Origin of the sequence: Marinobacterium profundum (assembly GCF_001528745.1) — a bacterium.
Taxonomy (GTDB): Bacteria; Pseudomonadota; Gammaproteobacteria; order Pseudomonadales; family Balneatricaceae; genus Marinobacterium_A; species Marinobacterium_A profundum.
The window spans coordinates 56722-114392 of the sequence record NZ_BCNS01000211.1; the positions used below are offsets into that span (position 1 = coordinate 56722).

Here is a 57671-nt window from a genome sequence, read left to right on the forward strand (position 1 = left end):
GGCCGTCATCCTGCAACAGACTTAGAATGCCCGGATTGATAACCTCAAAGCTCATCGAACTGCCCTCCCAGACTGAGGTATTCCTGCCTCGACACCGGTTCGAAGCGCACCCGATCCCCCACTTCCATCAGCGCCAGCGAACGGCTGTTCCAGTCGATCATCTGCGCCGGGGTACGGCCAATAAGCTGCCAGCCCCCCGGTGTGACGCTGGGATAGATGGCGGTCTGGTTGTCGGCAATGCCGAGGCTGCCCCTGGGGACTTTAAGTCGTGGCGTACTCTTGCGCGGCATGCTCAGGCGCGGGTCTGTATTGCCCAGAAAAGCAAAACCCGGGCTAAAGCCAATGGCATAAACGCGGTAGCTGACACTGCTGTGCAGGGCTATCACCTCATCCGCGGACAACCCCAGATGCTGGCAGATTTCAGCCATATCCAGTGCCACTTCCTCACCGTAATACACCGGCACTACTACCTCTCTGGCGTCCTCTAGACTAGCCTCGGCCTGTTCCAGTCGCTGTATCAGCGCCTGCAGCCTGGAAAACATACCCAGTCGGTCGACCCTGCGCAGATCAAAGCTCAACAGAATCGAGGTATATGACGGCACCAGATCGATGACGAACGGCGCCAGTTCGCCACGAATGCCATCCAGTACCTGGCGTACCCTCTGCGCCACCTCATCACAAATTTCATCACCAAGACTGATCAGCAGAGTATTTTCGTTCACGCTTTCAAGTTTCATTGGCTAAATCCCAAGAAATGCAGTCGCTGAGCCCACTGCTGCGCAAGTCCACGATCACTAATTTCATCACCAAGGCTGATCAGCAGAGTATTTTCGTTAACGCTTTCAAGTTTCATTGGCTAAATCCCAAGAAATGCAGTCGCTGAGCCCACTGCTGCACAAGTCCACAATCACCGATCTCGTCACCAAGGCCGATCAGCAAAGTGTTTTCGTTAACGCTTTCAAGTTTCATTGGCTAAATCCCAAGAAATGCAGTCGCTGAGCCCACTGCTGCACAAGTCCACAATCACCGATCTCGTCACCAAGGCCGATCAGCAAAGTGTTTTCGTTAGCGTTCTGCAGCTGCATCAGCTTTGCACCCAGCCCCGCAGCCGCTGCACCACCTGCAGCGCCAGTGGATTGTCGCCGTGAATGCACAGGGTGTCGGCCTGAATAGGCACTCGCACGCCATTGATGGAGGTGACGCTGCCATCATTGAGCATTTGCGTCACCTGCTGCTCAATCGCCTCGCAGCTGTGATGCACAGCGCCTGGCACCGAGCGGGAAACCAGCCGCCCCTGGTCGTCGTAGGCGCGATCGGAAAAGGCCTCGAACCAGAGTGTCAGCCCAAGCGTTGCGGCCTGGGTGCGAAAGCGCTCGGCATCGGGCGTGGCCATGATCACCAGCGGGCACTGGGGCGCGTAATCCAGTACCGCCTGCATGACCACCGCCATGGTGGCCGGATCTGCAATCATGCGGTTATAGAGGGCGCCGTGGGGTTTTACATAATCGATGCAAGTCCCGTTAACACGGCAGATACCATCCAGGGCAGCAATCTGGTAGACAATCAGCGCGCGCAGTTCATCCGCCGAGCACTGCAGATCGCGCCGGCCAAAACCCAGCAGGTCGGGATAGCCGGGATGGGCACCTATACTGACACCGCTGGCCAGGGCCAGTTTGACGGTTCTGTCCATGGTGAGCGGGTCCGAGGCATGGAAGCCGCAGGCAATATTGGCCATGTCGACAAAGGGCATAACCTGCTCGTCCATGCCCATCACCCAGCTGCCAAAACTTTCACCCATGTCACAATTGAGTTTCATCGACGTTCTCCAGGCAAAACGTTGCCATAGCCTGCAGCGGTGTTGCAGGACAGGGCAAGATCAGAAAATTAATCCGGAACTGATGCAGGGCCGCGCCGCCAGGCGACAGAGCCCTGTACTTTATCTCGCTAGCGCTGCGACATGGTCGTCGGCAGGTAGGTCACAATCTCGGGGAACCAGCTGATGAGCACTATGGCAAACAGGATCAGCAGGAAGAACGGCAGCGCCGCCCGGGCCACGTAGAGAATGTCCTTACCAGTGAGCGACTGAATCACAAACAGATTGAAGCCCACCGGCGGCGTGATCTGGGACATTTCCACCACCAGCACTATGTAGATACCGAACCAAAGCAAATCGATATTGGCCTGCTGCACCATGGGCAGAACTACAGCGACAGTCAGTACCACCACCGAGATGCCATCCAGAAAACAGCCCAGTACCACAAAGAGCACCGTCAGAGACATCAACAGCACCACAGGCGAGAGCGCCATATCGCCAATCCATTGCGCCAGCGCACTGGGGATGCCAAGAAAGCCCATGGCCAGCGTCAGAAAATGCGCACCAACCAGAATCAAGCCGATCATGCAGGAGCTCTTTACCGCCCCCAGCAGACTGCTTAAAAAGCTCTCGCGATCCAGGCTGCCGGTCACCAGAGCCAGAAACAGGGAACCAAAAACGCCCAGGGCAGCGGCTTCAGTCGGCGTGGTCAAACCGCCATAGATGGAGCCCAGTACGAAGCCGATAAGAGCGACAATCGGCAGCAGCTGTTTCAGCGCCTTCAGCTTGACGATAAAGGGTACGCGGTCAGCGGTACTGCTTGGCAGCTCATCCTTGTTCAGCAGCGCCCACACCATGGTGTAGCCCATAAAGAGCACCATCAGCAGCAGGCCCGGCAAGGCGCCGGCGATAAATAGCCGACCAATGGACACCTCGGCGGCCACGCCGTAAACAATCAGAATAATGGAGGGTGGTATCAGCAGCCCCAGGGTGCCGGAGCCGGCCAGGGTTCCCACTGCCATACGCTCGCTATAGCCCTGCGCCTTGAGTTCAGGCAGTGTCATGCGGCCAATGGTGGCGGCCGTGGCGGCGGAAGAACCCGATACGGCGGCAAAGATGCCACAACTGAGCACGTTCACATGCAGCAGCTTGCCCGGCAGGCCACTCAGCCAGGGCGACAGCCCCTTGAACAAATCCTCCGACAGGCGGGTGCGAAACAGCACTTCCCCCATCCAGATAAACAGCGGCAAGGCGGTCAGTGACCAGGAGGTACTGGCGCCCCAGCTGGAAGTGGCGAACAGCAGGCCAATCTGGTCGTTGCCGGACAGCATCAGCCCCAGCACCGCCACGCCTGTCAGCGCCAGCGCTACCCAGATTCCCATGGCGAGCATCACCAGCATACTGACGGCCAGTACAATCGATAGCAGCGTCATATCCATCAGACTTCCTCCAGATTGAGCTCATTTTCATGGGTCTGATAGGCCGGTACACGGCCTTTTACCACACAGACAAGGCTGTCCAGAATGGCCAGATTCAGCGCCAGTATTCCCAGCGCCAGAGGTATCTGCGGAATCCATATAGGCACCGGAATATAGCCGTAGGAAACCTCCTCGAAGACATAGGATTCCCACACCATATAGATGCAGTACCAGGTCATGTAACTAACCAGCCCCAAAGCGAACAGCAGCACCAAAAACTCCTGCAGGAAGCGCATCCGGGGCGAACAGCGCTGAATCAGCAGAGTAACCCTGATATGCCCGCCTTCGTGAAAGGTATAGGCCAGACCGAGGAAGGTAGCGCCGGCCAGAGCATAGCCGGAAAAATCTTCCGCCGAGGGCACGATAAAGCCGAGCAGCCGGCCAACTATCTGGGCCAGTATGATGAGCATGATGGCAACCAGACAAAAGCCTGCCAGATAGCCCGATGCCAGATAGAGTTTTTCTCGAAGTGAGTGCATAACAGGCGCCTCGCTGAACAGGCCCCGAAACCGAGGCCTGTGACACTGGATTTACTTGCGGTAGCTGGAGAGGATGGCGCCTACGTCTTCTGGCGACTCGGCCTTCCACTCATCGATCATGGTGTCGCCGATTATCTGCAACTCAGCCATCAGCTCGGCGGAAGGCTCCGCTACCTGAATGCCGTTCTCGGCCAGAGTCTTGGTATCTTCAGCCGCCGTGATGCGTACACGCTTCCAGCCTTCGCTTTCGGCTTTGGCAGCGGCATCCAGAATCACCTGACGGGTCTTGTCATCCAGACGTTTGAAGGCCCGCTTGTTCACGACCACCACGTTTTTGGGAATCCAGGCGCGCACATCGGTGAAGTGCTCCAGGTAATCCCAGGCCTGACCGTTCACGCCAGTCGAGGGTGACGTGATCATGGCGTCGATAATGCCAGTACTGAAGGCCTGGGGAATGTCCGGCACCTGCACTGTGGTCGGGGTGGTATTCATCAGATCCGCCAGGCGGGAGGTAGACGGGCTATAGGCACGCATCTTCAGGCCACTCAGGTCTTCCAGCCTGTTGACCGGCGCCTTGGTGTAGAGACTCTGGGCCGGCCAGGCAACGGTATACAGCAGCGTCATGCCGTCTTTATCCAGCTGTTTTTCAACTTCGGGCCGGGCCGCTGCCCAGAGTTTCTCGGCATCATCAAAAGTAGTCGCCAGAAACGGAATATTGTCATGTTTAAACACCGAATGAGTGTTACCCATGATGCCAATAAAGACTTCCCCCAGCTGAACCTGACCTGTTTTCACCGCGCGCGGTATTTCCGGATGCTTCACCAGCGAAGCACCCGAATGCACGACAATGTCCAACTCGCCGGCGGTATTGGTCTTGATCTCCTCGGCGAATTCGCGAGCGATCTGGGTCGGTAAATTGGCGTCGCCGTAAGGTGTGGGCATATGCCATTTTTCGGCTTGAACGGCTGAGGCCGCAAGGGTACCCAACAGCAGCATGGCGCTGGCTAATTTTTTCATTTTAATGCTCCAGTTTTCAGTGTTATTGAAAAGTACCGGATCTCATCCTGAGCCGGATGACCATAACCCCTGAGGCCTGGGTGGCAATACAGCTGTCATCAAGAATAGCTGCCAGCACCGAAACGCCCTGGGTGACCAGAAAAGGTGGCGCTGCATCCTGCAGGCCTCAAAGAATCGCAAGTTCTGCATTAAGCAAATCGGTGATCAGCATTTTGCCGGGCACATGGGTAATGCAGATGGGCGGTTTGGCATTGCGCACGGCCACCTGGGGCGTTACACCGCAGGCCCAGAAAACCGGCAGCTCATTAGCATAGAGCTCAACTGCATCACCAAAGTCAGGCGCAGAAAGGTCGTTGATACCGATCAGGGACGGATCGCCAAAATGCACAGGCGCACCGTGCGCCTTGGGCAAACGGGTGGTCACCTGTACCGCGCGAATCGCATCGGCGGCGATGAAGGGCCTCATGGACACCACCATGTCGCCGTGGAAACGACCACCTGGCACAGTAGGGATATTGCTGCGGTACATGGAGACGTTCACATCCATGTCGATATTGCGCACCGACAGGCCCGCCTGCTGCAGCGCATCTTCAAAGGAGAACGAACAGCCCAGCACGAAGGCGACCATGTCGCTCTGCCAGTGGGCAGCGATGTCCGATGTGGTTTCAACCAGTTCGCCGTCGCGAAAAATATTGTATTCAGGTACGTCGTGGCGAATGTCGATATCCAGCCCCAGGCCCGGCAGGGCTGGGTTACCCGCCTCGGATACAGCGATCAGCGGGCAGGAAACCGGGTTATTCTGGCAATAGGTGAGAAAATCGCCGGCCCAGTCGGCGGGCAGTATCACCACATTGCCCTGCACCAGGCCAGACGCCAGTCCGCTGGTCATGGAACTATGCTCACCGCGCCGAATCGCCTGACGCAGCGCACTGGACTCGCTGAGCAGACGCTCTTTGAAACCTGAAGAATCGCGTTGCATTACGAGCATACCGTGGACCTCTGCTGCTATTGTTGTTCTGTCTTTTTATACAGACTACCCTCGACACAAAAAAAGTCTAATTATGGATTTTTGGTGATTTTAATAAAAAAAATTTATTAATTATTTTAATCCGTAGTCTTTGGCGACCGCTACCGCCAGCTCGGCCGCCAGCTCCGCCAACGGATTGAACGGCACATCGGGATAGGACGCTGTAAAACCCAATGCACTGGGCGTCCAGATTGCCCTAACCCGGTTAAGACTTCCCTCTTCGAGTTCCTGGGCAATCATGGCATGGGGCAAGGTGGATATACCGACGGCATCCAGCGTCAGGCGGTGACAGGCAGACAATGAGCTGGATGAAAAAAACCTGACAGGCGGACCATCCAGTTCACGGAATTTTTGACTGATCTCAGCGTAGGGTTTGGTGGTTCTGGCGTAGGTAATAATCGGCCATTTGATCAGTTCTTCCAGATACAGAAGCCGTTTTGGCAAAGCCAGCTCCGGGCTGGCCACCCAGACCAGGGGAAAGGTACAGAGTTCACGATCCGCTATGGAGGGATCCGACACCGGCCCCATAAGAAACGCCAGATCCAGTGAGCGGTCCTGCAATCCGATACGCAGATTGCTGGTGACATCCACGGTCATTTCCACTTCCAGGTTGGGCATGTCGGTATGCAGGCGCCGCAAAAAGTCGGGCAGCCAGGTATGAACAATGGTTTCCGATACGCCCAGACGCAAAATACCGCCCAGCGATAGCGACAGGTTGGCCCGCTTGCGCAGTTGCTCCGACATGAAAATGATCTTTTCGGCGTAGGGCAGCAGCTCCTTGCCCTTGGCCGTGAGAGCCACGGGGCCGGGCCCCACCTCGCGCACAAACAGCTTAGCGCCGAGTTCTTCCTCCAGCGCGGCTATGCGCGACGAGATCGCAGGCTGTGTAGTGCACTGGCGTTCCGCCGCTTTCCTGAAACTGCCAAGGGTCGCGACCCAGACAAAGGTTTCCAGACGTTTGAAGTTCATCAGCGCCCCCTGCAAAATAAGTTCAGCGCCGCAAAGGGGCACTCTTTGGGGCAGACCAGCAAGCCTGGTCGACGGCAGGGATAACTAAGCTGCTCAGACAACAGACTCGGCCGTAACGTCAATCAAGGTGCCGCCGAGCAACTGAGCCAGTTCTTCAACCGGAATCGGGCGACTGAACAGGTAACCCTGCAGCTCTTCGCACTCGTGCTTGCGCAGAAACTCGGCCTGCTCCGCCGTTTCCACTCCCTCGGCAATAACGCCCAAACCCAGCCGCCGGGCCATCGAAAGAATGGTCAGCACTATGCCAGTAGCAGCATCACTGTGGCCAATTTCACGGATGAAAGACTGGTCGATCTTGAGCCTGTCCACCGGGAAGGAACGCAGGCTGCTGAGAGAGGAATAGCCGGTACCAAAATCATCAATCGCCAGCTCTATACCCAGTGCACGCAGTTCATGCATGGCCTTTACCGCATTGTCGAGATTGTTCATTACCGTGCTTTCGGTGACCTCCAACTCCATCCGATCGGGCGGTACGCCGAAGCGGCGCATGGCATCCTGTACGCTGAACACCAGATCAGAAGAAGTGAACTGCAAGGGTGACAGGTTCACCGCCATCCGCAACGGCCTTAGGCCCGCATCCTTTAGCCTTGTCAGATCGCGGCACGCGGTTTCCAGCACCCAGTTACCTATCACATTGATCAACCCTGTGTGTTCGGCTACCGGAATAAACTCCGCCGGACTTATCCAGCCGAGCTCCGGGTTTTTCCAGCGAATCAGCGCTTCAACGCCGATAATCTGGTGCGTGATCGCATCCACCTGGGGTTGGTAATAAAGCAGGAACTCGTCACGTTGCAGTGCATGCACCAACGCCTGCTCAAGCTGCGCCCGCACTTCCAGTTTTTTGCCAATATCAGCGGAGTAGAAGCACAAGCCTTCCAGCCCCTCTAGACGGGACTGGAACATGGCGGTGTAGGCATTGCGCAGTAGCGCCGAACCATCCCGGCCATCAGTGGGCCAGACACTGCCTCCCATATGGGGCACAAGCATGATTTCGCTGTTTTCATGCATCAAAGGCTGCTTGAGTGCCTCGAGCAGCGTCGCTGCAGTATCGTTTATATGTTCGAAATTCAGTTGATTGTTCAGCAGAACGGCAAAATCGTCACCGTTCAGATGGGCGAGAAAGGCTCCCTCCGGAGCCACAGTACGCAGGCGTTCGGCCAGCATCCGCAATAGCTGATCTCCCACCGTTCGGTTCAGCAGCACCGAGGCCGATTCATGCCAGCTCACTTTCAGCACCAGCAAAACAGCCAGGGTTCCGTCTGGGCCTTTATCGCCCAACTTGCACAACTGCCCTTCCAGTACGCCCTGATTGGGAAAGCCGGTAATAATATGATGCCGCGTCTGATGCTCCAGACGCCGCATCAAAAGCCGGGTACGACTTTCTTCAATGCCATAGAGCCAGACACTCCAGAGCGCCCACCCCAGGGGCAGCAGCACCAATGCCGCCGCCGGAGCAAACCAGATTCGTTCTAGTGCCAGCAACGCCGCACTGCTCCCCAGTGTCAGCGCAACTGCCGCCAGCATGGCAAAAAAGCCCAGTCGTAGCGGTAACAACAGCACCATGAGAGTTCCACTTGCAACTAGCGCCACACTCAGCAAAAACTGCAGTTCTGCCGAGGCATGACGCAAAGGTACATTTTGCAGCAAGCCATTCAGCACATGAGCTATTACCTCGACACCTGGGGTACGCTCATGCAGACGTGAAACCGGCGTGGAAATAACATCACCCAACCCTGTTGCCACAACACCGACCAGCACAAACTTGTCCCGGATCGCATTGGCGGCAACACGCCCAGCCAAGACGTCGGCATAAGACAGCCGCTTGGGAGGATCATTGATTGCGGCATAGGGAATCAGCCCGCGCCCCGCCCTTATCCAGCCCAATCCCTGAGTCTTTGCAGCCACACTGATCCCGAATTGGCCGCGTTCAGCTCCGGCTACGTTCATCATGGCCAGACCCAGGCCTGGCCAGCGCGGATCATCCAGCCCCGCGTAGAGAAAAAACTGCCGGCTCTGACCGTCAACATCCAGCTCAGCATCAACATGTCCCAAAGCCGCCGCCGAAATCGCCAGATCGGGCATCGGCAGTAACTCGGATATAGGCCCGCCTGGGCTTGGTTGTGCCGGAGCCACGGCCAGCACCGTACGGCCGTTGCGTTCGAGCGCAGTAGCCAAGAGGCCATCCGATCTGTCGTCTTGGGATTCAGTGAAGAGAATATCGAAGCCGATGGCCTGCGGGCCATGCTCAGTCAGTCGGTCGACCAACTGGGCATGGCGCGCCCGCGACCAGGGCCAGCGCCCAAGTTCGGCGATACTGGCATCATCTACCGTTACTATTACCAGCTGGTCACTCATTGCGGGTGACTGTACCGGTAGAATCAAATCATACAAAAACAGGTTAAGGCGTTCGAAGCGTTGCGGCGGGGCGAACAAAAAACCCGCCAGTACCAACATCACAAGTAGCAGGCCACCGACGACACCAGATCGATAATGGCCTCTCAGACGCATGAAATCACAGTGCCAAAACTCCCAGGACGCCCACCATTATGACCCACCAGATACCATGATCAGGAATAGGCGCTATTTTCTGCGTGGCGCCCCAAGGGCCCTGATAGCCATCACTTTCAATGGAGCGCACCCGCAGATAGCGACTCTTACCCTGCATCGGCTCAATGGCAATCTGCGGTTCGCTTAGCTGCTCATCACGCAGCAACTGGGTAAAGGCCTTGTCCGATGCCAGCTGTGCCTGAAAGGTCTGGTCTTCGGCCCCCTGCCAGGACGCAAGCAGCATGCCGTCATCATCCGCCGCCACCGCCGCATCAATTGCCGCAGGCATGGGCTTCACTTCATAGGAACGCACGGCACCCAGCGGTCCCTCTTCGCCATCAGCTGCACGGCTGCGCAGACGCCAGTAATAGGTACCCAACTCCGCCATCGCTGTGCCGTCATAACGATCGGAATCAAGTTCGGATTCATCCAGAATAAGCTCGGAGAAATTCTCGTCTCTGGCCACCTGTACACGGTAACTGGTGGCATCTTCACTTTGGGTCCAAAGCATATCCGGGCCTGCACCGCGCAGTACCTGCGCATCACGAGGCTTAAGTTGCAAAGGTGGCTGCGGGCGGGCATTGATCAGGATCTGCTGGTCAGCGTTCAGGCCTTCAAGCCCCAGGTCATCAATCGCACGCACACGAATGTGATAGCTGCCATCGGGTACGTCCGGCAGGGCGGAATAGCGATACTGACCGCGTTGCTGCCAGAGGATGGTATCAAAATCAGCATTATCCGAGACTTCAACTCTATAGCCGCTGGCTTTGTCCATCTCGGCCCAGGCCAGACGCCAGTTCAGCTGTTCGATTACAGCGGGGACGGGTTCGAGTACGGGAGCTGGCAGCAGGAGGCGCGGCTTCAGCGGCGCCTTGCCGGTTTCGACCTGAGTACCATAACCACTTTTTACCAGTGCCTGCTTGCGACCACCACTGACAGCAACCTTGCCATGCAAGACTTCAATGTTCGAACCACCATTGGCCGCCACCGATGCGCGGTATTCGGTTCCCCGCACGGCACTGATGGCCGAAGGCGTTTGTATTTCGAAGCGGGAACCAGGCCCTACCGCCGGCGTGACTCGGGTAATCATACGACCCTCTATCAGGTTCATACGTGTATCTACCATGCCCGTTTCACCATGGGCACTGAGATTATCGAACTGCACCTGACTGCTGGCCTGCAGGCTCAGAATGGAATCATCGGCAAAACGAATGGCCACGCTGCTTTCGGCAGCAGTGATGACCTTGTCACCGAGCTGCAACATGGCACCTTGCTGTAGCGGCTCTGGCACCGTGGCACCTGCCCGAATCATCTGAGCAGAACCCGTAACGCTGGATACCTGCGCAGGCACCGCATTACTGCGAATCCACTTCAGCGGAATACGTACACGAGTGCCGGGACGAAGATTTTCAGGGTCCTGGATACCATTAAGTTTGCGCACCTGCTCAAAGCGCGTAACGCGATCAAGGTGCTTTTCACTGAGATTCCAGAGGCTGTCACCTTCAACTACGGTATAAACCCAGTCTTGGGCCCATAGCTGTACAGGAAGCAACTGTAATACCAGAACAAGAAAAAACGAACGTAGGGATGCAGACGACAGTAGGTTGTTCAAGGGTGACTCCATAGAAGATCTTGCGTTTACTCCATGAGCCTGAGCAACACCGTATATTGCCCCCAGCTAACGCAAAATGTAGGCCAAGCATGATCATAAATCAAAAGCTTAGACAAAACAGGCAATAACCAGCCCGCTGAACACTGTCGCTATTTTAATACTATTTAGCAGCCATTTACCTTAGAAAAACACTAAAAATACAGCAACAGAAAAACAAAAACCCCGCAATCGCGGGGTATCGTCGTTACACAATAGGCAGCAGTTCCGCAACACCGAAAACCAGCCCGCCGCTATATTCAGACGTCAGCTGCCTGCCTCCTTGATAGGACTGCGCACAACGACCTGTATCACCAACGTCTGCTGCCTGCTGCTTACATATTCGGGTAGGTCGGGCCGCCACCGCCCTCCGGGACCACCCAGGTAATGTTCTGGGACGGGTCTTTAATATCGCAGGTTTTGCAATGGACGCAGTTCTGGGCGTTGATCTGAAAGCGCGGGCCGCTCGCCTCTTCCACCACTTCATAGACCCCCGCCGGGCAGAAGCGCTGCGCAGGCTCCGCCCAGGTGGGCAGGTTGGTGCCAATGGGGATACTGGCATCTTTCAGTTGCAGATGACTGGGCTGATCTTCCTCGTGGTTGGTGTTCGACAGAAACACCGAAGTCAGCTTGTCGAAACTTAGCTTGCCATCGGGCTTGGGGTAGTCGATTTTCGGGCTCTGAGCGGCAGGCGTCAGCTGGGCATAGTCAGCCCGGGTATCGTGCAGGGTGACGGGCAGCTTGCCGCCACAGAGGTTCTGGTCGATAAAGTTGAAAGCCCCCCCCATCAGGGTGCCAAACTTGTGCAGTGCCGGGCCAAAATTGCGGCTGCGATAGAGTTCGTCGTACAGCCAGGAGGCCTTGAAAGCATCGGTATAGGCGCTGATATCCTGGCCGACGCTGTCGTTTTCACCCAGGGCTTTGAACACGCTTTCGGCTGCGACCAGACCGGATTTCATTGCCGTGTGGGTGCCCTTGATCTTGGAGAAGTTCAGGGTGCCGGCATCACAGCCCAGCAGCAGGGCGCCGGGCATGGTCATTTTGGGCAGGGAGTTAAAGCCACCCTTGGTGATGGCGCGGGCACCGTAGGACACGCGCTTGCCGCCTTCCAGGTACTGGGCAAACAGCGGATGGTGCTTCATGCGCTGGAATTCATCGAACGGGCTCAGCCAGGGGTTGCTGTAGTTCAGGTCGACGATCAGCCCCACCACCACCTGGTGGTTATCGGCGTGGTAGAGGAAAAAACCACCACTGGTGCCTTCCTGCCCCTTGCCCGTCAGCGGCCAGCCGGAGCCGTGCAACACCAGGCCCGGCTGATGTTTGGCGGGATCTATGTCCCACAGTTCCTTGATTCCCAGACCGTAGTGCTGCGGATCGGCGTCTTTGTCCAGCGCAAACTTTTCGATCAGCTGCTTGCCCAGGTGGCCGCGGCAGCCTTCGGTGAACAGGGTGACCTTGGCGTGCAGCTCCATGCCGGGTGTATAGCTGTCCTTGGGCTGGCCATCGTGGCCGATGCCCATGTCGCCGGTGGCGATACCCTTAACGCTGCCGTCTGCGTGATAGAGCACTTCGCTGGCAGCAAAACCCGGGAAGACCTCTACGCCCAGGGCTTCGGCCTGCTCCGCCAGCCAGCGGCACAGATTGCCAAGGCTGGCGACATAGTTGCCATGGTTGTGCATGGTCTTGGGCACCAGCGCATTGGGGATCCGCCGCGCAGACGTCGCATCGCCCAGCAGGTAAATCTGATCTTCGGTAACAGCGGTGGTCAGGGGCGCACCGCGCTCTTTCCAGTCGGGAAAGAGTTCTACCAGGGCACGGGGTTCGATCACCGCGCCTGAGAGTATATGGGCGCCGACTTCGGAGCCTTTTTCCACCACACAGACCGTTAGCTCGCGTTCGGCATCCTGCGCCTGCTGCATCAGGCGAATGGCGGCGGACAGACCCGCAGGCCCGGCGCCTACAATCACCACATCGAATTCCATCGACTCGCGTTCAGCAGCGTTCACGGCTTCGCTCATGGGGACTTACCTCTTGTTAGCGTGTGTAGTGGAATCAAGAAAATGGGTGGGTAATAGATGTTTGTGAGTAAACAAATAGATAAATGGCTGCGCCTTACAAAAAACAGGGGCCGGCACGTGAGGGCCCGCCCCTGAAGGCACAACGTTGAACAGATACTTGAATATTAAAGCTTCGCTTCCAGCTCCGGCACGGCGTCGAAGAGGTCCGCAACCAAGCCATAATCCGCAACCTGGAAAATAGGCGCCTCTTCATCCTTGTTGATCGCCACTATCACCTTGGAATCCTTCATGCCCGCCAGATGCTGGATGGCACCGGAAATGCCCACGGCGATATAGAGTTCAGGCGCCACGATCTTGCCGGTCTGGCCGACCTGCATGTCGTTGGGTACGAAGCCCGCATCCACCGCCGCACGGGACGCGCCCACGGCCGCACCGAGCTTGTCGGCGACCTTTTCCAGCAGGGCGAAGTTCTCGCCGTTGCCCATGCCGCGACCACCGGAGATGATCACCCGCGCCGCCGTCAGCTCGGGGCGATCCGATTTGGCCACCTCTTCACCGACAAAGCGCGACAGTGCCGCGTCATGCACCGCCGTCACGGCTTCAATGCTGGCAGAACCACCCTCGGCGGCGACCGGATCAAAGGCCGTGCCGCGCACGGTGATGACCTTGATGGCATCCAGTGACTTTACCGTGGCTATAGCATTGCCGGCATAGATCGGGCGCTTGAAGGTATCGGCCGACTCGACCGAGACGATATCGGACAACTGACCCACATCCAGCAGGGCCGCCACACGGGGCAGCAGGTTCTTGCCGGTGGTGGTGGCTGGCGCCAGCACATAGTCAAAGCCAGCGGTTTTGGCCAGCTCTGCCACCAGCGGCGCGACATTCTCGGCCAACTGATGCCCGTAGGCAGCGTTATCAGCCAGCAAGACCTTGCTGACACCGGCAACCTGCGCAGCCTGATCGGCCACGGCCTGACAACCTTCGCCCACCACCAGCAGAGCCACATCGCCACCGATGGCGACAGCCGCGGCAACGGTATTGAGCGTGGCCGGTTTCAGGATGCTGTTATCGTGTTCCGCAATAATCAGGGTCGCCATCAGATCACCTTCGCTTCGTTTTTCAGTTTTTCCACCAGCTCGGCCACCGAGCTCACCTTGATGCCACCCTTGCGTTCGGCCGGCGGCTCAACACCCAGCAGCTCGGTATGAGCGCGCAGCTCCACACCCAGATCCGCCGGGGTTTTCACCTCCATGGGCTTCTTCTTGGCTTTCATAATGTTGGGCAAAGACGCATAACGCGGCTCGTTCAGGCGCAGATCGGTGGTGACAATGGCGGGCAGCTTCAGACCCAGGGTCTGCAGGCCGCCGTCGACTTCACGGGTCACCAGGGCTTCATCACCCTCGATCTTCACTTCAGAGGCGAAGGTGCCCTGGGACAGGCCGGTGAGTGCCGCCAGCATCGGACCGGTCTGGTTGTTGTCAGAATCGATCGCCTGCTTGCCGAGAATAACCAGACCCGGCTGCTCGTCGGCCACGATTTTGGCCAGCAGCTTGGCGACAGACAAAGATTCAGGGCTGTTTTCGGTTTCGATATGGATACCACGATCGGCACCGAGCGCAAGCGCTGTACGAATCTGTTCCTGCACAGCTTTCGGGCCAATGGAGACGACAATCACCTCGGTCGCCACACCGGCTTCTTTCAGCCGCACCGCCTCTTCCACTGCGATCTCGCAGAAGGGGTTCAGTGCCATCTTGACGTTGGCCAGATCCACGTCGCTGCGATCCGCCTTGACGCGCACCTTGACGTTGTAGTCGAGGACACGCTTGACCGTTACCAGTACTTTCATGCTGTTCTGCCTTTTCGCATTACTGTCCAGGCCCACACCCGCAGGAGCGGACCGCATCGATAACATGAACTTGCGCCCACCTGGCCATAAGGATAGAACCAAACAGGACACATGCTCGCCCAAAGGGCACGCCAGCCACAAAAAAATACGCTTCAAGCGCCGCTGGCCGGTAATTCAGTGTCATGCAGTGTCGCCTGAAGCCGCGTATCGGACAATAACAAATGGAGCCTATTAATTGACATATGAGGCCACGCATACAGAAAGCGGCGGCCAATCAAGCGATAAAAGGGAGAATTACAGGTAAAAAACTGACAAAAGGCAGGCAAAAAAAAACCGGAGCACAGGGCTCCGGTCTCGGGTTCAGCTAGCGCTGCTAGCGCAGCATCGGCCGGTTACAGGTTATCGAGACCCTGCTCCACCATGGCCACGGCGCGGAAAATTGCCCGCCCCTTGTTCATGGTTTCATCCCACTCACTCTGGGGTACCGAATCGGCCACGATGCCGGCGCCAGCCTGAATGTGCAGCACTTTATCCTTGATCACCGCGGTGCGAATCGCAATCGCCGTATCCATATTGCCATTCCAGGACAGGTAACCCACAGCACCGCCGTAAACGCCACGTTTCACCGGCTCAAGCTCGTCGATGATCTCCATGGCCCGTACCTTGGGTGCGCCGCTCAGGGTGCCCGCCGGGTGCGCAGCACGCAGCACATCCATGGCAGTCACGTCATCGCGCAAACGACCATTCACATTGGAGACAATATGCATGACGTGGGAATAGCGTTCTACCACCATTTTCTCGGTCAGCTGCACCTCGCCGACTCGAGCTACGCGTCCCACATCGTTGCGCCCCAGATCGATCAGCATCAGATGCTCGGCCAGTTCTTTGGGGTCCGACAGCAGATCCTGCTCCAGCGCCTGATCCTCGGCCTCGGTCGCACCGCGGGGCCGCGTTCCGGCGATGGGCCTGACAGTCGCGATACCATCTTCAACCCGGGCGAGAATTTCCGGCGATGACCCCACCACATGGAAATCATCCAGGTTCAGCATATACATGTAGGGTGACGGATTCAGGCAGCGCAGTGCGCGATACAGATCCAGCGGCCGGCTCTCGAAGGGAATCGACATGCGCTGGGAGATCACCGTCTGCATCATGTCACCCGACAGGATGTATTCCTTGATACGTGCCACTGCCGCCTTGAAGGCATCTTCACCAAAGCTGGATTTGAACGCCGCCTCATCAACATGACGCGCAGGCGCAGCCTCGGGTTGCCGCGGCGTGGCGGTGCGCAACCTGGCCACCAGCTCATCAAGCCTGGCTTCGGCCTGCGCCAGCGCATTCGGCAGCGCAGGATCGGTATGGCAGATCAGAATCAGCTTGCCGCTGAGGTTATCGAACACCACCAGCTCATCGGACACCATCAGCAAAATATCAGGCGTGCCTATCACATCCGGCGGTGCCGTCGCCGCCAGGCGCTTTTCGATATAACGCACGGTGTCGTAGCCAAAATAGCCTACCAGGCCACCATTGAAGCGCGGCAGGTGCGGCAGATCCGGTACCCGGTAGCGGGCCTGGAACTGTTCGACAAAATCCAGCGGGTCTTCCACTTCCATCTGTTCGACGATGGCACCGTCTGTGCTGATGGTGACTTCATGGCCGCAAACCTTCAGCAGAGTGCGACACGGCAGGCCAATAATGGAGTAACGCCCCCACTTCTCGCCGCCCTCAACAGATTCAAACAGGTAGCTGTAGGGCGCGTCGGCCAGTTTCATGTAGGTAGAAAGCGGGGTGTCCAGGTCGGCCAGTACGGTGCGCATCACCGGAATGCGGTTGTAATTCTGCGCGGCCAGATCGGAAAACTGCTCAGGCGTCATTATTGCTGCCTCAAAAAGTGGGTATGAAGGTGTGTCAGGCGGGAATTACAGACGCCATCGCCAGCGAGACTCCAGCTGTAACACGCAGAGTCGAAAGCCCATTTGATGAAGCACAAGGAATAGATTCACGGCTGAAAGTTGTCAGTCAAATCAGAATGTTGGAGCTATACGATATAGCAAGCCCGCGGGCCTGCGCAACCGCCATCACAGCGACTCACAGCAGCACATCAAGGCGCGCGACTATCAGGTCAGGCGCGCTGGCTTCGATAGGTTCACCGTGATTGTAGCCATAGGGCACGCCAACCACCCTGCAACTCGCCGCTCGCCCCGCCAGAACATCGTTGCTCGAGTCGCCCACCATCAAGGTGGTGGCAGGCGTAGCGCCGCACTGTTCGATGGCACTGAGCAGCATGGCGGGATCAGGCTTGCAGGTGGGCAGGCTGTCGCCACCAATCACCACATCAAAGTAGCCATCGATCCCGAGCCCCTGCAGCATGTCGCCGGTAAAACGCATCGGCTTGTTGGTCACAATGCCCATACGAATACCCCGCGCCTGGAGCCCGTTTAGGCATTCGAGCACACCGGGATAGAGCACACTCAGTGCCGACGTCGACTCGCCGTAGAACTGCAGAAAAAGCTCGTAGGCCTGCTCGAAACGTCCTTCTGGCAAGGTTGAATCGGATATATCCAGCTGCCCGAACAAGGCGCGGCGCACCAGCGTCGGTGCGCCATTGCCGACCCAGTCCCGCACCCGCGCAACACCGGCAGGCTCAAGTTCGAGCTCTGCCAGCATGCGATCAATGGCAAGGGCCAGATCGGGCACGCTGTCCACCAGGGTGCCATCCAGGTCGAACAGCACCAGCGCAGGATCCTGGCCTGCGAACAGGCTGCGCATCAGGAAACCTTCGCCAGCTCGGCACGCATGGCATCGATGGTGGCGCGGTAATCATCGGTATTGAAAATAGCGGAGCCGGCGACAAAGGTATCGGCACCGGCGGCCGCGATCTCGGCGATATTGCCAATGCCCACGCCACCATCCACTTCGAGACGGATATCCAGACCACTGGCGTCAATGCGCTGGCGCACCAGGCGCAGCTTGCCCAGCGTCGAGGGAATGAATTTCTGACCACCAAAACCCGGGTTAACAGACATCAGCAGAATCATGTCCAGCCGATCCATCACGTGATCAAGATAATGCAGCGGTGTCGCGGGATTGAACACCAGGCCCGCCTGACAGCCGCCATCTCGAATCATCTGCAGGGAGCGGTCAATATGCTCCGAAGCTTCGGGGTGAAAGGTGATAAAGCTGGCACCGGCATCGATAAACTCACCGATCATGCGATCGACCGGTTTCACCATCAGATGCACATCGATAGGTGCCGTGATGCCGTGTTTGCGCAGCGCCTTGCACACCATGGGACCAATGGTCAGATTCGGCACATAGTGATTGTCCATGACATCAAAATGCACAATATCGGCACCCGCCGCGAGTACATTTTCAACCTCTTCGCCCAAACGGGCAAAGTCGGCGGACAGAATGGACGGGGCTAGTTTGTAATCGGCCATGGTCAGACTCTTTGTGAAGGAAATTTCGAATCGGCGCTATTGTAACCAAGCGAGGCCTTGCCTGCGACCGGGCAGTTCTGAATAATCCGGGCATGAAGCCAATACTCTGCGCCCTCACCCTGAGTTTCCTGCTGCCCACCACCCTGGTTCAGGCCGCTGCATCCGCTGCCGACACCAGCCTTGAAAGCAGTTCTCCCGTCGCGCTGCGTGAACGGGTCGAGCCGGCCCCACAGCAACAGGGCATGATCGACCTGGCCCGCGCCCTGGCCCAGGCGCCCGAAACCGAGGTCAACTGGCTTGAAACCAACAACGACCGCAGCCTGACGCTTTATCAGCCTGCCAGCGAGGCCGAGCCCACCGGCGCCGTGATTCTGCTGCCCGATGAGCACAGCCACCCGGACTGGCCGCAGGACCTGCATCCGCTACGTACAGGCCTGGCGCACCACGGCTGGGATACGCTGTCGGTTGCGTTGCCGCACAACACCGCCACGGACGTACCAGCACGCAGCTTTACATCCGACATCAATGCAGACCCCGACAACACCGACCAGGCTAATCCGCAGAACGCGACCGACGCCACAACCCAGGACACCGAAATCACGCCCATGGCGCTGTACGCCGAGCGCGTTATCAAAATTTGTGAAGCCGCCATCCGGCACCTTGAATCCCGCCAGCGCGACTACCTGATCTTTCTGGGCACCGGCACAGGAGCGACCTGGGCGGCACTCTGCACCAGGGAGTTTCAGCAAAACCACCTGCTCGGCCTGACGCTGCTGAATGCGCGTCAGCCTGCAACAGCCGGCGCACCACAGCTGAAACAGCTGCTAACGGAGCTGAGCGTGCCGGTACTGGATATTTATCAGATGGGTTATATGGCGAACGAGGCTGCCCGCCTGCGCGCTAACAGCGCCCGCCGGGCGCTACTGGAAAGTTACCACCAGGGCACACTGCCAGAAATACTGCCCGCCGATGACGGCGCCCTGCTGGTGCGCGAAGTGCGCGGGCGCATCAAACGCTACCTGATGCCAGTGCCTATGATTAAGCAGGACGCGGAGCCCGCCGAGCAGCGCCCGGGGAGTTAAATCCCCGGCCACACCCCAACAGACTGAAGCCTGGTAGAGTTAAATACCGGCGATTTACTCAGACCACGCTTTAATGTCAGGCGGCTTTGCGGGCGTTTTTAACACGATCGTAGGCGGCCTGAATTTCCTGGGTTTTCTCCTTCGCCAGCTGCATCATTTCCTCCGGCAACCCCTTGGCTACCAGCTTGTCGGGATGATGCTGACTCATCAGGCGACGGTAGGCTTTTTTCACCTCCGAATCCGACGCTGCCTCGCCCACACCCAGCACACCGTAGGCATCTTTCAGCAACTGCGGCTCGGCAAAGCCCTGCTGATGGCCGCCGAAACTGTGCTCACCGTAGGCCTGCTGTGCCTGCATGCGGGCGATCAGCGCCGCCACCTCACGCTCGGTCATCATCAGCTGTTGGCACACCTGGCGCACCAGGGCGAGCTCGGCCGGACTAATGCTGCCATCGGACATGGCCGCCTGCAGCTGAATCTCGACAAACATCAGTTTTAGCGGCACGTTATAGCGGATCAGCGCCGACAGCGGGCGCAGCACATCGCCGATCTCGAAGTTCTCATGCTTGCCGTCATTGAACAGGCTCATCGCCTCTTCACGCCTTGTCTGATCCAGATTCATGCGCGCCATCACATCCCGCGCATAGCGAATCTCGTTTTCCGTCACTCGGCCATCGGCCTTGGCGATCTTGCCCATCACGGAAAAGGTGGCACGGAAAAAAGCCTCGCGCGGATTAAAGCGTCGCAGGCTGCCTTTGAGCCAGCGATCCAGCATAAAACCGATACCACCGCCAAAAATCAGCCCGAACAGCCCACCGCTGAACAGACCTATCAGACCACCAATGACCAGCCCGGTACGGTGCTGTCGCACACTGTCGGCCAGTCCTGCCCCGAATTGCTCCGGATTAATTGCCATCTGGGTGCTTCTCCCTCAAATCCCTGTCTAACTGTTGCAGTCGTTCGACGGTGCCTACATCCACCCAGCAGCCGTCATGATACTCACCACTTACCCGCCCCCGCGCGATCGCATCGCGCAGCAGCGGCGCCAGCGCAAAAGCGCCGGCCGTGCAGCCGGCATAGAGTTCCGCCGACTGCACACTGACCCCGCTAAAGGTATAGCGTTCCATCCCCTGGGCCTCGATACGCCCCTGCGTCAGGGCAAAATCACCCGCGCGGTTGTGTACAGGGTTCTCCACCAGCACCAGATGGGCGTCGCCATTGAGCCTGCGGGGCAGGCGCGCGAACGGATAGTCCGTGAAAACATCACCGTTTACCACCACAAAGGGGGCGCCCAGCGGGGAAAGCCAGTCAAGCACGCGGAAAATGCCGCCGCCGGTCTCCAGGGGCTCGCCCTCGGCGGAATAGCTGATGCGGGCACCGTAGCCTGAACCGTTACCCAGATAAGCTTCAATCTGGGGCCCGAGCCAGGCGTGGTTGATGATGATCTCGTCGAAACCCGCCGCCACCAGCCGTTCGATATGATATTCGATCAGCGCCTTGCCACCAACGCGCAGCAGCGGCTTGGGCGTGGTCAGGGTGAGCGGACGCATCCGCGTACCCAGGCCCGCCGCCAGAATCATGGCTCTCATCGTTGCAGCCACCGCCTGATTGCGTCGGCATCAAACTGGCCCGACGCCACCATGGCCGGAATTACCCGGCGCCGCAGCCACTGGGCCTGTTCATCAAATTCAGGGTAAGACTCAAGTACCTGCTGGATATACCCCAGGGTGCGGGGCACATCGATCAGGTAATTTGGTTTGCCATCACGCAGTTTTAAACGGGAAAAAATACCCACTGCCTTGAGGTGACGTTGCATGCCCATCAGGTCAAACCAGCTGCGAAACAACTCATCGTCGTAGACTTCCATCAAACCCTCGCGCACCAGCACCTGGCCAAAGCGTGCCATCCACTCGTACACCTTGTGAGAGGGCCAGTCGATATAGCAGTCCCGCAACAGCGATACCAGGTCATAGGTTATAGGCCCTATAACCGCGCCCTGGAAGTCGATCACACCGGGGGTAGATTCGCGACTCACCATCAAATTGCGCGAATGAAAATCCCGATGCACACAGACCTGGGGCTGCGCCAGGGCAGAATCTGTCAGCGCCGAGAACAGCTGATCAAGCAGCGCCTCCTCGGTGGCATCGAGTTTGAGCCCCAGCAGCTGCTCAACGAACCACTCGCGAAACAGGCCCACCTCGAACATCAGCATTTTGGCATCGTAACGCGGCAACTCGACACCGCGTCCAAGCGTGACACACTGCTGTATATGGGTCAGCGACACCAGCGCCTTGGCATAAAGTGCGTCTGCGCTCTGTGCGTCCAGCACATCCAGATAGAGGGTATCGCCCAAATCCGACTGCAGCATAAAGCCCTGGGTCAGATCGCAGGCATGAATACGGGGTACATGAATATTCAGCGGCGCCCAGGCCCTGGCGATCGCAACAAACTGATGCGAATCCTCGGTTGCGGGCGGCGCATCCACAGCCACCCAGGTCAGGTTGTGGCTGTGAACCCTGAAATAGCGCCGAAAACTGGCATCTCCGCTAACCGGAGTCAGTCGCCAGTCGGGGGCAAGATCCAGTCCCAACTGCTCAAATGCCCGCGTAACCCACGCTGTCAATTCAACCTGACGCTGGTCCATACTTGGAATCCTCTAGCACTGTCTCTTGCGAATGATTTATCATTCCACGTTTGGATTTAGGCTGGCGCTCATTTGAGGGTGCCTCAGAGCCTCCTATGGTACCGGTGTTTGGCAAGAAACAGGAACCCGTGCTCGCAGGCTTGCAACTGGATGTGACTGAATGCCTTTCTTACGACGCTCTGCTTATAAACTATCGCTGGCGATTACATCCGCCTTGTTTGCACAGATGTCTGCCGCCCAGACGACAGAGGCGGCGGGCTGGGATTGCGCCCAGACGGCCCAGGGTCAATGGGAATGCGGTGCAGGCTCGGCCAGCGCCAATGCGCCGACCACGGCCAAAGGCTCAGCAACGACGACGTTCACCCCGGCCCCCTCGGCGGTAACGGCGCCCCCTGCTGTGTCCGAACCACTGGCACCCATAACGGCGGCACCTGCTGCGGAGGGGGCACCTGCGTCTGTAGCCCCGCCGACTGCTGCGCCACAGGAAGCGGCAACACAAACAACAGTATCACCGCAAGCGGTCTCTCAGGCCCCTCTAACCCAGGCAACTGCCGCCCAGGACACTGTCTCCCAGCAAAAAGAGCAGACGGCCGCCGAGGCTGAGCTTTCGCGCACGCAGCAACAAATCGACAACCCTTACGCCCATCTCGACTGGTACCCCTACGCTCCTGGTGAGCACACTGGCCTGTGCCGGGGCCGTTATATCGAGCCCGAAATGGACGTGGCCGACGGTGACACGCCTTTCAACCTGCAGCGTGTGCTGATTGCCGCATCCAGCTCCCAGAGTGAACTGGGCGGCCTGACTCAGCTCGAAGGCGGTGTTCAGGTCACCCAGGGCGGACGGCAGCTCAGCAGCGCCTATGCCGAATACGACCAGTTTACCCAGCTAGTGCGTCTTGAGGGCGATGTCAGCTACCGCGAGCGCGGTCTGCTACTGGTCAGTGATGCCGCCCAGACCAACCTCAACAATCTGGAAACCATTTTTTCCCAGTCTGAATATGTGCTGCATCCCCAGCATATTCGCGGCGAAGCCGAGCGTATTCTGCGCCTCGAAGATGGCCGTATCCGCATTGAAGATGGTTCCTACACCCAGTGCGAGCCGGGCAACAGCAGCTGGCGGCTGGCCGCCGACAGCATAGTGCTGAACCCCAACACCGGCTTTGGTGAAGCCCGTGGCGCCGTACTGGAGGTGCTGGATGTGCCTGTGCTGTACATGCCGTATTTCTACTTCCCAATTGATGACCGCCGCGTTTCCGGTTTCCTCTATCCGGCTATCAGCTACTCCAGCAGCGAAGGCATCGACATTGCGGCACCCTACTATTTCAACCTGGCGCCCAACTACGATGACACCTTCACGCCTCGCCTGTTGGGCGAACGCGGCCTGATTCTGGAAAACGAATTCCGCTACATGAATCGCTGGTCCCAGACGTCCCTGAGCAACGGCGTACTGATCGATGACGACAAGACCGGCAAAGACCGCTGGCTGCTGGGTGTCGATCACGAGGGCACACCATGGACCGGCTGGCAAAGTTATATCGACTACACCGCGGTCAGCGATGTCGACTATTTCGATGACCTGGACCCGACCAACCTGGATGTCGGCTACTCCAGCCACCTCAACAAGCTTGGCGAGCTGCGCTACGACACCCAGGACTGGAGCTTTACTGCCCGGGCTCACTCCTATCAGTCTCTCACCACCAGTGAGAAGTCGCCCTACCGCCGCTTGCCGCAATTTCTGTTTGAAGGCCGGGTACCGGACCTGCCGGCCGGGCTTGAAGCTGACTATAACGCCGAATACGTGCGTTTTGACCGTGACAGCAGTGACTCGCTGCTCAGCCTGGCAGAAAAGGTACAGGGCGATCGCGTTCACCTGAGCCCTGGCCTGAGCCTGCCGCTGGAAGGCAGCTGGGGCTATATCAAGCCCGCGGTGCAACTCTGGAGCACTCAGTACCAGCTCGACGATCAGCTGGCAGGGCTGGATCAGAACCCCAGCGTCAATACCCTCATCACCAGCCTTGACTCGGGCCTGACCTTCGAGCGCCAGGCGAACTTTGACGACAAAAGCTACACCCAAACGCTTGAACCGCGCCTGTTCTACCTCTACGTACCTGAGGAAGATCAGGATGATATTCCGGCGTTTGATACCAGCGAGCTGGACTTTCGTTACGACAGCCTGTTCCGCAGCAACCGCTTCAGCGGTCGTGACCGCATAGGCGACGCCAACCAGCTCAGCCTGGGTCTGGCCAGCAAGTTTTACGACGACAGCGGCCGCGAACGCTTCGGCGTCGCCCTCGGCCAGGCGTACTACTTCGATGATCGCAAGGTGCAGCTCGACAGCACGACGGCGGCGGAAACCGAGAGCACATCAAACTTCGCCGCCAAGATCGACTGGAGTCCGACCAAGGATCTGCGCGTCAGTCACGACAGTGAAATCGACAAGGATGACTTCGGCGCCGTAGCCCAAAACTACCGCCTGACATTCTCACCCGATGACGATCGCCTGATCTACGCCAGCTATCGCGATCATGAAACCGAACGCCAGCAAGCCGATTTCGGCCTGCGCTGGCCCATCAACGCTCAATGGAACCTGCTGGCACGCTGGCGCGAAGACCTGATGGAAAACGAAACCCTTGACGCTCTGCTGGGGGTGGAATACAAGGACTGCTGCTGGAAGGTGCGCCTGGGCGTACGGCAGTGGGCTGATGACGACGACGGTACTCGCACCACCAATGAGGCCGTTATGCTGCAGTTTGTACTTCGTGGTCTGGGATCGGTCGGCGACGACAATACCACCCTGTTTATCAGAGAAATTACCGGATTTAACGAGGATAAGGATGAAGAGTTTTAAGCAATCCCTGCGCCGTTGCGTTCTGCCGCTGCTGTCTGCAACACTGCTCAGCGCCAGCGCCCAGGCCGAAATCGTCCTGCTCGACCGCATCGTTGCCATCGTCAATGACGACGTCATCATGCAGAGTGAACTGGACAACCGTTCTGCGGTTATCCGCGCCCAGCTGAGCGCCAATCAGACTCGCCTGCCGTCCGAGGAAATCCTCAATCGCCAGGTGCTCGACCGCCTGATCATCGACAGCATCCAGCTGCAGATCGCTCAGCAGCAGGGCCTGAAGATCTCCGACAGTCAGCTCAATGAAACCCTTGAGCAGGTCGCCAGCCGCAACGGCATGACGCTGGCACAGTTCCGTGAAGCCCTTATCGCCGAAGGTCAGGACTACAACTCGGCACGCGAACAGATTCGCGACGAGCTGCTCCTGACCCAGGTTCAGCAGAGCAGCGTCAACCGCCGCATCCGCGTATCCGAGCAGGAAGTACAGAATTTCCTCGCCTCTGAACAGGGCCAAAGCGCCATCAGCCCAGACTATCTGCTGAGCAACATTCTGGTCGCCATTCCCGAGCAGGCAACACCCAGGATGCTTGGCAGTGCCGAACGCAAGGCACTGGATATCTTCGAGCAACTGCGCAAGGGTGCCGACTTTGCCGAAGCCGCCGTCGCCAATTCCAACGCTCAGAACGCCCTGAACGGCGGTGATCTGGGCTGGCGCAAGGCTTCGGAACTGCCGGAAGTAATCGCCACCATCGCCGGCACTCTGGCGCCGGGCGAATTCAGCAAACCGGTCAAAACCTCATCGGGCTACATCATTGTGCAACTGCGCGACAAGCGTGGCGGCCAGTCTGCCCTGGTTGAACAGACGCTGGTGAGCCATATCCTGCTCAAGCCCACCGAAATTCGCAACGAGGTCCAGACCCGCAGCGGCATAGAAGATCTGGCGGTACGCCTGCGTAACGGCGAGCCCTTCGATCAACTGGCCCGACAGTACAGCGACGACACCGTCAGTGGCTCGCTCGGCGGCGACCTCAGCTGGACCCAGGACGGTCAGATGGTGCCCGAGTTCGAACAGGTCATGAAGAACACCCCTAATGGCCAGATCAGCACGCCCTTCGAGTCCCGCTTCGGCTGGCATATTCTCTGGGTACGGGATAGGCGCACCCAGGATATGGGTGACGAAATGCGCGAAAACCGTGCCCGTTTCAGCATTCGCCAACGCAAGTTCAACGAAGAGCTGACCACCTGGCTGCGGGAAATTCGCGCCCAGGCCTACGTTGAGCTGAAGATCTGAGGCCGCCGCACGTGATGTCCCAAACTGTAAGGCGCCTGGCGATCACGCCGGGCGAGCCCGCCGGCATTGGCCCTGATCTCTGTATCCAGATTGCACAGCAGGGTCACCCCCATGAGCTGATCGCCGTGTGCGACCCGGACTTGCTGCGCCTGCGCGCAGAGCAGCTACAGCTGCCACTGAGCATCGAGCTGTTTGATCCAGCCGCAGCCCCCGGGCCGAGCATTGCCCGTACTCTGAAGGTCTTGCCGGTACCACTGGCCGCGACCGCCAGGGCCGGCCAGCTCGACACCCGCAATGCCGCCTATGTGCTGCAGACGCTGGAGATCGCCACCCGTGGCTGCCAGCAGGGGCTGTTCGATGCGCTGGTTACAGCTCCTGTCCACAAGGGCGTGATCAACGATGCCGGCGTGCCCTTCAGCGGCCACACCGAACTGCTGGAGCAGCTCACCGGCAGCAACAAGGTTGTGATGCTGCTGGCCACCGAGGGCCTGCGTGTCGCCCTGGCCACCACCCACCTGCCGCTGCGCGAAGTTGCCGATGCCATAACTGCGCCACTGCTGGAGCAGGTATTGCAGGTGCTGCAGCACGACCTGATCCACTCGTTTGGCATCACGGATCCCCATATATTCGTGACGGGCCTCAACCCCCACGCCGGCGAAGGTGGACACCTGGGGCGCGAAGAGATCGACATCATCGAACCTGCGCTGGAGCGCCTGCGCGCTCAGGGCATGCGCCTGAGTGGCCCGCTGCCGGCAGACACACTGTTTAACGAAAAATATCTGAGCCAGGCGGATGCCGTGCTGGCGATGTATCACGACCAGGGATTGCCCGTACTCAAGTACAAGGGTTTTGGCAACGCCGTCAATATCACCCTGGGGATGCCCATCATCCGCACCTCGGTTGATCACGGCACCGCCCTGGACCTGGCTGGCAGCGGCACCGCCGACTGTGGCAGCCTCAAGGCCGCCATCGACTGTGCCGCGTTAATGGCCAGCTACCGCCACCTTACCCCTGAGGATTCATGAGTAAAAAACCCGCTGGCCACAAGGCCCGTAAACGATTCGGCCAGAACTTCCTGCATGATCAGGGCATCATTCGCCAGATCATTCGTTCAATTTCGCCGCGCGAAGGCCAGCACATGGTCGAGATAGGCCCGGGCCTGGGCGCGCTGACCGAAGAGCTGCTGGCTGAAGCCAATGCGCTGGATGCCATAGAGCTGGATCGCGACCTGATCCCGATCCTGCGCACCAAGTTTTTCAACTACGAAGACCGTTTTCGCATCTTCGAAACCGACGCCCTCAAGTTCGACTTCGCCGAGCTGCGCACTGACGACCGGCCGCTGCGGGTGGTAGGCAACCTGCCCTACAACATCTCAACGCCGCTGATCTTTCACCTGCTCAGCCATGCCGGCCTGATCCAGGACATGCACTTCATGCTGCAAAAGGAAGTGGTCGATCGTCTGGCATCGGAGCCCGGCACCAGCGATTACGGCCGCCTCGGTATCATGACGCAGTACTTCTGCAAGGTTGAGCCGCTATTCCTGGTACCTCCTGGCGCTTTCAATCCTGCGCCCAAGGTGGACTCCGCCATTGTTCGCCTGACGCCGCACAAGGTACTGCCGTACCCAGCCATCAGCGAGCGCATGCTGCAGGATCTGCTGCGCACCGCCTTCAGTCAGCGTCGCAAGACACTGCGCAACAACCTGCGCACGCTTATGGATGCCGATGCCCTGACAGCACTCGAAATAGACCCGGGTCTGCGCCCAGAGCGGCTTACACTGGAAGAATTTGTTAGAATCAGCGATTACCTCAGCGGTATCGAAGCAGAACACCATGGAGCCGAGTAAATTGGGTGATAACGTTCAGATCGACGTAAAGACAAACTATCTCAGCGAACAGTCGGACCCCGACAGCAAGCGCTTTGTCTTTTCCTACCACATCACCATTACCAACAATGGCGCGCACAGCGTTCAACTGCTCAGCCGTCGCTGGCTGATTACCGATGGCAACGAGCATGTGCAGGAGGTGGCCGGCGAAGGCGTGGTTGGCGAGCAGCCCATGATAGAGCCCGGCGCCAGCTACAGCTACACCAGCGGCACCGTGCTGGCCACACACGTTGGCAGCATGCAGGGGCACTACCATATGCGCAGCAACGACGGTCACGAATTCGACGCCGCCATAGTACCCTTCACCCTCGCCCAGCCTAACGCACTGCACTGAGCCGCCCTGCCATGGCCACCTATGCAATCGGCGATATCCAGGGCTGCTTTGACCAACTGCAAAGCCTGCTCGAATGCATTGGCTTTGGCGACAGCGACCAGCTCTGGCTGGCCGGTGACCTGGTCAACCGCGGCCCCAAGTCCCTCGAAACGCTGCGCTTCGTCCGCAGCCTGGGGGACCGTGCCCGGGTAGTGCTAGGCAACCATGATCTGCACCTGCTGGCCATCCACTATGGCGTGACCCAGCCCAGGCGCAGTGACACCCTGGGCCCTATCCTGGGCGCGCCCGATCGCGATGAGCTGATGCACTGGCTGCAGCAACAGCCGCTGCTGGTGCACGACGAGGCCCTCGACTATGTCATGGTTCACGCTGGCATCCCGCCCGACTGGTCGATCAAGAAGGCCTGCCGGCGCGCCGCAGAAGTAGAAGCGGTACTGCGTGGGCCCGAGGCCGAAAGCTTTTTCCAGCACATGTACGGCAATACGCCGGATCGCTGGAGCAAGGGACTGCAGGGCTGGGATCGACTGCGCGTGATCACCAATTACCTCACCCGCATGCGCTTTTGCGACAGTGAAGGCAGACTGGATTTTGCCGCCAAGGGCGGGCTTGAAACCCAGCCCAAAGGCTTCAAACCCTGGTACAGCCATACCCGCAAGGCAGCTGCGCAGCGCATTATTTTCGGCCACTGGGCCGCGCTGGAAGGCGGCCTGCAGCATCCGCAGCTGTTTTCACTGGATACCGGCTGCGTCTGGGGCAACCGCCTCACTGCCATGCGACTGGAAGATCAGCGCTATTACTCCTGCGATTGCAGCGTTAACCGCAGACCCACATCCGGCACCGCCAAGAAAAAGGTACTTTCCAATGGATGAATTCAAATGCATCTCGGGCCACGAAGCCCTGGCTCTGATCGAACAAGGCGCCGCAATCGCCGATATTCGCGACCTCGACAGCTTCGCCCAGAACCACATCACCAATGCAGTACAGCTGAATAACGAAAATTTCCAGGACTTCATCCGCGACAGCGATATGGATAAGCCCTTGATCGTCTGTTGCTACCACGGATTCAGCAGCCAGAATGCCGCCGCCCAGCTGGCCCATGTGGGCTTTGATGCCGTTTACAGCCTCAATGGAGGCTTTGAAGCCTGGCAGGCAGAACATCCGGACAAGTGCAGCCGCTGATGCAGATCTATCTGGTGGGAGGCGCCGTGCGCGACCGGTTGCTCGGCTATCCCATCTACGACCGGGACTGGGTTGTCGTCGGTGCCAGCGCCGAACAGATGATCGCCCAGGGCTACAAGCCAGTCGGCGCGGACTTTCCGGTGTTTATCCACCCCGACAGCGGTGAGGAATACGCCCTGGCCCGCACCGAGCGCAAGTCCGGCCACGGCTATGGCGGTTTTGTCTATTACGCCAGCCCCGATGTCACCCTGGAACAGGATCTGCTGCGCCGCGACCTCACCATCAACGCCATGGCCGAGGCGCCCGACGGCAGCCTGAGCGACCCCTATGGCGGACAGGAAGACCTGCAAAAGCGCATCCTGCGCCACGTATCCCCGGCCTTTGCCGAAGACCCATTACGAGTACTTCGAGTCGCGCGCTTTGCCGCCCGTTATGCCGCGCTGGGTTTTAGCGTCGCCGATGAAACTCTGACCCTGATGCAACAGTTATCCACAGGCGGTGAACTGGGGTATCTGAGCGCGGAAAGGGTCTGGCAGGAGTTCGGCCGGGCGCTGGGCGAGCCCTCGCCAGCTGTTTTTATCGATGTGCTGCAGCGCTGCGGCGCACTCGACAATCTCTTTGTCGAATTCGCCGCCCTGCAGCGTGATCCGGCCTGGCCGGCGCTGGCGGCATTATTGCCACAGCTGCCCTCGAGCTGCGAGCGCTTTGCGGTACTCTGCTGCGCTGCGCTGCACATCGCCGGTATCGCAACAGACGCCTTGCCCGGACATATAGAAACGCTCTGCCTGCGCCTCAAGGCCCCCAAGATTTTCCGTGATCAGGCACTGCTGGTCTGCACTCAGCAGGAGAACTTGCTGAGACTGCCAACGGCCGATGCGGACACCCGCCTCGGCGTGGCCACCGGGCTCGACCTGTTGCGACGCCCCGAGCGCATCGCCAGCCTCGCCCGCTGCTTCGACACCCTCGCCGCCTGGTTTAATGTTGATGCACCCGCAGCACAGCACTCCCTGCAGGCACTGCACGGGGCACTGACCGCAACGGCTCCAGCCGAGTTGATGCAACAGGGATTCAAGGGCAAGGCATTGGGGGAAGAGTTGAAGCGCCGTCAGCGTGACGCCTGCGCCCGAATCGAGCTGTAGCTGTCGTTAAAAGCTACAGCCCGGTTCTGAGCTGTAAGCTGTAAGCTGTAAGCTGTAAGCACCGTAGGGTGGAATGAGCCTGCGAATTCCACCATTTGAAAGCACCGCCGCCTGGTGCAGGCGCCGAGGTATCGGGTAAGCGCCAGCGAATTGGCTTCATCGGGGCGTATTCTTCAAGGTAAAGAGCCTTGCATACTTTCTTTGCACGCAAAGAAAGTATGTCGCCGACAGGCGAAATACAGGTTAAGTATTGTCCGACAGCTGCTAGCCCTGCGCCCGGGAGAAGCGACGTCCCTGCCAGCTGAAGTCCACCGTCCAAAGTCGCTGTTTCTGTTTATCATACTGCTGCCAGAGTGCGGTATAGGACAGCCCGTTGAGCGGGTGCCGCCCCTGGGGCACGATCTCCGCCAGCGGCTGCAGTACAAAAGCATTAAACAGAATTTCTGCCCGGGGCAGCTCAACCCCATCGATTCGCCCACAGGCGTCATCGTAGGTCAGGATATCAATATCCAGCGTACGGCCACTGAACTTGGGCCCCTGGCGGCAGCGCCCGTTGCGATCCTCAATGGCCTTGAGTTCCCGCGACAGCTCGCCGATAGCCAGGCTCGTCTCGAAGCCCGCCACCAGATTATAAAAATGGTCACCGGCAAAGCCGACCGCCTCGCTCTCGAACACCGAAGACAGCGTCAATTCGCCGAAGGACTCTGCCAGCCCGTCCAGCCCGGCGGCGATATTGCGCTCGCGCTCGATATTGCTGCCGATACTGACATAGACCTGCGCCATCAGAACGCCTCTCCCCGCTCGATCAGCACGCCGACATCCCGCGCCCCGCGAATGGCACCGGGCTTGCCCAGGCGCAGACGCAACCAGCGTACACCAAATTCCTGCATGACCAGCTGCGCCACCTCTTCAGCCATGGTTTCCACCAGCAGAAACTCACTGCCCTCGATAAAGGCAATCAGGCGCTTGGAGACCGACTTGTAGTTCAGAGTGTTGCCGATATCCTCGGTGGCCGCAGCCTCACGAATATCAGTACCCATTTCCAGATCCAGACTCACTGCCTGGCGAACTTCACGTTCCCAGTCGTAAATGCCGATCACGGTCTGCACCTGCAGCTCGCGTATGTAAACTATATCCACGTATGACCCAATAAATTACTGATTTAAATATGGTTTCAGCGCCATATGGCGCACCCTGCCCACGTTGCTGCAACCCTGACCTGGCTGCACCAGCTAAAACACCTATCGCCCGAGCCCTGGCTCAAGGCCGCTAGTTTAGCATTGGCCGGACTCGATGGCCTGCGAACGAGCGACACCCCCACAACCTGCATGGACACCCGATAGCGCCGCCGAAGGCCGCTTCAAGCACCAAGATCAAACAACAAACCCTTGATTCAACACAGTATCCGGCCTGTTTGTATCTCAGCCGGATTGGGATTAGGGTATAGAATCTCACCGTTGCATAACCCGCGGACAGACCTATGCCGGGACCTGACACCCTGTTGCCCATACTGCTTGCAGCCATTGCCTATCTGCTTGGCTCAGTGCCGACTGCAGTCCTGGTATGCCGCAGCATGGGGCTCGCAGATCCGCGACAGCTGGGCTCTGGCAACCCTGGCACCACCAATGTGCTGCGCCAGGGCAATCGCACTGCCGCCGTACTAACGCTGCTGGGCGATGTCGCCAAGGGCGCTCTTGCTGTACGCCTCGCCCTTTATGCAGACCTTGGCTCGATGCAAACCGGCCTCTGCGCGCTGGCGGTATTGCTCGGGCATATATACCCGCTGTTTGGTCGCATGCGCGGCGGCAAGGGTGTCGCTACGACCCTCGGTCTCTGCCTGGCGCTGAGCCCGCCGCTGGGTGCCATGGCTCTGGGCGTCTGGCTGCTGCTGGCAGCCATCGGCAAAATGGCATCACTGGCATCGGTAGGCACCGCACTGATCACACCGCTGGCGACCTTTATGCTGCTACCTGAACAGTTCGCCGCCATCAGCCTGATTTGCCTGCTGCTGATCGTACGCCACTGCGACAACATATCCCGCCTGCTTCGGGGAGTAGAGCCCAGGCTTTAGCAGTTACCGGAGTCGCGAGTGACCGGTGATTGGTGATTGGTGATTGGTGATTGGTGATTGGTGAATCGTAATTGGTAAACCGGCAGCTTTCAGCCGTAAGCCGTAAGCCGTAAGCTGACAGCTTTAAGCTTACGGCTGAAAGCTCTAATTACGAATAACGAATTACAAAGCCAGATTTAACCGGATAGGGGTCGGGAATATGACCCCTTTCACCTTTCACCTTTCACCTTGCACCTTGCCCCTTTAACCTTGCTTCGTGCCCCTCGCCCCTCGCCTCTGCACTTCAGATCGACGGCAGCGTATCCATCGGCCAGCGCGGGAAGACGCTGATTTTCAGATCATTCGACTGGCCCGCCAGCAGCCGCTGACAACCAGCAAACGCAATCATGGCGCCGTTATCGGTGCAAAAACGCGGACGGGCATAAAACAGGGTCGCCCGCTGTCGCCGTACAACCTCATCAAGTTTTTCACGCAAGCGCGCATTGGCGCTAACGCCGCCGGCGATCACCAACCGGTGCAGACCGGTCTGTTGCAGCGCACGCTTGCACTTGATGGCCAGGGTATCCACCACCGCCTCCTCAAAGGCAACGGCGATATCGGCCTTGCTCTGGGGATCGAGCTCGCCGTTGGCATCACGCAACTTGTTGGCGGTGTTCAGCGTAAAGGTCTTGAGTCCTGAAAAACTGAAATCGAGCCCAGGTCTGTCGGTCATGGGCCGCGGGAAGCGAAAGCGGGTTGCATCGCCATGGCGGGCGAGCTTGGCGATCTCTGGCCCACCGGGATAATCCAGCCCCAGCATTTTGCCTGCCTTGTCGAAGGCTTCACCGGCGGCATCGTCGAGAGACTCGCCCAGCAGCTCGTAGCGACCTATACCGTCGACCCGCACCAGCTGGGTGTGCCCGCCGGACACCAGCAGCGCCACAAACGGAAACGCCGGTGGCGTATCTTCCAGCATAGGCGCCAGCAGGTGGCCTTCCATGTGATGTACGCCCAGCGCCGGAATACCCAGCCCCAGCGCCATGGCACGGGCGGTTGAGGCGCCCACAATGAGCGCGCCTATCAGGCCTGGGCCTGCGGTATAGGCAATGGCATCGAGCTGTGACTTGTCCATCCGCGCCTGCGCCAGGGTCTCGCGCACCAGCGGCAGCAATTTGCGCACATGGTCGCGGGATGCCAGCTCCGGTACCACGCCACCGTACTCTGCGTGCATGGCGATCTGACTGTAGAGCGCATCGCCCAGCAGACCCTGTTCACTGTCATAGATCGCAACGCCGGTTTCGTCGCAGGATGTTTCGATTCCCAGTACTCGCATCAGTATCGCCGCCAATCGCTGTAGATGATTCGCCCAACCGGCCTGCCTCCAGGCCACAATGGGCGCATTATCACCCAAAAATGCCTCAATATCACCGCCTGGACTTTACAGCCAGCCTCCTGCGATATAAAATTTTGCGCCTTCATCAAAGTCATGAGAGCTGTGACCACTTTGTGGTACCCGTTTCAGGCCATGATGAAGAAGTGAAAAAGTTCTACGTAACCCTACCAACAGCAAGGTCCAAGATAGATGCCTAGCGTAAAAGTTAAAGAAAACGAGCCGTTTGACGTAGCCCTGCGTCGCTTCAAGCGCTCCTGCGAAAAAGCCGGTGTTCTGGCCGAAGTTCGTCGTCGTGAGTTCTACGAAAAGCCTACCTCTGTTCGCAAGCGTAAAGCTGCTGCAGCCGTTAAACGTCACATGAAAAAGGTTTCCCGCGAGCAAGCTCGCCGCGTACGCCTTTACTGATCGACTGGAGTTGAACGTACATTCAGTCTGTTCCATCAACTAGCAACCGCTCTATAGAGGATGTTTGATGTCTGAACTCAAGCTCAAAATCAGTGCCGAGATGAAAGCTGCCATGCGTGCCAAAGATAAGGCTCGTCTGGGAACCATCCGCCTGATGATGTCTGAGATCAAGCGCATCGAAGTTGATGAACGCGTAGAACTGGATGATACCCGCGTGCTGGCCGTGCTCGACAAGATGCAGAAGCAGCGCCGCGATTCAATCTCGCAGTTTGACACAGCGGGTCGCCAGGATTTGGCAGACCTAGAGCGCCAGGAGCTGGAGGTGATTAAAACTTTCCTGCCGCAACCGCTGACAGAACAGGAGCTGGCCGACCTGATTGCCCAGGCCATTAGTACAACCGCTGCCCAGTCTATGCAGGACATGGGCAAGGTGATGGCGATTATCAAGCCACAAATTCAGGGGCGTGCCGATGGTGGCGCAGTCTCCAAGCTCGTAAAAGCCCAGCTAGCCGGTTAAACTCCCGCTGAATCTTTCTCAGCAGGTCCGCAATGGCAGGTCGTATTCCGCAATATTTTATCGACGACCTTCTGGCCCGCGTCAATATCATTGACGTCGTCGACGGCCGCGTTGAACGCCTCAAACGCGCCGGCAAGAACTACTCCGGGCTTTGCCCGTTCCACAAGGAAAAGTCACCCTCCTTCAGTGTCAGCCCCGAGAAACAGTTCTATTACTGTTTTGGATGTGGCGCCGGCGGTAATGCCATCGGCTTCCTGATGGAGTACGACCGCCTCGACTTTCCTGTCGCCGTGGAAGAACTCGCCCGTCTGGCCGGCATGGAAGTGCCGCGCGAAAACAACAGCCCACAGCAGGCCCAGCGCGAAAAGCAGCTCAAGGACCTCTATGGCATTCTCGATGAAGCTGCGCGCTTCTATCAGCAGCAACTGACCCAGCACCCCCAGCGCGACAGCGCCGTCAGCTATCTCAAGGGACGCGGCCTCAGCGGCCAGGCAGCCAAAGCCTTCGGTATTGGCTATGCCCCGCCCGGTTGGGACAACCTGATGCTGGCACTTGGCGCCGACAAGCATCGCATCGAGGCGCTGGAACAGGCCGGCATGCTGATCCACAACGAAGAGCGCAACAGCCACTACGACCGTTTTCGCGATCGCATCATATTTCCGATCAGGGACATGCGTGGCCGCGTCATCGCCTTCGGCGGCAGGGTGCTGGGGGATGACAAACCCAAGTACCTCAACTCCCCCGAAACCGAGACCTTCCACAAGGGCCGCGAGCTCTACGGTCTCTATGAAGCGCGCCAGACCAATGCTCAGCTGCAGCGCCTGCTGATTGTCGAAGGCTACATGGATGTCGTCGGCCTGGCTCAGAACGGCATTCACTACGCCGTGGCGACCCTGGGTACCGCCACCAGCGCCCAGCATCTGGAGCGGCTATTCAAGGTGGTCCCCGAAGTGGTGTTCTGTTTCGATGGCGATGAAGCCGGGCGCAAAGCCGCCAGCCGGGCACTGGAAACCACTCTGCCGGTGATCCGCGACGGCCAGGAAGCGCGCTTTCTGTTTCTGCCCGAAGGCGAAGACCCGGACAGCCTGGTGCGTACAGAAGGACGCGATAACTTCCAGACCCGCATTGACCAGGCTCTGCCACTGTCGGAATATTTTTTCCGCTCCCAGACTGAACAGGCTGATCTTGAAAGCATGGACGGCCGCGCCCGTTTCAGCACCCGCGCCCTGCCGCTGATCCGCGCCATGCAGCCGAGCCTGCTGCAGCAAATGATGCTTGAGCGCATCTGCGAGATCACCGGCCTGTCGCTGGAGCAGATCAACAGCGTGATCAACCTGCATCAGGTCACTACTGAAACAGCAGCCCCTGAACGCCCGCAGCAGTCAGCACAACCAGCACCGTCGGGTTCCCGTTCAGCCGGGCCGCAGCACCAGGACATGCCCAGCCGCCGGCCGCGACCACGCAACCCGACGGGCAACCTGGATCTGTGTGATAAGGCGATCTCCTGCCTGCTACACTTCCCCCGACTGGCCGCCAGTATTCCGGCAGCCAGCGAACTGCAGGGCATGGCGGAGCGCAATGCAGACATGCTGATCGCCCTGGTGGACTACCTGCAGACAACACCGAACTCGTCCCTCGGCACTCTGGTGGTTGACTGGCAGGAAGACCCGCAGCGCTCAGCCTGGCTCATGCTGCTGAACGAAATTGCCCACAACACCCCGCTGGCGGACGGCGCCGAACGCGAACTGCAAGACGCCATTAGCCGCCTGTTACGCGAACGACGCCCGGAAATGGAGCTGGATGCGTTGCTGAAAAAGAACCGCCAGTCCCCCCTGACCCAGGCCGAAAAGCAGCGCCTGACCGCTCTATTAGCGAGCCGGCAAAATTAATCTTGGCCTGAGTGCAACTCCCGCCCGCCAAAACTGGTCTATTTTTAATGCACACCGCGCCGAAAACCGGCGCCAACTGGATTTTAATCGTCGTCGAATGTATAATATCGCGCTCTCTTTTACGCCACCTATCTTTCATCTTCTCGTAGGGCCTCTATGACAGATACCTCTCAGCAGCAATCTCGTCTCAAGGAACTGATCGCCCGAGGCAAGGAACAGGGTTACCTGACCTATTCCGAGGTAAACGATCATCTGCCAGAAGATATCGCTGATCCGGATCAAGTCGAAGACATCATCCGCATGATCAACGAACTGGGCATATCAGTTACCGAGGTAGCACCGGACGCTGAAACCCTCCTGATGACCGAAGGCGACTCGGCCGAAGAAGCGGACGAGGATGCGGTTGCCGCCCTCGCCGCTGTCGACTCCGAGGCCGGACGCACCACCGACCCGGTGCGCATGTACATGCGCGAAATGGGTACCGTTGAACTGCTGACCCGCGAAGGCGAAATTCTGATCGCCAAACGCATTGAGGAAGGCATCCGCGAAGTCATGTCCGCACTGGCATGCTTCCCGGGCTCCGTTGAAACTCTGCTCGGTGCCTATGAAGTAACCCTGCTGGAAGAAGGTCGCCTGAGCGATATCTTCAGCGGCTACATAGACCCCGACGAAAGCAACTTCGTACTCGAAGTACCGGAGACCGAAGAGGTCGACGAAGAAGACGATGACGACGATGATGACGACGATGACGATGACGACACCGAGGAAGAAAAGGACCGCGGTCCCGATCCCGAAGAGGCCCGTCAGCGCTTCGCCAACTTGCTGGACAAGCTTGAAGCCGTAAACCTCGTCATGGTCGACGCCAAACGCAACTCCCCGGAAGGCCTTAAAGCTTTGGCAATTCTGGGCGAAGCCTTTTCGCCGATCAAGCTGTCGCCGCGTTACTACGAGCTGCTGGCCACCCGCGTACGTGCCTGTGTTGCCCGCATCCGCGAGCAGGAAAGGTCCATCATGCGCATCTGCACCCAGCGTGCCCAGATGCCGCGCCGCGAGTTTATCAAGGCATTCCCGGGTAACGAATCCAATACCCAGTGGTTTGAAGAAATCATCGCCAAGGGCCCGGTCTACGCCGGCGCCATGCAGCGTAACCTTGTTGACCTGAAACGGGCGCAGAAGAAGCTGATCCAGATCCAGGATGAGGCCAAGATCGACCTCACCGAGATCAAGGAAATCAATCGTCGCATGTCGATTGGTGAAGCCCGCGCCCGCCGCGCCAAGAAGGAAATGGTCGAGGCCAACCTGCGTCTGGTTATTTCCATCGCCAAGAAGTACACCAACCGCGGCCTGCAGTTCCTCGACCTGATCCAGGAAGGCAACATCGGCCTGATGAAGGCGGTAGACAAATTCGAATACCGTCGCGGTTACAAGTTTTCGACCTACGCCACCTGGTGGATTCGTCAGGCGATTACACGCTCCATCGCCGACCAGGCACGCACCATCCGTATTCCGGTGCACATGATTGAGACCATCAACAAGCTCAATCGCATTTCCCGCCAGATGCTGCAGGAAATGGGCCGCGAAGCCACGCCGGAAGAACTGGCCGAGCGCATGGACATGCCGGAAGACAAAATCCGCAAGGTGCTGAAGATCGCCAAGGAGCCGATCTCCATGGAAACACCCATCGGCGACGATGAAGATTCCAGCCTCGGTGATTTTATCGAAGACATCACCCTGTCTTCACCGGTGGACTCCGCGACCGGCGAAGGCCTGCGTGAAGCGACCCGCGAAGTTCTGGCCGGCCTCACCGCCCGCGAAGCCAAAGTGCTGCGCATGCGTTTTGGTATCGACATGAACACGGATCACACGCTGGAAGAAGTCGGCAAGCAGTTCGACGTTACCCGCGAGCGAATTCGACAGATCGAAGCCAAGGCGTTGCGCAAACTGCGCCACCCCAGCCGCTCCGATCACCTGCGCAGTTTCCTCGACGAGTAAGCCGCAAGGCGTAACGCACGCACAAAAAACCGCAGCCCAGGCTGCGGTTTTTTTGTTATTGTGCCTTATACAGAGCCTGTAACCGCCCTGTAACCCTTGCTAGCAGCCTGTCGGGCTTGACCGATCGTATCGAGGGGAAGTCCATTTTGAGACAGTTTTTGAGCTCTTTTGAGACGAATAGTGGTTCTATTTAACACTTGGAACGCAGTGTAAAGAACCGCTTTAGCGGGGTCGCAGACCGAGGAGCCTGCGACGAGTAAAAAAGAGCGCGAAAAATGATCAAAATCGGCTTTTCCGCAGGAGATCAGCGTTAAGTCCGACAGGCTGCTAGAGCGCTTTCACGAAACACTTATCTGTCGATCGAGATTGTTTTGAGTGCTTCCTTACTTCGAGGTGGCCGGATATGGGCCGAGGTAAGATGAACGCGCTCTCACCGAAACATCAGAGCGGCTGTTGCCCTCCCCCCTTATGAGCAGAAAATTGCTCCTGCATTTTCTGGCTACCGGCCATCCATGGGCATATGCCGGCGGGCACTGAGGTCATTCGGCGATCAGGCCCGAAGGGGCGCAACAGTGACTGATACGCCTGCGATGAGGTACATGGATGTACCATCCGCGCAGCCCGCTGAATGATCTCAGAGCGCAGCTAATAAGCTTCATCGGGGCGCATGCTTCAAGGTAAAGAGCTTTGGTTGCTTTCTTTGCCTGTAACGCACCAGCAAGGCGCAACATGCGCCATCAAAGCGCCCTGAAACCCCAGCCTGCACAGGCTCCAACACAGCCACCTTAACCTCGTCTCAATCATCGCAATGAATCGATGTAAGATGAAAGAGCTCTAGAGCAAGAAGAAAACCACATGAATTTCAAACAGCTATTGGCTCCGGCTACAGCAGCCGTTATAATTCGCGCTCTTTGACGGACTCATTGCTCAGCTGGTTGAAGCTATAGACGCATAATCAGGGTCGACGAGATCGTACAGAAGGAAATTTGGTCCGTGGGGGCCTTTAGCTCAGTTGGTTAGAGCAATCGACTCATAATCGATCGGTCGCCAGTTCAAGTCTGGCAAGGCCCACCATCCCACGTATCATCCAGGTTTCAGAGCCCCCCCCTTAGACTCCCCCTTAGCAGCATATTTTCGTAGTCCTGGCTCGGTTAGCATGGAGCACGCCAAAAGCCGCCTCCAGCCTCCCGGATGAATGATCTTATCTGTACCGCTTAATGAAGTAATCAGATAAATCGCACAGGTTTTTCCCAGATCGCTAAAACAATACAGCCGTCTTCACTGAAAACTGTGTGGGCTGTACCTGGGGGGTTAATGCTCAGATTCCCCACCCCATGAAGCCCATTGTCATCTTGCTGGCTTCCCTCCAACACGAGTATGTGCTCATACCCCCTGTGTTCGTGCAGCGGCGCAGCGGCACCGGGGGCATATTTCAAAAGCGCTGCGCTGTAGCCTGTGTTATCAGTCTGTACTAACCAATGAACCTGAATGCCTTCATGAAAAGGCGCCCATGCATGCGGAGAGGACTTTATTATATCGAGGTCAAACGATAGTGGTGAGTTCATACTTCTCCCTGTAACGAAGAAACGATGTCGGTGACATGAGCGGTCCAACCCACAATAGCGCCTTGAGCCCGGATCATATCCAGGGTGCTGGCTTTAAACTCTTCGAAGTAGCTCTGTGTCGCTTCTTCTGCAAGTAAACATTCATAACCACGGTCGTTGGCTTCACGCATGGTTGACTGCACACAGACTTCGGTTGTCACACCAGCGAATATTAGCTGGGTTATATTCTTATTATCCAGAATGTCTTTGAGGCTCGTGTTGTAAAACGCGCCTTTGCCGGGCTTTACGAGGACAACTTCATCGGGAAGGGGGGCAAGCTCTGTAATGATCTCCGAGCCAGGTTCTCCATCGATCAGGATCCGCCCCATCGGACCGGGGTCACCGATACGCAGTGAGGCATCGCCACGCAAGCGCTTGGCAGGTGGACAATCGCTTAAATCGGCTGCATGAGCTTCCTTTGTATGAATAACAAGCAGGCCGGTATTTCGCGCCGCCTCCAGCAAGTCACGGCAGGGCTGGATCGCTTTGGCCAGTTTGGAAACATCATTGCCCAATGACTCGCCAAACCCACCCGGCTCGATAAAGTCGCGCTGCATATCGATAATGATCAGGGCTGTCCTCGACAGGTCTATCTGAAAGTCGAATGGCTGAGCTTTGATAAGGTGTGCCATCGGTTAATTTCCTGCCATGTGACGGCCGATCACCCGAAGGTCAGCGTCATCAATCGAAGTTTCATGGACAATTTCGCCATGAAACATCACGCCTATTCGATCTGATAGCTCGAATATCTCATCAAGGTCTTCACTCACCAATAGAACGGCAACACCTCTGTTGCGGGCTTTAATGATTTGCGAGCGGATGTCCGATACCGCGGCAAAATCCAACCCAAAAACAGGGTTGGCAACCACCAGCACATCGACATCCCCCGAGAGTTCGCGCGCCAGCACAGCGCGCTGTACATTTCCGCCAGACAAGGTACCAATCGGTGCATCGGGGCCTGACGTTTTTACATTATATTGCTGGATAAGTTCTTTCGATTTTTCGACAATTTTGCTGGGTTGTAACCACCAGCCACCCCTGGATTGGGGCGCGGTATCGAAGGTACGAAACGCCATATTTTCAGCCACGCTCATGCCTTTGACACAGGCGTTCTTCAGCGGCTCTTCCGGAAGACAAAAGACTTTACTTTCGCGCATCTCCTTGCGTGTAGCCCTGTACGTCTTGCCATGAACCCTGATCTCGCCCTCTGCGGGTTTACGCTGGCCGGCGAGAACCTCAACGAGCTCTTTTTGACCATTGCCAGACACACCAGCGATACCCAGGATCTCGCCACTCTTAACCCTTAGCGAGATACCCCTGACGGCCTGATGGCCGGTATCATCCAGCGCCGAAAGCCTAATAGTCTCCAGCCGGACTTCTTGTGAATGCTGTTGCTCTCTGGTCGCAGACTCCTGCAATATCTCGCTGCCCACCATCATCGCAGCCATATCATCTGGCGTCAGGTCTTTAACCAGGCCGCCGCCTATATATTTCCCCTGCCTTAGTACGGATACTTCATCTGCGTAACTCATCACTTCCCGGAACTTATGTGTGATCATTAACACTGTCAGACCCGCTCTCTGGGTCATATCACGTATGAGACCAAGAACCTCATCCGCCTCACCCGGCGTCAGTACCGAGGTAGGCTCATCAAGAATGAGGAATTTTGAGCCCAGGTAGAGCTGTTTCAAAATTTCCAGCTTTTGTTTTTCGCCAGCAGATAAATCATGCGCTTTGGTATCGAGGTTGATATCAAAAGGCATATTGGTCATAAATTCAACGAGCTGCCTTCGAGCCTTACTCCAATCAATAATTTTCGGAAGATCGGCACTCGCGAGCGTCATATTCTCCAGTACGGTCATATGGGGAACGACGGTAAAGTGCTGATAAACCATACCCAGACCAAGGGACTGCGCCTGTTGCGGGTTAGTGATCGCATATTCATGATTACCCACTAAAACATTTCCCTCTGTGGGTTCGTAATAACCCATAACGCACTTAACCAGAGTCGACTTTCCAGCACCGTTTTCACCTAGCAGTGCATGAAATGTGGCTGGACGAATTTTTAAAGAGACATTGTCCAGAGCCTTGAATTCACCAAACTGCTTCGTTAGTGAAATAATCTCAACACCCACAGCGGCGGCGGGATGCTGGAGCACGGTTTTTGCAGATAGACTCATATCTCCTCCTCCAAAGATCAAACGAGACCTTTGATGAAATCTTTTGAGTTCGAGACTGAACCAAAAACGCCGCCTTGCATCTTTACCATCTTAATCGCATGATCGTGATTGCCCTGATCAGTTGCTCCACAACAGTCTTCCAGCAGGACACACTCGAATCCCCGATCGTTCGCTTCGCGCATCGTGGTATGCACGCACACATCCGTCGTAATGCCGCTGAGTGCAATATTCTTAATTCCACGTGTATTGAGGATAAGCTCCAGATCCGTCGCGTAAAAAGATCCTTTACCCGGCTTATCGATAATTGGCTCGCCTTCAATCGGGTAGAGTTCGTCGATAATGTCCCAGCCGGGCTCACCACGAACAAGAATTTTTCCACAGGGGCCAGGGTCTCCGATACCCGCACCTATCTGGCGGGATCGCCAGCGCTTGTTGGCGGGTAAGTCCGACAGGTCAGGACGGTGACCTTCTCGTGTATGGATAATGTGATAACCTTTTTCACGCATCACTGTCAGTACATTCTTGATTGGTTCAATGGGCCCGCGTGTCATTGATATGTCATACCCCATCTGATCGACATAACCACCGATACCACAAAAATCAGTCTGCATATCAATAATGATCAGCGCGGTATTATCCGGCCTCAGATCGCCATTATAAGGCCAGCGATAAGGCTCCGCTTGAATGTAGTTTTCTGCCATCAGATATTTCCTTTATAGGTACGCGTAGGCACATCAAAGCCACAAACGGTGCCATCGGTTATTTTGACGGCATCTTCCCATGGGAGTTTGTATTGTCCTTGAATCATGTCGCTCATGTACGTGTAAGGACAGTCTTGCGCGCCCCCTTTCACAGCAACATAGGCTCGGTGTCCAAACTGGTAAATATTGTTTTCCACACCCCATTCGATGCGGGCTTCACGCACCAGATCCGGGCGTACCTCGGCGGAAATAATTTCATCAGGACGGCCACCGCCCTGGGCGATAAGGGTGCCATCAAAATTTACAATCATGCCCTCACCCATGGAATCAAAGCTCCCGTCTGATCCACACATGCAGACACTCGCCGTAACCATGAGATTGCAAAAAGCGTTGGATTGATTGGTGAACTTCCATGACTCACGAATCGGTGCGGTATAGCCCGCCGTACGAATCATTACTTCCGCCCCCTTGTAAGCGCACTCTCGCGCCATCTCGGGAAACATGCCGTCATGACAGATAATAAGCGCCAGCTTGACGCCCCTGGGGCCATCGCAAACTGGAATACCGACATCACCGGGTTCCCAGGGCTCAACCGGTACCCATGGATGCAGTTTTCGATAATAGAGCTTTACCGCGCCGTGATTATCGATGATGAAACCCGCGTTATAAGGATTACCCTCCGGGTTAAACTCCATAATAGAAAAACAGCCCCAGATATCGTTATCGATACAGGCCTGCTTGAATGCTTTCACCTCAGGCCCATCCATAGAGCACATTATCTCTGGATTGGTATCCATGCTAAGGCCATGCAGGGCATATTCTGGAAAAACAACAAGATCCATAGTCGCCAGGTTGCGTCTTGCTTTAGCAACCATCGATACAATTTTGTCTGCTTGATGCTGAAGGTCAGCTTTATTCTCTACGACCGGCAATTGCAACTGAACCATACCGATAACAACACCTTCAGGCGATTTATTTAATCCACCGAGTCCACTCATGTAGGTATTCCTTTGTTAACGGGTCACACTCAATTCCCCCGGCGCGCCAGCAAAACGATGCGTAGAGGAAGAGGAAAAGATCATAATAATCAGGGTCAGAATGTAGGGTGCCGCGTTAAATAGATAGTAGCCGCTAGTGATACCTACAGCTTGCAGGGCCGGCCCCAGAGCCCCGGCTCCACCAAAGAGAAGTGAGGCGTAAAAACAGTAAAGTGGATTCCAGCGCGCAAAAATTACCAATGCGACGGCTGTAATTCCCTGCCCGCTGCTCAAGCCTTCACTCCAGCTACCGGGATAATATAAAGAAAGGAAGGAGCCACCAACACCCGCGAGAAATCCCCCCGCCATGGTTGAAAAAGTTCGAACGCCCTTTACGGAAAACCCGATAGCCCGGGCAGCATCCTCGCTGTCACCCACTGTACGCAGCATCAAGCCCCAGCGGGTATGATTCAAAAAGAAGATGAGGCTCGGCACCAGTATCAGACCAATGATAAACAAGGCGTTAATTTCTAAAGCGGAGCGCACGGGTGCAAGATCACTCCACGAGCCTAGGGAGATAGCGGGTAGATTGGGCGCCTGGGGCTGAATGTAGTTTTTACCCAGGAAAAATGCCAAGCCCGTTCCCAGCATCATAAGCGCGATACCCAGGGCAATGTCATTCACTTTCGGCATATTACAGATCAGCGCATGCAATAGGCCAAACAGGCTACCGGCCAACCCGGCCACCAGAACACCCAGCCAGGCCGACCCCGTAAGATAGGAGACCGCGTAGCCACTCATGGCACCAAAAACCAGGGTTCCTTCAAGCCCCAGATTGATACGACCCGACCGCTCTGTAAGGCATTCACCCAGACTTACGAACAGGAAGGGGGTACTAACACGAATGGCGCCAGCGAAAACAGCCAAAGGGACTGACCACAAGCCAAGATCAACAGCTTCCATTACGCAGTCTCCTTCGGCTGAAAGATATTAAAACGCCCGAACAGCGTTTCACAGGCGAGAATAACGATAAAAATGATGCCTTGCAGTACATAGACCGTCGCATCCGGAAGATCCAAACGACGTTGCAGCAGGCCTCCACTCGCATCGATACCCGCCATTAAAATAGCGACCGGGATTATGGCCAAAGGGTTTTGACGCGCAAGAAAGGCAATCAGGATTCCAGTGTATCCATAGCCTGCGGCGAACGGCGCATTGGCAGCTCCGTGAACGGCGGCCACCTCAACCGCACCCGCAAGACCCGCCGCCGCCCCGGCAATTACACAGGTAATAACAAGCAGTCGCCCCACGGGCAGACCGGACATCGCGGCGGCACGCACGTTACCGCCCACCATCCGGGCCGAGAAACCAAATGTAGTGCGGTACATCAGTACATACGCACATGCACAAAAAATGATGCCCATGACCAGCCCCCAATGCACATCCATACCGGGGATTGAACCGATCATGTTTTCATCACCAATGGGGCGGGTTGAGGGCTTGTTCAGGCTGGATGGATCGCGCAATGGTCCTGAGACCATGTGATTAAGAATAGCGATCGCGATATAGCTTAAAAGCAGGCTGGAAATGGTTTCGTTAACACCCCGGACATGGCGAAGAAAACCGGAAGCACCAATCCATAACCCTCCCATCAGCATACCGCTTAAAATCATCACGGTTTGAATCATCAGAGGACTGCTTCCAGAAGGCAGAGTCAGGGCGATACCGGCTGCGCTGAGCCCACCGATGACCAAAGCGCCCTCCCCACCAATAATGACCATACCCAGGTGTGCGGGTAGTGCCGTACACAGAGCAGCCAGAATCAGTGGAGCGGCACGCTGCAGGGTGTTTTCTATCGAAAATGATGTGCCGAACGCACCCTTGTACATCAAAGCAAACACGTCCGCCGGGCTGCTGCCGGCAATCCAGACGAAGACCGCAAACAGGATCATCGATATCAGGATCGCCAATAACGGAATAAAAAGCGCTTCAATGGCACCCAAGGTGCGTGCGGAAATGGTCATTATGAACGCACGTCGCCAATAACGCCTGACACGAGATAGTCCATAGACTCCAGAGCGATGTCTGTTTGCGAATTAGACTGACCCGCCGCGATGACCACGTTACCCTTATTGTCCTTGATCTCACCCTTGTAGATAACGAATTCACCGGCCATAAATTGGGCTTTCACCGCATCGGCGTGTTCACGTGCTTCAGCGCTGACCGCAGGACCATAGGCTGAGGTTTTAACAACACCTTCTTTCAGCCCTCCACGTACCAGGTTAGGAATTTCCTCGCCCTTCAAATAGCTCGTGACGTAATCCGTGTAGACTTTTGCCCAGTTCCATTCGGCGCCGGTGAGATACCCCTTAGGCGCCAGAGACGCTTGAGAGGCGTGATAGCCACAGGAGTAAATGCCGCGTTTTTCAGCCGTCTCAACGATCACCTTGGGCCCATCTACGTGACAGGTGACCACATCAACACCCTGATCGATCAGGGAGTTAGTCGCTTCAGCTTCTTTTACGGGTTCAGACCAACCGCCAGTGAAGATCACCTGGGTTGTAATACTCGGATCAACAGATTGGGCACCCAGCGTAAATGAATTGATGTTACGCAGCACCTGAGGGATTGGAATTGCCGCGACAAAACCCAGCTTTTTAGTCTTGGACGCATAACCGGCCACAACACCTGACAGGTACTGAGCTTCGTCGATATAACCGAAATAGCTACCGGTATTTGCCGGGTGCTTACCCTCAGTCCACAAGCCACCGCAATGCAGGAATGTCAGGTCTTTATACTTGGCAGCCACTTTCAACATGTGCGGGTCGAAATAACCAAATGATGTTGGGAAGAGCAGCTTCGTATCATCCAGATTAATCATCGATTCCAGGGTTTTCTGAACGTCATTTGTTTCAGCGACATTCTCTTCCTCAATGACCTTCACTCCTGGAATGGACTTCAGCGCCGCCGCACCTTCGGCGTGGGCCTGGTTGTAGCCGTAATCATCTTTGGCTCCCACATAAACAAAGCCGATCGTGACCGTGCCGCCTGCCATAGCTGTTTTAACGAGCATGGATGAAGACACCATGCCCAAGGCACCGACACCGACCATGCCGCGAAGAACAGAACGTCTAGAAATGTTGTTTTTAACCGACATCGTGAATACTCCAAGTTCTATGGGTAACCCTGCGAGGTTTGAAACATTCCACCACTTGCAGGTGCTTCCGCATACTGCTAATTTCACACCATACCGATGCAAAAAATGCATCACACCACTTGGAGAGCTGAGTCGTACAGCATGAAACATCTGCAACCCTTGCACTACATCAATGCTGTCGCCAAGGCCGGGTCGATTCGCAAAGCAGCTGAAACACTCACACTGACGTCAACGGCGCTCAATCGCCGCATTCTGGCGATGGAGGAAGAGCTGGGCTATCAAATATTCGAGCGCATGCCCCAGGGTGTGCGGCTGTCTGCCGCAGGAGAGATTTTTATTCACCATATCCGTACACAGCTGACCGATATGGAAAGGGTTAAAAGCCAGATTGCTGATTTGTCCGGCGAAAGACGCGGACACGTCTCAATTGCGTGCAGTCAGGCGATGCTGTCCTACTTTCTGCCCGAGCAAGTCTCTCAGTATCGAGGGCGGCATCCCGCGGTCACCTTTGAGGTTTTGCTGCGCGATCGTGCAGCGGCTGAGGAGGCGTTAACAAATATGACAGCCGATCTGGCCATCGTGTTTGAGCCCGTTCGATTGACGGAGTTTCAGGTACTGCTCACCGTGCGGCAACCCGTACATGCTGTCATGCGCTCCGGCCATCCGCTGGCCCAAAGCGATAAGGTCAGATTGCGCGACTGTTTGCGTTTTCCTATCAGCTTGCCCTCGACTCCCTATGGAGTGCGGAATTTGTTGGAGATGGCGACACGACGCACCTCTTCAACGTTGAACCCCATGGTGGAGTCTGACAGCTTTGAATTTTTGCACCGCCATGCCATCGCGGAAGACATGATTACCTTTCAGATTCCGATCGGGCTGCCAATGGAAACGCTGTCTTCGGGCATGGTGAGCCGTCCAGTGGATGAAAGGGATGTACCGGCGGGGTCACTCTATATAGGACAATTAAAAAGCCGCATTTTACCAGTGGCGGCATCACGCTTTTCTGATCAGATTATCGAGACCTTTTTGAACAGGTATGTGTGCACATAGCGATTTCTGCACCCAGCAGCCCCACTCCAGCGAGGTACAAGTGCCGCCGATCATTATGCCGGGACGCCCCGGCGATATGCGCTGTACCAGCGCAGTCTATTATCCCGCGCCTGACTCTGATTGCAGGTATATTTTCTGATTGACTTCAGCAGGTTTGACTTCCCCTGCCGGCAAAACTAGATTGCCCTGTCCTTATCCTCCTATTCGTTTGGAAGCCTTTAGTGATCCTCACCCTGCTACCCCTGTTTTCGCTGTTGCTGAGCTGCTTTATCATGATGCTCGGCTTCGGACTTATCGGCCTGTTACTGCCCGTACGCATGGGCATTGAGGGCATGGGTACGGACACCATAGGTCTGGTGCTGTCGATGTATGCCGTCGGCATGCTGTTCGGTGGCCTCTATAGTCGTGTGCTGATTATTCGCGCCGGCCATATACGCATGTTTGCCGCAGTAGCAGCACTGGCCGCCATCAGTATTCTGGCCTGCGGCCTGTCCACCAACGCCTGGCTCTGGGGCGCCATGCGCATGCTGATGGGCTTTTGCATCGCCTGCACCTTTGCTGCCATCGACAGCTGGCTGAGTGAAAGCGCCACGGCCAAAACCCGTGGCCGCATCCTGGCAGCCAACCAGATCGTCATCATGGGCGCCTTTTTTATCGGTCAGTTCCTGCTGAACCTGGCGGACCCGAGTTCCCAAACCCTGTTCATGGTGGCTGGCATGCTGCTGGCCCTGGCGCTGGTGCCCATCGTCATGAGCCGAAAATCCGGCCCTGCGGTAGCGGATATCCGTTCCATGTCGATGCTGGACCTGTTCCGGTTATCGCCACTGGGCGTGGTTGCCTGCTTCTTCTGTGGTTTGCTTTACAGTGGTCTGCTAAACATGCTGCCACTGTTTGCCAGCAGTAATGGGCTCAGCGGTTTTGACCTGTCGCTCTTCATGGCTTCCGCCATCTTCGGCGCCTTTATACTGCAGATTCCAGTGGGCTTCCTGTCAGATCATTTCGACCGTCGAAGCGTGCTCTTCGTACTGCTTCTGATTACCATTGGTGCCTGCCTGTCGGTGCCGCTGCTGTCCGGGCTCGACAGTCGCTACCCGCTGATGCTGGCGATCGCCATCACCACTGGCATCATCGCCTGCATCTACCCCATGAGCATCTCCGAGACCTTCGACAAGGTGCTGCAGAATGATATGGTCGCCGCCATGGGTGGCCTTATCGCAATCTATGCACTGGGCAGCATCATAGGCCCCTATGCCGCATCCCTGGCCATGAAGCAGTTCGGTAACAATGCCCTGTTCCAGTTCCTGGCGGTACTTGAAACTCTGCTGGTGATCTTCGTTATTTATCGGATGAAAGTCCGTCACGCCCTGCCAGTGGAAGCGCAGGAGAAATTTGTTATGCATGGCCTGACCGGCTCCAGCTCTATCGAGATAGACCCGCGCTTTGAATACCACGCCCCTGAGCAGCCGCTGAGCGAAGCCGCTGCCGTCGCTGTGAAGGTGGCGCAGAATAATCCGGCCGCCGCCGTGCGCATGGCCGTCGCCCTGGCAGAAAGCGCCCCGCAGGAAGCGGCCCAGCTGGCAGTTGCCCTGAATCAGGTTGAGAAAGTAGATATAGCAAGGCTTTATGCAGCCATTACCACAGCAGCCCCGGAACTGAGCCTGGATATCGCCGAAGCCCTGGCCACCGCCTCACCGGAAAGCACCGATGAGCTGGTGACCTGGCTGGCCCGCGAGCGCCCCGAGCAGTTGTCGGGCATTCTGGTAGCCATTGCGGAAGCCGTGCCGGAACACAGTATGGACATCATCGGCAGCGCCGCCGAGTCCTTCGCTGAAACCCACGCCGAAGACGCCTCTGAAATCATGCTGGATCTGGCTGAAACCTATGCCAGCCATCTGTCCGAGGGCCTTGAGGAAATGCGTCCTGTCGACCGCGCCGCGACCTACCCTGAACATCAGGCCGCTGATCTCTATACACGGCTGTACGATGTCATGCCGGAACATGCTGCGGATCTGGCCTATACAGTGGCTGAAGCCATGCCAGAAGCCGCCACCGAAGTGGCCGAAGCCTATGTGCACAGCCTGATCGACGAGCCCGAGGAAGAGACTGCAGCCGAAGGCCAGGAAAATCAGGTAACAACTAGCGATACTGCCGAAGAGATAGCGCAGCAGGAAGCCGAAACACTCGAAAACAACGAGCGCGTGGCCGATGCCTTCAGCGACTACATTAGCCACAGTAGCGAGAGCATGCCGGACCAAACCATCGATGTCGCCGCCATGATGGTGGAGTCACGCCCTGATCTGGCGTCTGATGTCATCGAACAGCTGCAGGCGATGGAAGGCTTCGAGGAGCGCCTGTCATCGAATATTGAAGATAAGCCCCAGGACAGCATCTTCCCGGACTACGAACCGGACCCGGAAAAGCCCGCCAAGCCCTGAGTTCCAAGCTGAAAGCTCTAAGCTCTAAGCTCTAAGCTCTAAGCAGAAAGCTATCAGCTGGCAGCCTCTGCTACGAGCCGCTAGGCTTTGGTCAGATGCCACGGATTGGCATCGGCTCGACTAAGTTTCACGGAGGAAGCCATCATGTACCCCACAGCCACCCTGCTTATGGGCAGCGCCCTAGCCCTCGTACCCACCATAATCATCGCAGCACCTGCGCCCCTGATGCTGGCGAGCGAGGCGATAACTGCATCGGACCTGTCCAGCCTCGACTTCAGCCAATACAGCGTTAGCGAAAAGCTCGATGGCATTCGTGCCTACTGGAATGGACAGCAACTGCAAAGCCGCAACGGTTACCCGATCAGCACCCCGCCCTGGTTCACCCAGGGCTGGCCCGCCACGCCCATGGATGGCGAGCTGTGGATCGGTCGGGGCCGCTTTGCGGAAGTCTCCGGCATTAGCCGCCGCTATGAAGCCGATGATCCGCTCTGGCACCAGGTGCAGTATCGAGTATTTGACTTGCCGGCTCACCCAGCCACTTTCGATGGCCGCCAGAAGACCCTGCAACAGCTCCTGGCGCAGCTAGACCAATCCTGGGTAAGCATCATTGAACAGCACTTACTAGGCAGCCAGAGGCAATTTGAGGAGTATCTGGCGCAGGTTAGTGCCGAAGGCGGGGAAGGTTTGATGCTGCAAAGGCGCAACGCGCTCTATCAGATAGGCCGCAGCAGTGATGTACTCAAGTACAAACAATATCAGGATGCGGAAGCGGTGGTGACGGGGTACATGCCGGGCAGCGGCAAGTACGAGGGGATGGTCGGCGCCTTGCGGGTGGAAAATGATGCCGGACAACAGTTCAGCCTGGGCTCGGGGTTAAGTGACGCCCAACGGCGTGAACCGCCGCCGCTGGGCAGCCGCGTCACCTATCGCTATAACGGTCTCACAGCCAGCAAGCTGCCCCGCTTCGCCCGCTTTGTGCGCATAAGGCTTGATTAAGTACGCGGATTCGCGGCGAGGCGCCGCTCCTACGGAAACATATAGGGCCTGAAAGCCCGTAGGAGTCGCGTACCCAACCTCGGGCATGATACCCCGCGACTAAGCTTTTTGGCTCCGTTAATGCAGTTGCGCTGAACTGTGCAGCGCATCGCGGATTTCATGCTGGGGCTGGTAGCCGCTGACATGGCGCAGCAGCAGTGCCCGAAGGCCAGGGCAATCGTAGGCATCGCAGCAGGCTTCGATCTGCTGCAGCACAGGCGTTAGTTGTGCCAGGGACAGCTTCTCTTCGCTGGCCTTCATGATCATCGGGTGCGGCGTACCGGTAACATCATCGCCAATTAACAGCTCTTCGTAGAGCTTCTCGCCGTCGCGCAGGCCCGTGTATTCAATGGCGATATCACCGTCTGGGCTATCCTCGTCATGCACGGAGTAACCCGCCAGGCGAATCATCTGCTCCGCCATTTCGCGTATCTTCACCGGTTGACCCATCTCCAGCACGAAGACATCGCCGGATTGCGCCATGGCACCAGCCTGGATCACCAGCGCCGCAGCCTCGGGGATGGTCATAAAATAACGCGTCATTTCAGGATGCGTCACGGTGAGCGGGCCGCCAGCAGCTATCTGCTGGCGGAACAGCGGTATCACTGAACCCGAGGAGCCCAGTACATTGCCAAAACGCACTATGGCGAAGCGGGTCTGATGGCCCGGTTCCGCCGCCAATGCCTGCAGCACCAGCTCCGCGCAGCGCTTGGTGGCGCCCATCACATTGGTCGGGCGTACGGCCTTGTCCGATGAGATCAGCACAAAGTTTCGCACCCCCGTCACCTGCGCTGCCAGCGCCACAGCCAAAGTGCCCAGCAGGTTGTTGCGAACCCCCACCACCATATTGCGCTCAACAATGGGCACATGTTTGTAGGCTGCCGCATGGTAGAGGGTGGCGACCTGGTAGTGACTCAGCGTGCGCTCCAGCAACGGCTGCTCCGTGACTGACCCCAGTACGCCGACCAGCTCCACGCCGCTGGCAACACAGAACGGCGTCAGCTCCTGCTCAATTTGATAGAGCCCGTATTCGGAGCTGTCCAGCAGCACCAGGCATTTAGGCTGCTGAGTGATGATCTGACGGCACAGCTCAGAGCCGATCGAGCCTCCGGCACCGGTCACCATCACCACCTGGTCCTGGATATTCGCAGCCATAAGATGGGGATAGGGGGCGACTTCTTCGCGCCCCAGCACGTCGGCAATTTCGATTTCACGGATATCGCTCAGGGCCACCTTGCCACTGGCAATGTCCGACAGCCCCGGCAGCGTCAGCACCTTGACCGGCAGAGTTTCCAGCAGCGCCAGCAGCTCGCGGCGCCGCGCTCGCCCCGCCGAGGGCATGGCGAGCAGCACTTCCTCCGCCTCAAAGCGGTCAATAAGCTGCTCCAGCTGCTCCGGCGGATAGATCACCAGCCCGTGCACCTCCAGCCCCGCCAACGCTCGATTGTCGTCCACAAATGCCACGGCACTGAGTTCACTGGAGCTTTCGAGCGCCGTTGCCAGCTGACGCCCGGCGGACCCGGCACCATAGATAATCACCCGATCAGTGGTAGCAATGCGATGCAGGCCGCCGGGGAACTGCTGCAACAGCAGCCAGCGCGCCAGCAGGCGGCTGCCACCGATGACCACCAGGGCGATAAACCAGTAAATCGGCAACACCGAGCGTGGCACCCGCATATCGAAGCCAATCAAATAGGTCACGGCCGCCCAGATCAGCACGAACAGTGATACCGCCTTGACCACGGTCCAGAGCGCTCGCGGGCCTATATAGCGTGTTACAGCACGATAGAGCCCAAGGCGCACAAATACCGGCAGGGCGATGAGTGGCGCAATCAGATAGGCGGGCCAGTGCGCAAAGCCCATGGCATCCCATTCCCCGTAGCGCAACGCAAAGCTGAGCCAGCAAGTAGTCACCAGCGCCAGCACATCGAAAACAAGAAACACCAGTCGCTTCTGATTACGCGACAGGGACAGCACTTGATTCAGCATGGATATATCCGTTACGGGGTGGCCGACGCCGGAATGCGTCTGCGTATCAGGGCAGACTCCTGGCCAGCTTTTTAAGCCAGTCGAGCGCGCCCTCGGTCGCGTCCCAGGTGGCCCGCATGTCATCGCGGTAAAACCAGGCCTGATCCTCGCCTCCCAGGGTTATGCCGAATTCGTCCAGCTCGGGCTGGCGAATGCGTTTGAGACACAGGTAGCGTGCAACGTAGGGCAAATCAGTGTGGGCATCTCGCACCGCCGCCTCTGCGCCTGCCAGGTCGCCCAGACGAAACAGCGCCAGCACCTTGCCATAGCGCGTTTGCGGCGCTATATCGCCGTCATAGAGCTGCGCCAGAGTGAGTGCGTCCTTATCGCGCCCGCCCTTAAGGTAGGCATCCATCAACTCCCAGCGCAAACCATGGTTATCTTCGGCATTAAGCCGCAGTATCCACTCGCTCAGCTCAACGGCCTGGGCTTTGCGACCGGTATCATTCAGCAAAGTCACCAGCCGCATCAGCGCACGCAGTGCCGGCCTGTTCTCCGCTATAACCCAGGGCAGTTGGGTATCCTCAGCCACAGAGGCAGCAATAATCGCCCGGCTGCGGCGCAGTACCCGCTCCAGCAACTGTTGTGCTGCGGAATCACCCCAGAACTGCTCGTCCAGCAAGAGCGCGGCCAAGTCGTCCAGTATGTCGATATCATTCCAGGCCGTCGGATAGCGACTGAGCACCCCCATCCAGCGATCAAACAATTCTGGCTCCCAGGGATCCAGTTCTTCAAACCCATGGCCGACCGAATCAAAAGGCGGATACAGTGGGCACACCTTGGCCCAGCGCGAGCGCACGGACTTGGATGCAGCAGGCGCAATCAGCATGGCAGCGGGAGCTGGCTGACCATCAGGCCCCTCAATCGGCGGCAGCTCTTCAAGCTGATAGGGCGGCACCTCTGTGCTTTGCTGCTGCACTATCCAGCGGTACAGCTCCAGCAACTCCTCGGCGCCGGAGAGCTGCAGCATCATGCCCACAGGATCTTCCATAAAGCCCTTTAGCAGATCGACCTGAGGATCATCCTTGTGCAGGCCTGCGCGCAGCAGTTGGCGGCGCCAGAACTCGGCCCGCGGTGGTATTTCGCTCAGGCGTCCACCGGCCATCAGCAGCTGAATTTCAAGCACCCCCAGGCTATCGCTGTGGGGCGTATCGCGCTGGGCCCTCTGAAATGCCTGCCAGGCGGCCTTGTCGTCGCCTTCATCCATCAGAATACAGGCCAGACGCTGCCAGGCACCGCCACGCAATATCGACTTGGGCGCCTGCTCTACCAGCGTATCCAGCAACGCCCGCTTCTTGCGATGGAACCCCAGGGCGTCGTAACAGTTGCACAGCAGATTCAGCGCATAGTCGTGCAAGCTACCGGACTTGCTGGCCTGCTCAAGCGCGACCATGGGCTCAAGCAAGGCCGCAGACTTGCGCAACTGGTTTTGATCGAACAGCGCAATGGCCGCCTCAAGCAGGCCTTCCAGCGGTACTCGACGGCTGGCCACGGCCTTTTCCAGCAGGCCGAACTCCTGCAGCGCAGGAATGGCAAACACCCACACCTGCTCACTTTCGAGCGTCAGCGAGAAATTGCCCGTCAGGCGCTGACAGCATTGCTTGAACTTGGCGCCGGAACCACAGGCACAGGGGTCATTAGGCTTTAACTTCGGTAACGGACGGGGTTTGAAGTGATTCCCGGGCAAGGGCATGAACTGCCAGATTTCCCGCGCCAGATGCCCGGTCAGCGCCTCGACCGTACCCGGTGCCAGACCCTCATCGAACATGCCGGGCGCGCAGTAGGTATCAAAATTCTGCCGCAGCCACTGGCTGAAGGACTCGAAGTCTTCGACACGGAAAATCTCGCGCGCAGCGTCCTGCAACAGAGATTCAAGTTGGAGTGGTTCATCATCAGGCTCGAACGGATGCACAGTCAACCTTCGGTAATATCAGAATAATAGAAGCGGACGCCAGCATAACGACTGTAGCCATAGGGCGCAAAGGCTATCAGGGCCGCGCCCTTCTTTACCCAGGGCTCGCAACCAGCTCGGGGGCACCGGCCCTGAAGTACAAAGCCAGCACGATCAAAGGCGCATAGGCCAGCAAGATCGCCAGCGGGGGCCCCACCCAGCCCATCACGCACAGGGATGCCAGCGGCAGCAGCCAGCACAGATTAATAAGCAATACCCCAAGGGTTACAGTGCGATGGCTGGCGTAGCGTCGCGCTGCCTGCTGGTAGCCATGGCTGCAATGCGCCTGGGCCAGGCGCTGGTGCCGTAACAAGCGGTGCAGCAAGGTAACGCTGGCATCACAGACGAAGACCGCCAACAGAATCAGCCAACCTGCAAACAGCAGCAGCGACTGGTGCGCCGCCATAATCGACAGCAAACCGAGCATCAGGCCAATAAAACCACTACCGGCATCACCCATAAAAATACGCGCCGGCGGCCAGTTCCAGCACAGAAACCCCAGCGCCGCCGCCGCCAGCAGTGCGGGCAACAACAGATCGACCGGTGCCAGGCCCATCAGCCAGCCCAGCCAGCAGGCCCCAACACAGGCAGACACCACCTCAACCCCGGCGATGCCATCAATGCCGTCCATAAAGTTATACAGATTCAGCAGCCAGACCAGATAGAGCAACCCGACCCCAACACCGAGCAGACCCAGCTCCAGCGAGGCCCCAAACAGCGTCACCGGCGGCACACCGCCAAGCCAGAAAAGCCCCCAGCCCGCGGCCACAAAGTGCACCAGCAAGCGCCAGCGCGCCGCGACATCGCCTCGATCATCCAGCCAGCCAACCGCCGCCACCAGGGCACCCGCCCCCCCAAGGGCAGCAAAGGATTCCAGCGCCATAAGCCCCTGCAACCACAACAGCACCAGGGCGCCAAGAAATACCAATACAATGGCGATACCGCCACCGCGCGGAGTGGGAATTACATGGGAGCTGCGCCCATTAGGTACATCCAGCATACCGCCGGCCAGCGCATAACGCCGCACCAGGCCGGTGAGCAGCGCAGATAGGCCCAGGGCCAGCACGAGCCATCCGATCATCCCCCCCGCCTCAGGCATCCCTGGATTTCCCCCGACTGCACCCCGTAGGAGCGGTGCCTGTGGGAGCAGCGCCCTCGCCGCGAATCTCTTTGTAACTCTGCTTAGGCTCGCCGCCAAACCGCCTATCCATAAAATCATCCACCGTTTTCTGAATGCCGTCCTCCACCGAAACAGGAGGCTTCCAACCTAGCGTATCCATGGTATGAGACATATTCACCTGTAATGAATCACACAAGCGGGACAGACTGTCTTCGCGGCCAACCAGCCTCGCCCCCAGGCGCAGCAAGGATACCGGGCACGGCAGCAGCCGCGGCGACCTGCCCATGGCACGACTCAGGCACTCAATAAGCCCTGGCGTCGACAGATCCTCGTTATCGGACACCAGAAAGGTCTGATTCGCCGCGCCCGGATGATCGATACAAGTGATGATCAGATCCACCAGGTTATCCAGCCCCACCAGACTGCGCTGATTATCCACAGAGCCC

General features: G+C 57.6%; 51 protein-coding genes and 1 tRNA gene (2 of these 52 only partly in view). 18 read left to right on the forward strand and 34 right to left on the reverse strand.

Going from position 1 to position 57671, the window contains the following annotated elements:
• The 16 genes from MPRO_RS24195 to rpe form a co-directional block, all read right to left on the reverse strand.
• Window positions 1–55, reverse strand: the start of a protein-coding gene (locus MPRO_RS24195) for a 5-oxoprolinase subunit C family protein (RefSeq protein WP_067298884.1). It extends 866 nt beyond the left edge of the window; the window shows 55 of its 921 coding nt (coding positions 1–55); its start codon is at window positions 53–55; the stop codon falls past the left edge of the window.
• Complete coding sequence (gene pxpB, locus MPRO_RS24200) at window positions 45–737, reverse strand: 5-oxoprolinase subunit PxpB (RefSeq protein WP_067298886.1); 693 nt, start codon at window positions 735–737, stop codon at window positions 45–47. Before pxpB ends, MPRO_RS24195 begins: the two co-directional genes overlap by 11 nt.
• A gap of 347 nt (window positions 738–1084) precedes the next feature.
• Window positions 1085–1816: a 5-oxoprolinase subunit PxpA gene (locus MPRO_RS24205; protein WP_067298889.1), complete on the reverse strand. Its 732-nt coding sequence runs from the start codon at window positions 1814–1816 to the stop codon at window positions 1085–1087.
• 128 nt (window positions 1817–1944) lie between these two features.
• A complete protein-coding gene (locus MPRO_RS24210) occupies window positions 1945–3252 on the reverse strand; it encodes a TRAP transporter large permease (protein ID WP_082709098.1) in 1308 nt (435 codons plus the stop codon).
• Window positions 3252–3770 carry a TRAP transporter small permease gene (locus tag MPRO_RS24215; RefSeq protein ID WP_067298893.1) on the reverse strand — a complete coding sequence of 173 codons (519 nt, stop codon included), beginning with the start codon at window positions 3768–3770 and terminating at the stop codon, window positions 3252–3254. The genes MPRO_RS24210 and MPRO_RS24215 overlap by 1 nt, the downstream gene beginning before the upstream one ends.
• 51 nt (window positions 3771–3821) lie before the next feature.
• Entirely contained in the window at window positions 3822–4787 is a 966-nt protein-coding gene (locus tag MPRO_RS24220; protein ID WP_082709099.1) for a TRAP transporter substrate-binding protein, read from the reverse strand.
• Between the two features lie 166 nt (window positions 4788–4953).
• Window positions 4954–5766, reverse strand: coding sequence for a putative hydro-lyase (locus MPRO_RS24225; RefSeq protein WP_082709105.1), 813 nt, complete (start codon window positions 5764–5766; stop codon window positions 4954–4956).
• Between the two features lie 120 nt (window positions 5767–5886).
• A complete protein-coding gene (locus MPRO_RS24230) occupies window positions 5887–6783 on the reverse strand; it encodes a LysR family transcriptional regulator (protein ID WP_067298901.1) in 897 nt (298 codons plus the stop codon).
• 93 nt (window positions 6784–6876) lie between these two features.
• Window positions 6877–9351 carry a putative bifunctional diguanylate cyclase/phosphodiesterase gene (locus MPRO_RS24235; protein ID WP_082709100.1) on the reverse strand — a complete coding sequence of 825 codons (2475 nt, stop codon included), beginning with the start codon at window positions 9349–9351 and terminating at the stop codon, window positions 6877–6879.
• A 4-nt stretch (window positions 9352–9355) separates the two neighbouring features.
• Complete coding sequence (locus MPRO_RS24240) at window positions 9356–11002, reverse strand: FecR domain-containing protein (RefSeq protein ID WP_158651928.1); 1647 nt, start codon at window positions 11000–11002, stop codon at window positions 9356–9358.
• Window positions 11003–11373: 371 nt separating this feature from the next.
• Complete coding sequence (locus MPRO_RS24245) at window positions 11374–13056, reverse strand: electron transfer flavoprotein-ubiquinone oxidoreductase (RefSeq protein ID WP_067298908.1); 1683 nt, start codon at window positions 13054–13056, stop codon at window positions 11374–11376.
• Between the two features lie 164 nt (window positions 13057–13220).
• Window positions 13221–14156, reverse strand: coding sequence for an electron transfer flavoprotein subunit alpha/FixB family protein (locus tag MPRO_RS24250; RefSeq protein ID WP_067298910.1), 936 nt, complete (start codon window positions 14154–14156; stop codon window positions 13221–13223).
• Complete coding sequence (locus MPRO_RS24255; RefSeq protein ID WP_067298912.1) at window positions 14156–14905, reverse strand: electron transfer flavoprotein subunit beta/FixA family protein; 750 nt, start codon at window positions 14903–14905, stop codon at window positions 14156–14158. Before MPRO_RS24255 ends, MPRO_RS24250 begins: the two co-directional genes overlap by 1 nt.
• A 392-nt stretch (window positions 14906–15297) precedes the next feature.
• Window positions 15298–16779: an anthranilate synthase component I gene (gene trpE, locus MPRO_RS24260; RefSeq protein WP_067298914.1), complete on the reverse strand. Its 1482-nt coding sequence runs from the start codon at window positions 16777–16779 to the stop codon at window positions 15298–15300.
• Between the two features lie 214 nt (window positions 16780–16993).
• Window positions 16994–17674 (reverse strand): phosphoglycolate phosphatase, encoded by a 681-nt coding sequence (locus MPRO_RS24265; RefSeq protein ID WP_067298916.1) that lies wholly within the window; start codon window positions 17672–17674, stop codon window positions 16994–16996.
• Window positions 17674–18345 carry a ribulose-phosphate 3-epimerase gene (gene rpe, locus MPRO_RS24270; RefSeq protein WP_067298918.1) on the reverse strand — a complete coding sequence of 224 codons (672 nt, stop codon included), beginning with the start codon at window positions 18343–18345 and terminating at the stop codon, window positions 17674–17676. Before rpe ends, MPRO_RS24265 begins: the two co-directional genes overlap by 1 nt.
• 92 nt (window positions 18346–18437) lie before the next feature.
• Here rpe and MPRO_RS24275 point away from each other — a divergent pair, with 92 nt between their 5' ends.
• Window positions 18438–19427 (forward strand): DUF3530 family protein, encoded by a 990-nt coding sequence (locus tag MPRO_RS24275; RefSeq protein ID WP_067298920.1) that lies wholly within the window; start codon window positions 18438–18440, stop codon window positions 19425–19427.
• 76 nt (window positions 19428–19503) lie between these two features.
• Here the strand turns inward: MPRO_RS24275 and djlA are convergent, their stop codons facing one another.
• From djlA to MPRO_RS24290, 3 genes are read right to left on the reverse strand one after another with little or no spacing between them, the layout of a single operon-like run.
• The gene (gene djlA, locus MPRO_RS24280; protein ID WP_067298922.1) at window positions 19504–20343 is read right to left on the reverse strand and encodes a co-chaperone DjlA; all 840 of its coding nucleotides are present in this window, start codon (window positions 20341–20343) and stop codon (window positions 19504–19506) included.
• The gene (gene murU / locus MPRO_RS24285) at window positions 20333–21016 is read right to left on the reverse strand and encodes an N-acetylmuramate alpha-1-phosphate uridylyltransferase MurU (protein ID WP_067298924.1); all 684 of its coding nucleotides are present in this window, start codon (window positions 21014–21016) and stop codon (window positions 20333–20335) included. Before murU ends, djlA begins: the two co-directional genes overlap by 11 nt.
• Window positions 21013–22071, reverse strand: coding sequence for an aminoglycoside phosphotransferase family protein (locus MPRO_RS24290; RefSeq protein ID WP_067298926.1), 1059 nt, complete (start codon window positions 22069–22071; stop codon window positions 21013–21015). The genes murU and MPRO_RS24290 overlap by 4 nt, the downstream gene beginning before the upstream one ends.
• A gap of 160 nt (window positions 22072–22231) precedes the next feature.
• On the opposite strand from MPRO_RS24290, the gene MPRO_RS24295 reads away from it, so the two are divergent.
• From MPRO_RS24295 to MPRO_RS24330, 8 genes are read left to right on the forward strand one after another with little or no spacing between them, the layout of a single operon-like run.
• Window positions 22232–24919, forward strand: a complete 2688-nt coding sequence (locus tag MPRO_RS24295; RefSeq protein WP_082709101.1) for an LPS-assembly protein LptD — start codon at window positions 22232–22234, stop codon at window positions 24917–24919.
• Window positions 24906–26204, forward strand: a complete 1299-nt coding sequence (locus MPRO_RS24300) for a peptidylprolyl isomerase (RefSeq protein WP_067298929.1) — start codon at window positions 24906–24908, stop codon at window positions 26202–26204. The genes MPRO_RS24295 and MPRO_RS24300 overlap by 14 nt, the downstream gene beginning before the upstream one ends.
• A gap of 14 nt (window positions 26205–26218) precedes the next feature.
• Window positions 26219–27229: a 4-hydroxythreonine-4-phosphate dehydrogenase PdxA gene (pdxA, locus tag MPRO_RS24305; RefSeq protein ID WP_067298931.1), complete on the forward strand. Its 1011-nt coding sequence runs from the start codon at window positions 26219–26221 to the stop codon at window positions 27227–27229.
• On the forward strand, window positions 27226–28050 hold the full coding sequence (gene rsmA, locus MPRO_RS24310) for a 16S rRNA (adenine(1518)-N(6)/adenine(1519)-N(6))-dimethyltransferase RsmA (RefSeq protein WP_067298933.1): 825 nt from the start codon (window positions 27226–27228) through the stop codon (window positions 28048–28050). The genes pdxA and rsmA overlap by 4 nt, the downstream gene beginning before the upstream one ends.
• Window positions 28037–28423 carry a Co2+/Mg2+ efflux facilitator ApaG/CorD gene (gene apaG / locus MPRO_RS24315; RefSeq protein WP_067298934.1) on the forward strand — a complete coding sequence of 129 codons (387 nt, stop codon included), beginning with the start codon at window positions 28037–28039 and terminating at the stop codon, window positions 28421–28423. The genes rsmA and apaG overlap by 14 nt, the downstream gene beginning before the upstream one ends.
• Window positions 28424–28434: 11 nt before the next feature.
• Complete coding sequence (locus MPRO_RS24320; protein WP_067298936.1) at window positions 28435–29292, forward strand: symmetrical bis(5'-nucleosyl)-tetraphosphatase; 858 nt, start codon at window positions 28435–28437, stop codon at window positions 29290–29292.
• A complete protein-coding gene (glpE, locus tag MPRO_RS24325) occupies window positions 29285–29602 on the forward strand; it encodes a thiosulfate sulfurtransferase GlpE (RefSeq protein WP_067298938.1) in 318 nt (105 codons plus the stop codon). Before MPRO_RS24320 ends, glpE begins: the two co-directional genes overlap by 8 nt.
• Window positions 29602–30741, forward strand: coding sequence for a tRNA nucleotidyltransferase/poly(A) polymerase-related protein (locus MPRO_RS24330; RefSeq protein ID WP_067298990.1), 1140 nt, complete (start codon window positions 29602–29604; stop codon window positions 30739–30741). The genes glpE and MPRO_RS24330 overlap by 1 nt, the downstream gene beginning before the upstream one ends.
• A gap of 264 nt (window positions 30742–31005) precedes the next feature.
• Here MPRO_RS24330 and folK read toward each other — a convergent pair whose 3' ends face one another.
• On the reverse strand, window positions 31006–31524 hold the full coding sequence (gene folK / locus MPRO_RS24335) for a 2-amino-4-hydroxy-6-hydroxymethyldihydropteridine diphosphokinase (protein WP_067298940.1): 519 nt from the start codon (window positions 31522–31524) through the stop codon (window positions 31006–31008).
• The gene (gene folB, locus MPRO_RS24340; RefSeq protein WP_067298942.1) at window positions 31524–31880 is read right to left on the reverse strand and encodes a dihydroneopterin aldolase; all 357 of its coding nucleotides are present in this window, start codon (window positions 31878–31880) and stop codon (window positions 31524–31526) included. Before folB ends, folK begins: the two co-directional genes overlap by 1 nt.
• Before the next feature lie 341 nt (window positions 31881–32221).
• Here folB and plsY point away from each other — a divergent pair, with 341 nt between their 5' ends.
• On the forward strand, window positions 32222–32812 hold the full coding sequence (gene plsY, locus MPRO_RS24345; protein WP_067298944.1) for a glycerol-3-phosphate 1-O-acyltransferase PlsY: 591 nt from the start codon (window positions 32222–32224) through the stop codon (window positions 32810–32812).
• Between the two features lie 283 nt (window positions 32813–33095).
• Here the strand turns inward: plsY and tsaD are convergent, their stop codons facing one another.
• Complete coding sequence (gene tsaD, locus MPRO_RS24350; RefSeq protein WP_067298991.1) at window positions 33096–34124, reverse strand: tRNA (adenosine(37)-N6)-threonylcarbamoyltransferase complex transferase subunit TsaD; 1029 nt, start codon at window positions 34122–34124, stop codon at window positions 33096–33098.
• 249 nt (window positions 34125–34373) lie between these two features.
• Here tsaD and rpsU point away from each other — a divergent pair, with 249 nt between their 5' ends.
• The 5 genes from rpsU (at window position 34374) to MPRO_RS24375 (ending at window position 40061) form a co-directional block, all read left to right on the forward strand.
• The gene (gene rpsU, locus MPRO_RS24355) at window positions 34374–34589 is read left to right on the forward strand and encodes a 30S ribosomal protein S21 (protein WP_067298946.1); all 216 of its coding nucleotides are present in this window, start codon (window positions 34374–34376) and stop codon (window positions 34587–34589) included.
• Between the two features lie 67 nt (window positions 34590–34656).
• Window positions 34657–35106 carry a GatB/YqeY domain-containing protein gene (locus MPRO_RS24360; protein ID WP_067298948.1) on the forward strand — a complete coding sequence of 150 codons (450 nt, stop codon included), beginning with the start codon at window positions 34657–34659 and terminating at the stop codon, window positions 35104–35106.
• Window positions 35107–35138: 32 nt separating this feature from the next.
• The gene (gene dnaG, locus MPRO_RS24365; protein ID WP_067298950.1) at window positions 35139–36995 is read left to right on the forward strand and encodes a DNA primase; all 1857 of its coding nucleotides are present in this window, start codon (window positions 35139–35141) and stop codon (window positions 36993–36995) included.
• 156 nt (window positions 36996–37151) lie between these two features.
• On the forward strand, window positions 37152–38987 hold the full coding sequence (rpoD, locus tag MPRO_RS24370) for an RNA polymerase sigma factor RpoD (RefSeq protein ID WP_067298952.1): 1836 nt from the start codon (window positions 37152–37154) through the stop codon (window positions 38985–38987).
• A gap of 997 nt (window positions 38988–39984) precedes the next feature.
• Window positions 39985–40061 (forward strand) — tRNA-Ile (locus MPRO_RS24375).
• A 152-nt stretch (window positions 40062–40213) separates the two neighbouring features.
• On the opposite strand, the gene MPRO_RS24380 is transcribed toward MPRO_RS24375, so the two are convergent.
• Genes MPRO_RS24380 through MPRO_RS24415 form a run of 8 tightly spaced genes read right to left on the reverse strand, consistent with a single transcriptional unit; the run spans window position 40214 to window position 47606 of the window.
• Window positions 40214–40552 carry a cupin domain-containing protein gene (locus tag MPRO_RS24380; protein ID WP_067298954.1) on the reverse strand — a complete coding sequence of 113 codons (339 nt, stop codon included), beginning with the start codon at window positions 40550–40552 and terminating at the stop codon, window positions 40214–40216.
• Window positions 40549–41223 carry a cysteine hydrolase family protein gene (locus tag MPRO_RS25585; protein WP_067298956.1) on the reverse strand — a complete coding sequence of 225 codons (675 nt, stop codon included), beginning with the start codon at window positions 41221–41223 and terminating at the stop codon, window positions 40549–40551. Before MPRO_RS25585 ends, MPRO_RS24380 begins: the two co-directional genes overlap by 4 nt.
• Before the next feature lie 3 nt (window positions 41224–41226).
• Complete coding sequence (locus MPRO_RS24390) at window positions 41227–42771, reverse strand: ABC transporter ATP-binding protein (RefSeq protein ID WP_067298958.1); 1545 nt, start codon at window positions 42769–42771, stop codon at window positions 41227–41229.
• 17 nt (window positions 42772–42788) lie between these two features.
• Complete coding sequence (biuH, locus tag MPRO_RS24395; RefSeq protein ID WP_067298960.1) at window positions 42789–43472, reverse strand: biuret amidohydrolase; 684 nt, start codon at window positions 43470–43472, stop codon at window positions 42789–42791.
• Window positions 43472–44470 carry a formamidase gene (locus tag MPRO_RS24400; protein ID WP_067298962.1) on the reverse strand — a complete coding sequence of 333 codons (999 nt, stop codon included), beginning with the start codon at window positions 44468–44470 and terminating at the stop codon, window positions 43472–43474. Before MPRO_RS24400 ends, biuH begins: the two co-directional genes overlap by 1 nt.
• A gap of 15 nt (window positions 44471–44485) precedes the next feature.
• The gene (locus MPRO_RS24405) at window positions 44486–45412 is read right to left on the reverse strand and encodes an ABC transporter permease (RefSeq protein WP_067298964.1); all 927 of its coding nucleotides are present in this window, start codon (window positions 45410–45412) and stop codon (window positions 44486–44488) included.
• Entirely contained in the window at window positions 45412–46473 is a 1062-nt protein-coding gene (locus MPRO_RS24410) for an ABC transporter permease (RefSeq protein ID WP_067298966.1), read from the reverse strand. The genes MPRO_RS24405 and MPRO_RS24410 overlap by 1 nt, the downstream gene beginning before the upstream one ends.
• Entirely contained in the window at window positions 46473–47606 is a 1134-nt protein-coding gene (locus MPRO_RS24415; RefSeq protein WP_067298968.1) for a BMP family ABC transporter substrate-binding protein, read from the reverse strand. Before MPRO_RS24415 ends, MPRO_RS24410 begins: the two co-directional genes overlap by 1 nt.
• Before the next feature lie 141 nt (window positions 47607–47747).
• Here MPRO_RS24415 and MPRO_RS24420 point away from each other — a divergent pair, with 141 nt between their 5' ends.
• The 3 genes from MPRO_RS24420 (at window position 47748) to MPRO_RS24430 (ending at window position 52087) form a co-directional block, all read left to right on the forward strand.
• Entirely contained in the window at window positions 47748–48656 is a 909-nt protein-coding gene (locus tag MPRO_RS24420) for a LysR family transcriptional regulator (RefSeq protein ID WP_067298970.1), read from the forward strand.
• Between the two features lie 221 nt (window positions 48657–48877).
• Window positions 48878–51091: an MFS transporter gene (locus tag MPRO_RS24425; RefSeq protein ID WP_067298972.1), complete on the forward strand. Its 2214-nt coding sequence runs from the start codon at window positions 48878–48880 to the stop codon at window positions 51089–51091.
• A 144-nt stretch (window positions 51092–51235) separates the two neighbouring features.
• On the forward strand, window positions 51236–52087 hold the full coding sequence (locus MPRO_RS24430; protein ID WP_067298974.1) for a DNA ligase: 852 nt from the start codon (window positions 51236–51238) through the stop codon (window positions 52085–52087).
• Window positions 52088–52204: 117 nt separating this feature from the next.
• Here MPRO_RS24430 and MPRO_RS24435 read toward each other — a convergent pair whose 3' ends face one another.
• The 4 genes from MPRO_RS24435 to MPRO_RS24450 form a co-directional block, all read right to left on the reverse strand.
• On the reverse strand, window positions 52205–54115 hold the full coding sequence (locus MPRO_RS24435) for a polysaccharide biosynthesis protein (protein ID WP_067298976.1): 1911 nt from the start codon (window positions 54113–54115) through the stop codon (window positions 52205–52207).
• A 46-nt stretch (window positions 54116–54161) separates the two neighbouring features.
• Window positions 54162–56018 (reverse strand): SEC-C domain-containing protein, encoded by a 1857-nt coding sequence (locus MPRO_RS24440; protein ID WP_158651929.1) that lies wholly within the window; start codon window positions 56016–56018, stop codon window positions 54162–54164.
• A 142-nt stretch (window positions 56019–56160) separates the two neighbouring features.
• A complete protein-coding gene (locus tag MPRO_RS24445) occupies window positions 56161–57186 on the reverse strand; it encodes an MraY family glycosyltransferase (RefSeq protein ID WP_067298980.1) in 1026 nt (341 codons plus the stop codon).
• Between the two features lie 10 nt (window positions 57187–57196).
• Window positions 57197–57671, reverse strand: the final stretch of a protein-coding gene (locus tag MPRO_RS24450) for a UDP-glucose 4-epimerase family protein (RefSeq protein WP_082709102.1). The gene runs 602 nt beyond the window's last position; 475 of the gene's 1077 nt are visible here — the last part of the coding sequence; its start codon lies off the right edge, out of view — the gene reads right to left on this strand; its stop codon occupies window positions 57197–57199.

Coding starts and splice junctions, on each gene's coding strand:
- MPRO_RS24220 (WP_082709099.1), bottom strand. CDS start 4,787: ATGAAAAAATTAGCCAGCGCCATGCTGCTGTTGGGTACCCTTGCGGCC.
- MPRO_RS25585 (WP_067298956.1), bottom strand. CDS start 41,223: ATGGCACACCTTATCAAAGCTCAGCCATTCGACTTTCAGATAGACCTG.
- MPRO_RS24400 (WP_067298962.1), bottom strand. CDS start 44,470: ATGAGTGGACTCGGTGGATTAAATAAATCGCCTGAAGGTGTTGTTATC.
- rpsU (WP_067298946.1), top strand. CDS start 34,374: ATGCCTAGCGTAAAAGTTAAAGAAAACGAGCCGTTTGACGTAGCCCTG.
- glpE (WP_067298938.1), top strand. CDS start 29,285: ATGGATGAATTCAAATGCATCTCGGGCCACGAAGCCCTGGCTCTGATC.
- MPRO_RS24295 (WP_082709101.1), top strand. CDS start 22,232: ATGCCTTTCTTACGACGCTCTGCTTATAAACTATCGCTGGCGATTACA.
- MPRO_RS24330 (WP_067298990.1), top strand. CDS start 29,602: ATGCAGATCTATCTGGTGGGAGGCGCCGTGCGCGACCGGTTGCTCGGC.
- apaG (WP_067298934.1), top strand. CDS start 28,037: ATGGAGCCGAGTAAATTGGGTGATAACGTTCAGATCGACGTAAAGACA.
- MPRO_RS24360 (WP_067298948.1), top strand. CDS start 34,657: ATGTCTGAACTCAAGCTCAAAATCAGTGCCGAGATGAAAGCTGCCATG.
- MPRO_RS24420 (WP_067298970.1), top strand. CDS start 47,748: ATGAAACATCTGCAACCCTTGCACTACATCAATGCTGTCGCCAAGGCC.
- MPRO_RS24225 (WP_082709105.1), bottom strand. CDS start 5,766: ATGCAACGCGATTCTTCAGGTTTCAAAGAGCGTCTGCTCAGCGAGTCC.
- pxpB (WP_067298886.1), bottom strand. CDS start 737: ATGAAACTTGAAAGCGTGAACGAAAATACTCTGCTGATCAGTCTTGGT.
- pdxA (WP_067298931.1), top strand. CDS start 26,219: ATGTCCCAAACTGTAAGGCGCCTGGCGATCACGCCGGGCGAGCCCGCC.
- MPRO_RS24380 (WP_067298954.1), bottom strand. CDS start 40,552: ATGAACTCACCACTATCGTTTGACCTCGATATAATAAAGTCCTCTCCG.
- MPRO_RS24255 (WP_067298912.1), bottom strand. CDS start 14,905: ATGAAAGTACTGGTAACGGTCAAGCGTGTCCTCGACTACAACGTCAAG.
- MPRO_RS24235 (WP_082709100.1), bottom strand. CDS start 9,351: ATGCGTCTGAGAGGCCATTATCGATCTGGTGTCGTCGGTGGCCTGCTA.
- plsY (WP_067298944.1), top strand. CDS start 32,222: ATGCCGGGACCTGACACCCTGTTGCCCATACTGCTTGCAGCCATTGCC.
- tsaD (WP_067298991.1), bottom strand. CDS start 34,124: ATGCGAGTACTGGGAATCGAAACATCCTGCGACGAAACCGGCGTTGCG.
- murU (WP_067298924.1), bottom strand. CDS start 21,016: ATGAGAGCCATGATTCTGGCGGCGGGCCTGGGTACGCGGATGCGTCCG.
- rpoD (WP_067298952.1), top strand. CDS start 37,152: ATGACAGATACCTCTCAGCAGCAATCTCGTCTCAAGGAACTGATCGCC.
- MPRO_RS24435 (WP_067298976.1), bottom strand. CDS start 54,115: ATGCTGAATCAAGTGCTGTCCCTGTCGCGTAATCAGAAGCGACTGGTG.
- djlA (WP_067298922.1), bottom strand. CDS start 20,343: ATGGCAATTAATCCGGAGCAATTCGGGGCAGGACTGGCCGACAGTGTG.
- MPRO_RS24215 (WP_067298893.1), bottom strand. CDS start 3,770: ATGCACTCACTTCGAGAAAAACTCTATCTGGCATCGGGCTATCTGGCA.
- MPRO_RS24205 (WP_067298889.1), bottom strand. CDS start 1,816: ATGAAACTCAATTGTGACATGGGTGAAAGTTTTGGCAGCTGGGTGATG.
- biuH (WP_067298960.1), bottom strand. CDS start 43,472: ATGGCAGAAAACTACATTCAAGCGGAGCCTTATCGCTGGCCTTATAAT.
- MPRO_RS24415 (WP_067298968.1), bottom strand. CDS start 47,606: ATGTCGGTTAAAAACAACATTTCTAGACGTTCTGTTCTTCGCGGCATG.
- MPRO_RS24390 (WP_067298958.1), bottom strand. CDS start 42,771: ATGAGTCTATCTGCAAAAACCGTGCTCCAGCATCCCGCCGCCGCTGTG.
- MPRO_RS24245 (WP_067298908.1), bottom strand. CDS start 13,056: ATGAGCGAAGCCGTGAACGCTGCTGAACGCGAGTCGATGGAATTCGAT.
- MPRO_RS24290 (WP_067298926.1), bottom strand. CDS start 22,071: ATGGACCAGCGTCAGGTTGAATTGACAGCGTGGGTTACGCGGGCATTT.
- MPRO_RS24250 (WP_067298910.1), bottom strand. CDS start 14,156: ATGGCGACCCTGATTATTGCGGAACACGATAACAGCATCCTGAAACCG.
- MPRO_RS24265 (WP_067298916.1), bottom strand. CDS start 17,674: ATGCGCAGCCTGTTCGCAGGCCAGGATCCTGCGCTGGTGCTGTTCGAC.
- MPRO_RS24300 (WP_067298929.1), top strand. CDS start 24,906: ATGAAGAGTTTTAAGCAATCCCTGCGCCGTTGCGTTCTGCCGCTGCTG.
- rsmA (WP_067298933.1), top strand. CDS start 27,226: ATGAGTAAAAAACCCGCTGGCCACAAGGCCCGTAAACGATTCGGCCAG.
- MPRO_RS24230 (WP_067298901.1), bottom strand. CDS start 6,783: ATGAACTTCAAACGTCTGGAAACCTTTGTCTGGGTCGCGACCCTTGGC.
- rpe (WP_067298918.1), bottom strand. CDS start 18,345: ATGGCCGATTACAAACTAGCCCCGTCCATTCTGTCCGCCGACTTTGCC.
- MPRO_RS24210 (WP_082709098.1), bottom strand. CDS start 3,252: ATGGATATGACGCTGCTATCGATTGTACTGGCCGTCAGTATGCTGGTG.
- folK (WP_067298940.1), bottom strand. CDS start 31,524: ATGGCGCAGGTCTATGTCAGTATCGGCAGCAATATCGAGCGCGAGCGC.
- MPRO_RS24405 (WP_067298964.1), bottom strand. CDS start 45,412: ATGGAAGCTGTTGATCTTGGCTTGTGGTCAGTCCCTTTGGCTGTTTTC.
- MPRO_RS24275 (WP_067298920.1), top strand. CDS start 18,438: ATGAAGCCAATACTCTGCGCCCTCACCCTGAGTTTCCTGCTGCCCACC.
- MPRO_RS24410 (WP_067298966.1), bottom strand. CDS start 46,473: ATGACCATTTCCGCACGCACCTTGGGTGCCATTGAAGCGCTTTTTATT.
- MPRO_RS24320 (WP_067298936.1), top strand. CDS start 28,435: ATGGCCACCTATGCAATCGGCGATATCCAGGGCTGCTTTGACCAACTG.
- MPRO_RS24445 (WP_067298980.1), bottom strand. CDS start 57,186: ATGATCGGATGGCTCGTGCTGGCCCTGGGCCTATCTGCGCTGCTCACC.
- MPRO_RS24430 (WP_067298974.1), top strand. CDS start 51,236: ATGTACCCCACAGCCACCCTGCTTATGGGCAGCGCCCTAGCCCTCGTA.
- dnaG (WP_067298950.1), top strand. CDS start 35,139: ATGGCAGGTCGTATTCCGCAATATTTTATCGACGACCTTCTGGCCCGC.
- trpE (WP_067298914.1), bottom strand. CDS start 16,779: ATGACGCCTGAGCAGTTTTCCGATCTGGCCGCGCAGAATTACAACCGC.